General features: G+C 39.5%; 44 protein-coding genes (1 of these 44 running past the window's edge). 21 read left to right on the top strand and 23 right to left on the bottom strand.

Annotated elements, in window-relative coordinates:
• Nucleotides 1–731 carry the 5' portion of a diaminopimelate decarboxylase gene (gene lysA / locus EOK74_RS04015; RefSeq protein WP_133468632.1) on the bottom strand. The gene continues 529 nt to the left of window position 1, outside the view, so the window shows 731 of its 1,260 coding nt (coding positions 1–731); its start codon is at nucleotides 729–731; its stop codon lies off the left edge, out of view.
• 167 nt (nucleotides 732–898) lie between these two features.
• On the opposite strand from lysA, the gene EOK74_RS04010 reads away from it, so the two are divergent.
• On the top strand, nucleotides 899–1,321 hold the full coding sequence (locus EOK74_RS04010; RefSeq protein WP_133468631.1) for an Lrp/AsnC family transcriptional regulator: 423 nt from the start codon (nucleotides 899–901) through the stop codon (nucleotides 1,319–1,321).
• A 72-nt stretch (nucleotides 1,322–1,393) separates the two neighbouring features.
• On the opposite strand, the gene glyA is transcribed toward EOK74_RS04010, so the two are convergent.
• Together glyA and EOK74_RS04000 are read right to left on the bottom strand one after the other, a co-directional pair.
• Nucleotides 1,394–2,650, bottom strand: a complete 1,257-nt coding sequence (glyA, locus tag EOK74_RS04005; protein ID WP_133468630.1) for a serine hydroxymethyltransferase — start codon at nucleotides 2,648–2,650, stop codon at nucleotides 1,394–1,396.
• A gap of 137 nt (nucleotides 2,651–2,787) precedes the next feature.
• Nucleotides 2,788–3,792 carry a Gfo/Idh/MocA family protein gene (locus EOK74_RS04000; protein WP_133468629.1) on the bottom strand — a complete coding sequence of 335 codons (1,005 nt, stop codon included), beginning with the start codon at nucleotides 3,790–3,792 and terminating at the stop codon, nucleotides 2,788–2,790.
• Nucleotides 3,793–3,936: 144 nt separating this feature from the next.
• Here EOK74_RS04000 and ettA point away from each other — a divergent pair, with 144 nt between their 5' ends.
• The 5 genes from ettA to EOK74_RS03975 all read left to right on the top strand — a co-directional run bounded on the left by ettA (nucleotide 3,937) and on the right by EOK74_RS03975 (nucleotide 12,779).
• On the top strand, nucleotides 3,937–5,604 hold the full coding sequence (ettA, locus tag EOK74_RS03995; protein WP_133468628.1) for an energy-dependent translational throttle protein EttA: 1,668 nt from the start codon (nucleotides 3,937–3,939) through the stop codon (nucleotides 5,602–5,604).
• A 150-nt stretch (nucleotides 5,605–5,754) separates the two neighbouring features.
• The gene (locus EOK74_RS03990) at nucleotides 5,755–7,095 is read left to right on the top strand and encodes a Na+/H+ antiporter NhaC family protein (RefSeq protein WP_133468627.1); all 1,341 of its coding nucleotides are present in this window, start codon (nucleotides 5,755–5,757) and stop codon (nucleotides 7,093–7,095) included.
• Nucleotides 7,096–7,462: 367 nt separating this feature from the next.
• On the top strand, nucleotides 7,463–9,988 hold the full coding sequence (locus EOK74_RS03985) for a TonB-dependent siderophore receptor (protein ID WP_133468626.1): 2,526 nt from the start codon (nucleotides 7,463–7,465) through the stop codon (nucleotides 9,986–9,988).
• 177 nt (nucleotides 9,989–10,165) lie between these two features.
• Nucleotides 10,166–12,253, top strand: a complete 2,088-nt coding sequence (locus tag EOK74_RS03980; RefSeq protein ID WP_133468625.1) for an ATP-binding protein — start codon at nucleotides 10,166–10,168, stop codon at nucleotides 12,251–12,253.
• A gap of 157 nt (nucleotides 12,254–12,410) precedes the next feature.
• A complete protein-coding gene (locus EOK74_RS03975) occupies nucleotides 12,411–12,779 on the top strand; it encodes a nuclear transport factor 2 family protein (protein ID WP_133468624.1) in 369 nt (122 codons plus the stop codon).
• Between the two features lie 104 nt (nucleotides 12,780–12,883).
• Here the strand turns inward: EOK74_RS03975 and EOK74_RS03970 are convergent, their stop codons facing one another.
• Nucleotides 12,884–13,165: a hypothetical protein gene (locus tag EOK74_RS03970; RefSeq protein WP_133468623.1), complete on the bottom strand. Its 282-nt coding sequence runs from the start codon at nucleotides 13,163–13,165 to the stop codon at nucleotides 12,884–12,886.
• 150 nt (nucleotides 13,166–13,315) lie between these two features.
• Between EOK74_RS03970 and rimO the strand changes: the two genes are divergently transcribed.
• On the top strand, nucleotides 13,316–14,722 hold the full coding sequence (gene rimO / locus EOK74_RS03965) for a 30S ribosomal protein S12 methylthiotransferase RimO (RefSeq protein WP_133468622.1): 1,407 nt from the start codon (nucleotides 13,316–13,318) through the stop codon (nucleotides 14,720–14,722).
• 77 nt (nucleotides 14,723–14,799) lie between these two features.
• Here rimO and EOK74_RS03960 read toward each other — a convergent pair whose 3' ends face one another.
• The 3 genes from EOK74_RS03960 to EOK74_RS03945 form a co-directional block, all read right to left on the bottom strand.
• The gene (locus tag EOK74_RS03960) at nucleotides 14,800–16,368 is read right to left on the bottom strand and encodes a PepSY-associated TM helix domain-containing protein (protein WP_133468621.1); all 1,569 of its coding nucleotides are present in this window, start codon (nucleotides 16,366–16,368) and stop codon (nucleotides 14,800–14,802) included.
• Complete coding sequence (locus tag EOK74_RS03955) at nucleotides 16,365–16,664, bottom strand: hypothetical protein (RefSeq protein WP_133468620.1); 300 nt, start codon at nucleotides 16,662–16,664, stop codon at nucleotides 16,365–16,367. Before EOK74_RS03955 ends, EOK74_RS03960 begins: the two co-directional genes overlap by 4 nt.
• Nucleotides 16,665–17,058: 394 nt before the next feature.
• Nucleotides 17,059–19,200, bottom strand: coding sequence for a TonB-dependent siderophore receptor (locus tag EOK74_RS03945; protein WP_239024003.1), 2,142 nt, complete (start codon nucleotides 19,198–19,200; stop codon nucleotides 17,059–17,061).
• 169 nt (nucleotides 19,201–19,369) lie between these two features.
• Between EOK74_RS03945 and EOK74_RS03940 the strand changes: the two genes are divergently transcribed.
• A complete protein-coding gene (locus EOK74_RS03940) occupies nucleotides 19,370–20,980 on the top strand; it encodes an alpha/beta hydrolase (protein ID WP_133468619.1) in 1,611 nt (536 codons plus the stop codon).
• A gap of 86 nt (nucleotides 20,981–21,066) precedes the next feature.
• A complete protein-coding gene (locus tag EOK74_RS03935; protein WP_133468618.1) occupies nucleotides 21,067–21,516 on the top strand; it encodes a DUF2721 domain-containing protein in 450 nt (149 codons plus the stop codon).
• Between the two features lie 20 nt (nucleotides 21,517–21,536).
• On the opposite strand, the gene EOK74_RS03930 is transcribed toward EOK74_RS03935, so the two are convergent.
• From EOK74_RS03930 to EOK74_RS03920, 3 genes are read right to left on the bottom strand one after another with little or no spacing between them, the layout of a single operon-like run.
• Nucleotides 21,537–22,472 (bottom strand): AEC family transporter, encoded by a 936-nt coding sequence (locus tag EOK74_RS03930; protein ID WP_133468617.1) that lies wholly within the window; start codon nucleotides 22,470–22,472, stop codon nucleotides 21,537–21,539.
• Nucleotides 22,473–22,515: 43 nt separating this feature from the next.
• Nucleotides 22,516–26,364: an autotransporter assembly complex protein TamB gene (gene tamB / locus EOK74_RS03925; RefSeq protein WP_133468616.1), complete on the bottom strand. Its 3,849-nt coding sequence runs from the start codon at nucleotides 26,362–26,364 to the stop codon at nucleotides 22,516–22,518.
• Nucleotides 26,361–28,112, bottom strand: a complete 1,752-nt coding sequence (locus EOK74_RS03920) for an autotransporter assembly complex protein TamA (protein ID WP_133468615.1) — start codon at nucleotides 28,110–28,112, stop codon at nucleotides 26,361–26,363. Before EOK74_RS03920 ends, tamB begins: the two co-directional genes overlap by 4 nt.
• 147 nt (nucleotides 28,113–28,259) lie before the next feature.
• Here EOK74_RS03920 and EOK74_RS03915 point away from each other — a divergent pair, with 147 nt between their 5' ends.
• Complete coding sequence (locus EOK74_RS03915; RefSeq protein ID WP_133468614.1) at nucleotides 28,260–29,015, top strand: SDR family NAD(P)-dependent oxidoreductase; 756 nt, start codon at nucleotides 28,260–28,262, stop codon at nucleotides 29,013–29,015.
• Between the two features lie 11 nt (nucleotides 29,016–29,026).
• Nucleotides 29,027–29,899 (top strand): amidohydrolase family protein, encoded by an 873-nt coding sequence (locus EOK74_RS03910; RefSeq protein ID WP_239024002.1) that lies wholly within the window; start codon nucleotides 29,027–29,029, stop codon nucleotides 29,897–29,899.
• On the opposite strand, the gene EOK74_RS03905 is transcribed toward EOK74_RS03910, so the two are convergent.
• Complete coding sequence (locus EOK74_RS03905) at nucleotides 29,900–30,511, bottom strand: outer membrane beta-barrel protein (RefSeq protein ID WP_239024001.1); 612 nt, start codon at nucleotides 30,509–30,511, stop codon at nucleotides 29,900–29,902.
• Between the two features lie 296 nt (nucleotides 30,512–30,807).
• Between EOK74_RS03905 and EOK74_RS03900 the strand changes: the two genes are divergently transcribed.
• The 4 genes from EOK74_RS03900 to EOK74_RS20795 all read left to right on the top strand — a co-directional run bounded on the left by EOK74_RS03900 (nucleotide 30,808) and on the right by EOK74_RS20795 (nucleotide 33,463).
• Nucleotides 30,808–31,140 (top strand): hypothetical protein, encoded by a 333-nt coding sequence (locus EOK74_RS03900; protein ID WP_239024000.1) that lies wholly within the window; start codon nucleotides 30,808–30,810, stop codon nucleotides 31,138–31,140.
• A 37-nt stretch (nucleotides 31,141–31,177) separates the two neighbouring features.
• Nucleotides 31,178–32,296, top strand: a complete 1,119-nt coding sequence (locus EOK74_RS03895) for an S-(hydroxymethyl)glutathione dehydrogenase/class III alcohol dehydrogenase (protein ID WP_133468611.1) — start codon at nucleotides 31,178–31,180, stop codon at nucleotides 32,294–32,296.
• Nucleotides 32,296–33,162, top strand: coding sequence for an S-formylglutathione hydrolase (gene fghA, locus EOK74_RS03890; protein ID WP_133468610.1), 867 nt, complete (start codon nucleotides 32,296–32,298; stop codon nucleotides 33,160–33,162). Before EOK74_RS03895 ends, fghA begins: the two co-directional genes overlap by 1 nt.
• Nucleotides 33,163–33,319: 157 nt before the next feature.
• Nucleotides 33,320–33,463 (top strand): hypothetical protein, encoded by a 144-nt coding sequence (locus EOK74_RS20795; RefSeq protein WP_166638711.1) that lies wholly within the window; start codon nucleotides 33,320–33,322, stop codon nucleotides 33,461–33,463.
• Nucleotides 33,464–33,475: 12 nt separating this feature from the next.
• Here EOK74_RS20795 and EOK74_RS03885 read toward each other — a convergent pair whose 3' ends face one another.
• The 4 genes from EOK74_RS03885 to EOK74_RS03870 form a co-directional block, all read right to left on the bottom strand.
• A complete protein-coding gene (locus EOK74_RS03885; protein ID WP_239023999.1) occupies nucleotides 33,476–34,657 on the bottom strand; it encodes a hypothetical protein in 1,182 nt (393 codons plus the stop codon).
• Between the two features lie 30 nt (nucleotides 34,658–34,687).
• On the bottom strand, nucleotides 34,688–35,491 hold the full coding sequence (locus tag EOK74_RS03880) for an outer membrane lipoprotein-sorting protein (RefSeq protein ID WP_166638710.1): 804 nt from the start codon (nucleotides 35,489–35,491) through the stop codon (nucleotides 34,688–34,690).
• A 13-nt stretch (nucleotides 35,492–35,504) separates the two neighbouring features.
• A complete protein-coding gene (locus tag EOK74_RS03875) occupies nucleotides 35,505–37,808 on the bottom strand; it encodes an efflux RND transporter permease subunit (protein WP_133468609.1) in 2,304 nt (767 codons plus the stop codon).
• 158 nt (nucleotides 37,809–37,966) lie between these two features.
• Nucleotides 37,967–38,731, bottom strand: coding sequence for a substrate-binding periplasmic protein (locus EOK74_RS03870; RefSeq protein ID WP_133468608.1), 765 nt, complete (start codon nucleotides 38,729–38,731; stop codon nucleotides 37,967–37,969).
• Between the two features lie 297 nt (nucleotides 38,732–39,028).
• On the opposite strand from EOK74_RS03870, the gene EOK74_RS03865 reads away from it, so the two are divergent.
• Nucleotides 39,029–41,284, top strand: a complete 2,256-nt coding sequence (locus EOK74_RS03865; RefSeq protein ID WP_133468607.1) for an acyl-CoA dehydrogenase — start codon at nucleotides 39,029–39,031, stop codon at nucleotides 41,282–41,284.
• Nucleotides 41,285–41,355: 71 nt separating this feature from the next.
• Here the strand turns inward: EOK74_RS03865 and EOK74_RS03860 are convergent, their stop codons facing one another.
• The 3 genes from EOK74_RS03860 to EOK74_RS03850 form a co-directional block, all read right to left on the bottom strand.
• A complete protein-coding gene (locus EOK74_RS03860) occupies nucleotides 41,356–42,732 on the bottom strand; it encodes an MATE family efflux transporter (RefSeq protein ID WP_133468606.1) in 1,377 nt (458 codons plus the stop codon).
• Entirely contained in the window at nucleotides 42,729–43,292 is a 564-nt protein-coding gene (locus EOK74_RS03855; RefSeq protein ID WP_133468605.1) for a DUF2239 family protein, read from the bottom strand. Before EOK74_RS03855 ends, EOK74_RS03860 begins: the two co-directional genes overlap by 4 nt.
• A gap of 258 nt (nucleotides 43,293–43,550) precedes the next feature.
• Complete coding sequence (locus EOK74_RS03850) at nucleotides 43,551–44,678, bottom strand: FAD-dependent oxidoreductase (protein ID WP_133468604.1); 1,128 nt, start codon at nucleotides 44,676–44,678, stop codon at nucleotides 43,551–43,553.
• Nucleotides 44,679–45,124: 446 nt separating this feature from the next.
• Between EOK74_RS03850 and EOK74_RS03845 the strand changes: the two genes are divergently transcribed.
• The 3 genes from EOK74_RS03845 to EOK74_RS03835 all read left to right on the top strand — a co-directional run bounded on the left by EOK74_RS03845 (nucleotide 45,125) and on the right by EOK74_RS03835 (nucleotide 49,309).
• Nucleotides 45,125–46,666 (top strand): Na+/H+ antiporter NhaC family protein, encoded by a 1,542-nt coding sequence (locus EOK74_RS03845; protein WP_133468603.1) that lies wholly within the window; start codon nucleotides 45,125–45,127, stop codon nucleotides 46,664–46,666.
• 150 nt (nucleotides 46,667–46,816) lie between these two features.
• A complete protein-coding gene (locus EOK74_RS03840; protein ID WP_239024005.1) occupies nucleotides 46,817–48,151 on the top strand; it encodes a M28 family metallopeptidase in 1,335 nt (444 codons plus the stop codon).
• Nucleotides 48,152–48,253: 102 nt separating this feature from the next.
• Nucleotides 48,254–49,309, top strand: coding sequence for an ABC transporter substrate-binding protein (locus tag EOK74_RS03835; protein ID WP_133468601.1), 1,056 nt, complete (start codon nucleotides 48,254–48,256; stop codon nucleotides 49,307–49,309).
• 44 nt (nucleotides 49,310–49,353) lie between these two features.
• Here the strand turns inward: EOK74_RS03835 and EOK74_RS03830 are convergent, their stop codons facing one another.
• The 5 genes from EOK74_RS03830 to ahpC all read right to left on the bottom strand — a co-directional run bounded on the left by EOK74_RS03830 (nucleotide 49,354) and on the right by ahpC (nucleotide 54,823).
• Nucleotides 49,354–50,529: a mandelate racemase/muconate lactonizing enzyme family protein gene (locus tag EOK74_RS03830; protein ID WP_133468600.1), complete on the bottom strand. Its 1,176-nt coding sequence runs from the start codon at nucleotides 50,527–50,529 to the stop codon at nucleotides 49,354–49,356.
• Nucleotides 50,530–50,579: 50 nt separating this feature from the next.
• Nucleotides 50,580–51,347 (bottom strand): class II aldolase/adducin family protein, encoded by a 768-nt coding sequence (locus EOK74_RS03825; protein WP_133468657.1) that lies wholly within the window; start codon nucleotides 51,345–51,347, stop codon nucleotides 50,580–50,582.
• A gap of 123 nt (nucleotides 51,348–51,470) precedes the next feature.
• Entirely contained in the window at nucleotides 51,471–52,298 is an 828-nt protein-coding gene (locus EOK74_RS03820; protein WP_133468599.1) for a phytanoyl-CoA dioxygenase family protein, read from the bottom strand.
• Between the two features lie 167 nt (nucleotides 52,299–52,465).
• A complete protein-coding gene (gene ahpF / locus EOK74_RS03815; RefSeq protein ID WP_133468598.1) occupies nucleotides 52,466–54,031 on the bottom strand; it encodes an alkyl hydroperoxide reductase subunit F in 1,566 nt (521 codons plus the stop codon).
• 228 nt (nucleotides 54,032–54,259) lie between these two features.
• Nucleotides 54,260–54,823, bottom strand: coding sequence for an alkyl hydroperoxide reductase subunit C (ahpC, locus tag EOK74_RS03810; RefSeq protein WP_133468597.1), 564 nt, complete (start codon nucleotides 54,821–54,823; stop codon nucleotides 54,260–54,262).
• Between the two features lie 251 nt (nucleotides 54,824–55,074).
• On the opposite strand from ahpC, the gene EOK74_RS03805 reads away from it, so the two are divergent.
• Together EOK74_RS03805 and EOK74_RS03800 are read left to right on the top strand one after the other, a co-directional pair.
• Complete coding sequence (locus tag EOK74_RS03805; RefSeq protein ID WP_133468596.1) at nucleotides 55,075–55,983, top strand: hydrogen peroxide-inducible genes activator; 909 nt, start codon at nucleotides 55,075–55,077, stop codon at nucleotides 55,981–55,983.
• Between the two features lie 449 nt (nucleotides 55,984–56,432).
• Nucleotides 56,433–57,107 (top strand): DUF4097 family beta strand repeat-containing protein, encoded by a 675-nt coding sequence (locus EOK74_RS03800; RefSeq protein WP_133468595.1) that lies wholly within the window; start codon nucleotides 56,433–56,435, stop codon nucleotides 57,105–57,107.
• Nucleotides 57,108–57,671 lie beyond the last annotated feature (564 nt).

Genomic DNA, 57,671 nt, shown 5'->3' with positions numbered 1-57,671 from the left:
TATTTCACAGCCAAGCCACCACCAAAATCAACATGGTTAATATTGATGTTTAGTACTTTTAATTCACAATACAAAGCCTTTATTTTTTGTATCGCTAAATCAAAAGGGGTGACATCAGATATTTGACTGCCAATATGCATATTGATGCCCGTCACATTAATGTAATCAAGATTGTAAGCTTTTTGATATAGTGAAATTGCATGCTCGATATCCACACCAAACTTATCGCCCTTTTTACCCGTAGAGATTTTTTTATGAGTATTGGCATTCACATTTGGGTTAATCCGAAATGAAATATTGGCTGTAATTTTTAAGCGTTTCGCGACATGAGAAAGAGCAAGCAACTCTGGCTCTGACTCAATGTTGAAACATAAAATATGCTGTTTTAACGCAAACTCCATTTCTTGCTCGGTTTTAGCTACTCCTGAAAATACAATTTTTTCAGCGGGAATATTGGCTGCTAATGCACGTTTAATCTCCCCCACAGAAACCACATCAGCTCCCGCCCCTTCTTTGGCCAACAAAGATAATACTGCTTGATTTGAATTCACTTTTACAGCAAAACACACCAAAGTATTTAGATGGGAAAAAGCGTCAGAAAACATCCGATACTGAGCTCGTATCTTTGCTGAACTGTAGCAATAAAACGGTGTGGGGTACTGCTCAGCTAAGGCCAAAACAGAGAGGGATTCAATATGTTGTACTGAATTTTTGTATTCTACAAATGGCATATATGCGCCTAGTAACCAAAGCAATTAATGACTACAAGAGTAGAGAATCTAAGCATGAAAAACCATTGGACAAATTCACATATTGCTAGTTAATATCGAACGATATGCTAAAAACAACTGTCAAAATGCTATATATTGATAGTAAATATGAAAACTGAGTGGCAATAATGAATTTGGATGAAAGAGACCAAGCGTTAATTACATTGTTAAAAGCAAACAGTCGAAGGCCTGTTATAGAGCTAGCTAAACAATTAGGCGTGTCCCGCAGTACCGTTCAAAATAGAATCGAAACCTTGCAGCGTCGCGGTATCATTAAAAGCTTCACCATTGAATTTGATGCAGAGTACGAACGTAAGTTATTAAAAGCACAGATGTTGGTCAATTTAACACCAGGGGTATCACGACACGTCATTAAACTATTACAACAGCGTCCGCAAATAACCTCGATAATGTCAGTGAGTGGTGTATATGATTTAATTTTAGAGTTAACTGTAGAAGCCAGCTCTCAGCTAGATGAACTAGTAGATGATATACGTGAAACAAAAGGAGTAGAGAAAACCGTAACCTGCGTAGTGCTATCGAATTATTAAGTTATTCAATTAAAAATGTAAACAGTGGTTAAACCTAATAACCACTGTTTAATTGTCTAGTAACTGCTTAACTTAACCGTAAACAGGGAACTGTTCACATAAGGCCACTACTTCGCCTTTTACTTTAGCAATCACGGCTTCGTCGTTAATATTGTCTAGTACATCACAGATCCAATTAGCCACTTGCTTAGCTTGCTCTTCTTTAAAGCCACGGCGGGTAATAGCTGGTGAACCAATACGTAGACCACTGGTTACAAACGGAGAGCGTGGGTCATTAGGTACTGAATTTTTATTAACAGTGATGTTAGCGTTACCAAGGGCTGCGTCTGCATCTTTACCTGTGTATTCTTTACCTATTAGGTCTAATAAGAACAAATGGTTATCTGTGCCGCCTGATACAACTTTATGACCACGCTCTTGGATAACCGCAACCATAGCTTTAGCGTTAGCCACTACTTGTTGTTGGTATACTTTGAATTCTGGTTGTAGTGCTTCTTTAAAAGCAACCGCTTTAGCAGCAATCACGTGACACAAAGGACCACCTTGGCCACCAGGGAATACCGCACTATTTAACTTTTTGTAGATAGCTTCGTCACCACAAGAAGATAAAATTAACCCGCCACGAGGACCAGCTAGTGTTTTGTGAGTTGTTGTTGTTACAACGTGAGCATGAGCCATTGGGCTAGGATATACGCCTGCTGCAACTAAACCTGCAACGTGAGCCATATCTACTAACAAGTAAGCACCAACTTTATCTGCGATTTCACGGAATTTTTGCCAATCAACAATACCCGAATATGCAGAGAATCCACCTATGATCATTTTAGGTTTGTGCTCTAGGGCTAATGCTTCAACTTGAGCCATGTCGATTTCACCTGTTTCAGGGTGTAATCCGTATTGAACCGCATTATATGTTTTACCAGAAAAGCTCACTGACGCACCATGAGTTAAGTGACCGCCGTGTGCCAAACTCATACCTAAAACCGTATCGCCTGCTTCTAGCAACGCCATAAATACAGCAGAGTTAGCTTGTGAACCAGCATGTGGTTGCACGTTAGCGTAATCACAACCAAATAATTGCTTAGCTCTTTCTATGGCCAAGTCTTCTGCAATATCAACATACTCACAGCCACCGTAGTAACGCTTATGAGGGTAACCTTCTGCGTATTTATTTGTAAGCTGTGATCCCTGTGCTTCAAGTACACGTGGGCTGCAATAGTTTTCAGAAGCGATCAGTTCGATATGATGCTCCTGACGTTGGTTTTCATCTTGAATCGCTTGGTACAATTCTGGGTCGAAATCAGCAATATTCATATCACGTGTTAGCATCACATATCCTCAACATAAACGGGGTTTAGTACGGTAAACAATTTTGCGCATAGTTTAGTGATTTTAAACGATTTGTATAGTGGCTTTGTGGCATGAGAAACAACCAAAAGTTGTAACGATTTATGCAGACTTCAATTTCATCTAGCCTGAGTAATAGATTCTGGGTATTGCACACCTAATTGAGCGCGGATTTCATCCATGATTTTGAGCACACTGATACTATCTTGGTGAGACATTAAATCACTGTACAATTTACCTTGCTCTATACAATCCATTACTTCTGCAATTTCGTATTCAAAGCCATTGGCTGCGTGAGGGATCTCTATAGCTTGTATACATTCATCATGCTTATAAAAATACGCTGCGTCTGCATCCCAAAAGCAATGGGGCAAAACTAAGTAGCCTTGGCTACCCACTATATGCATGCTATTGCTGGCGTGTGCTGCCATCGAACTTGAAAACTGGGCATAGACTCCTGATGCATAGCTAAGTGTAACCATCTCCTGCTCATCTACCCCTTGCTCTGTTAGCTTGCCGGTACTTTGAATAGCGCTTGGATGCTCACCTAAAAAATACTGACTTAGGCTAAGACTGTAAATCCCCAAGTCAAGTAAGGCGCCGCCAGCAAGTTCAGGTTTAGCTAGGCGCTCTTTAGGTTGATCTCTATTTTGAAACGCGAATCCAATATTTGACTGAATATATTGAATATCGCCAATAATACCTTGTTCTATACTTCTTTTAGCTTGGCTTAGCACAGGCATAAACCTGCTCCATACACCTTCTTGCAGTAACACTTTATTTGCTTTAGCTAAATCCACTAAGTACTGCATTTGCGCAGCGGTTACTGTGCATGGCTTTTCTACCAGTACATGTTTGCCAGCCTGAAGACACTGTTTTGCTTGTTCAAAATGAAAACTATGGGGCGTGGCAATGTAAATAACATCAATGCTTGGGTCATTTAAAAGCGCTTCATAATTTGTGTAGATGTTATCAATGTCATATTGTTTGGCAAAAGCCTCGGCTCGCTCTTTGCTCCGACTTGCCACTGCAGTGATTTTACCCTTAGGTGAGACTTTCATAGCGGTAGCAAAAGTGTTGGCTATAGCGCCAGGACCTAATACACCCCAGTTGATAATTCTCATTTTGAACCTCGTTGTCGGCTTTTAAAGTGAAAATTCTACGCCAGCAATATTTAAAGCGCACGATTTATTCACGATCCCTTTTACCCTAGCCTCTTGGTGAATTACAATATTGCTCATACATAGCAACAAAAGTAACTTAATATTATGGCGCAGTACGTTTACAGCATGTTGCGGGTTGGAAAAGTCGTTCCTCCTAGCAAACATATTTTAAAAAATATTTCTCTTAGTTTCTTTCCTGGGGCCAAAATTGGCGTGTTAGGTTTGAACGGTTCAGGTAAATCCACCTTATTAAAAATTATGGCTGGTCTTGATAAAGACATTGAGGGTGAAGCTATTCCTCAAGCAGGACTAAAAATTGGGTATTTGCCCCAAGAGCCGCAGCTTGATGAAAGCAAAGATGTTCGTGGTAACATCGAAGAAGCCGTTCAAGATGTAGTGCATGCCTTAAAGCGTATTGAAGAGGTTTACGCTGAGTATGCTGAAGAAGGTGCAGACTTTGATGCCCTTGCTAAAGAACAAGGTGAGCTTGAAGCCATTATTCAATCTAAGGATGGCCACAACTTAGACAACGCCCTAGAACGAGCCGCCGATGCGCTGCGCCTTCCCCCTTGGGATGCAGACGTAAGTAAGCTATCTGGTGGTGAGCGCCGCCGCGTAGCCTTATGTAAATTACTGCTCGAAAAACCCGAAATGTTATTACTAGACGAACCTACCAACCACTTAGATGCTGAATCTGTGGCTTGGTTAGAGCGTTTCTTACATGACTACGAAGGTACAGTGGTTGCCATTACCCATGATAGATACTTCTTAGACAATGTAGCCGGATGGATCTTAGAACTAGACCGTGGCCAAGGTATTCCTTGGGAAGGTAACTACTCTTCATGGCTTGAGCAAAAAGACGCCCGTTTAGAACAAGAAGAAAAAACCGAAAGTGCTCGCCAAAAATCAATCAAAACCGAATTAGAATGGGTTCGTTCTAACGCTAAAGGTCGCCAATCAAAAAGTAAGGCACGTATGGCTCGCTTTGAAGAGCTGAATACGGGGGACTACCAAAAACGTAACGAAACCAGTGAGCTATTTATTCCACCAGGCGAGCGCTTAGGAGACAAGGTCTTTGAAGTAACTGGATTACAAAAGTCCTACGGTGACAGATTACTCATCGATGACCTTAATTTCAAAATGCCTAAAGGCGCCATAGTAGGCATCATTGGACCAAACGGTGCAGGTAAATCAACCCTATTTAGAATGTTGACCGGACAAGAAAAACCCGATGCAGGCACCATAGATATTGGTGATACCGTGCAGCTAGCCAGTGTTGATCAATTCCGTGATCATATGGATGGCAACAATACTGTTTATAAAGAGATTTCTGATGACTCAGATATTATCCGTATTGGTAATTTTGAGTTAAATAGCCGCGCTTATTGTGGACGTTTTAACTTTAAAGGCTCTGACCAACAGAAGTTCATAAAAGATTTATCAGGTGGTGAGCGTAACCGTGTTCATTTGGCGAAACTATTAAAAGCCGGTGGCAATGTGCTACTTCTGGATGAGCCAACCAATGATCTAGATGTTGAAACTCTGCGCGCATTAGAAAATGCCCTGTTGGAGTTCCCTGGTTGTGCCATGGTAATTTCCCATGATAGATGGTTCTTAGATAGAATAGCCACTCACATCATGGATTATCGTGACGAAGGTAAAATCAACTTCTTTGATGGTAATTACACAGAATATGCCGCTTGGCTGAAAGCCACCTATGGCACTGATGTAGTAGAACCTCACAGGTTAAAGTACAAAAAAATCAGTAAGTAATTTTAACGCTTACATTGAATTACTCCGCAGGCTTAGGCCTGCGTTTTTATTTGCACACTGTAAATATTAAATTCTAGCTGTATGATATTTAACGTAATTACATAAATGTAAAAGATCAATCCTAAATCGTTTCAATAGAAGTAAGGCTTAATGCAAAAACCGACTAAAGAAAATTTTATGGGGTTAAGTCCCATTATTTTATTTATGCTACTTATTATCGGCAGTGGGATAATTACACAAAATTTTTCTAGTATGCCAATTTTAGTTGCATTTATGATTTGTGCTGGATATTCATTATTTCTTAATAGCAAAGTAACACCACTGTCACTCACTGAAAAGGTCGATATATTCTGTCAAGGCGGTGGCGACAAGACCATAATTTTACTAGCAATTATCTTCTTATTAGCGGGTGCTTTTTATGCCGTCACCATAGATATAGGAGCCCGAGATGCGACTGTAAACTGGGCGCTAAATTACGTCCCAACGGCCTATTTATTGCCTGGTTTATTTGTTATTTCATGTTTTATTGCCTTTGCCATGGGCACATCTATGGGCACCATCACAGCGATTACGCCTATAGGAATTGGACTGGCAGAAAGCCTTAGTTTACCCATTCCATTAACTGTCAGTATAGTGGTGGGCGGCGCTATGTTTGGTGACAATTTATCATTTATTTCCGATACCACAATCGCCGCTACTCGGACACAAGGGGTGCAACTTAGAGATAAGTTCAAAGCTAATTTGATTATTGTATTACCTGCAGCTTTTGTAACGGCTGTATGCCTATTGATGGTAGATATTGACGGCAGCTCAGTGGTGACCAGCAACGACTACGACATATGGTTAATACTGCCCTACTTACTCATAATCTGTTGCGCTCTGTTTGGAATGAACGTGTTAGGTGTTTTAGGCGTAGGTATAGTCAGTGCTTGTTTAATTGGCTTAACAAAGGGCTTATTCACTTTTACCTCTATGGTGTTAAGTATTCAAAAAGGCCTAGAGTGGATGCAAAACATGGCGGTAATTGCATTATTGATTGGCGGTGTGGTTGCACTAATGAAAGCCTATGGCGGTATTCAGTGGTTAGTCACTAACACTACTAAAGGTATATCTACTAAAAAAGGAGCCGAATTTGGAGTCGCCACCTTAGTGAGTACCCTCGATATCGCTACGGCGAACAACACAATAGCCATAGTATCAACTGGTCCTATAGTGCAGGACTTAGCAAAAAAGTTCTCTTTAGATCCTAGACGAACAGCAAGCCTTTTAGATATTTTTTCATGTGGATTTCAAGGTCTAATACCCTATGGTGGTCAACTTCTAGCAGCTGCCAGTCTTGCGGGTGTATCCCCTTTAGCACTCACCTATTACGGTTGGTACCCCATGTTAATTTTAGTATTTGGCTGCCTTGCTATTGCAACGGGTTTACCTAAATTCAAAAACAAAGTTGAATCTGACTTTTCTGATATTGAACATTTAGACCTAGAGTAAAGGCTTAGGTTTTACTATGCCTTTACTCTAGGTATGTTATGCAGTTTGTTTATACTCAACAAACACAAACGCTGTGTCATATTTCAAACAAAAAAACCTTACTCCAATAAGTCTAACCAACCATTACTTTCCCAAAAACAATGCATGTTAGTACCATAACTGTGCGTTTTTTTTAAGCAATTTGGCTTCCTAACCTATGTAAACCAGCTGGTCAGGTTTTAAAGTATGCTGGCATAACTATTGCTGTGTGGGGGCAATTGTTGCACAAATCATCGTTAAGAATGATACGCGACAAGACAACCACAATATAAAAACTACTACCAGCCCATAAGACAACTTTAAAGTTGCATGGATACGGAGACACACCTTGAGAACGCACAAACTTAATAAACTATCCCTTGCGATAGCAGCCATTACTGCTACATCACTTGCTTTATCACTTAACGCACAAGAAATTGAAAAAATATCCGTCGTCGGTGTCAAAGATGAAAACATGATCATGCCCCCAGAATCTAGCAGCACCTATGGTTTTGATATGTCTTTAGTAGAAACACCTCGCTCAGTAACAGAAGTAAGCTCTGATTTGATTGAAGCTTATGGATTACGCAGTGTTGATGATTTAGTAAGAATGACACCGGGTGCTTTCACCAGTTCTTTCTTTGGGATCCAAGGGGCTATGGATATTCGTGGAGAATCTGCAGATAACTACTTCAGAGGTTTTCGTAGGATTGCCAACCCAGGAGCCTTTAAAACTAACATTCGTGGCGCGAAACAATTAGAAGTTATGCGTGGGCCAGTAAGCCCATTATATGGAACAGGAAGTGTTGGTGGACAGCTAAATTACTCACCTAAATCTGCAAAATCAGACGCCACCAAATATATAGAAGAAGTTACCGGTAAAATTGATTTAACACTAGGTACCTACTCTCAAAAAATATTAGCCGCCGAAGCAGGAACTCCATTCAAGTTAGGTGATAAGCAAGGTGGTATTTATGTATTTGCTGAAGCCGAAAATTCTGGCTCGTATTACAATAATTACGAGCCTACCAATGAAATGTTACAAGTTGCAATAGATCTTGATATTACCGACAGCACCACTATGGAATTTGGTTTTCAAGCACAGACATCTGATAGTATCCAAGTACCAGGCTGGAACCGAGTTACCCAAGACTTAATCGATAACGGAACTTATATTACCGGTGCTGCGCCTGTAAGAAATAGCGATAACACTATTGGTGCCGATCGCTTATTACCTCAAGAGTCTGGCTTTATTACCTCTGCCGCCCCTTATTTTATTAACTCTTCATTCTCAAGCGTTGGCTCTTTCTGTAGTCCAGGCGATGCTGATACCAGTAATTTTGTTTATAACGATATGCTGTTAGCTTGCCCAGGCGCTCCAGGGTTCATTGACGGTTATGCACTAACAGATCCTGGTACCACTAAAATTGATCACAAAACAACCTTTATTGATGATATAGATTTTGCCGACTCTACAGCATTTACTGCTTATTTGGATTTTACCACTTACATTGATGACATGGTCTGGAAGAACCAGTTTTATTATGATTATATGGACCATACCAAATATCAAAGTTGGGGTTTTACTGCTGATTATCCAGGAGCAACAGCCGCTGAATTCCGTTCAAGCTTAATGTTTGATACTCAAGGTGAAAACGTATTAATTCAACATATAGCAGGTGTTAGTTTAAGACACGAAGACTTAGACTTAAATCACGCATTTTATGATGAAACCTTTGATTTTAGGGACATCAGTGTTGGGCCAACAGCCAACGATAGAATTGACTGGGCAGTGACAGACCCATACGAAGATGCCACTATTTTGTATGATGAAGACGGTAACCCCACAGGAATTGACGGCACAGTGCGCCGTAACTATAACGAAGAGCAAGTTTCTACTGTCTCTAACTTAGGGATATTTTACCTAGCAGATATCAGCTTTGAAAAACTCTCTGTCTTGGTAGGTGCTCGCTATGATTATTATGATGTTGAAGCAGAAGAAGAAGCTGTTTCATTGCTAGGCATTCCTTTTGGAGATGGCGTGCATACTGACACTGAATCTGCATTAAGTTATAACCTAAGCTTATCTTATGCCACAGAATCAGGATTTGTACCTTACGCAACCTATGCCAAGGCAAATTCATTAACCACAAACCAATTAGGCGGTATTATTGCTAGCAGTGTCGACGGTGGGGATTACCTTGCTGATTCTGACTTAATTGAACTTGGGCTTAAATATAGCAACGAAGAAGATACTATTTATGCGGCTTTATCAGTCTATGACCAAGAAAAAACTGATCGTATAGGTCAGACACAAGCCTTAGTAGCAGTTTCAAGTACTGGGATAGAATTTGAAGCTCGTGCTCTACTTAACGAAAACTTCTCTGTGACAGCTACTGCCACACATATAGAAACGACAGAAGTTAGTGATAATGCTTTAGCCATTATCAATGGTGCTGACTTTGCTGTGCAAAATGGATTAGAACCCTATCAAGTCTATGGCGGTCGTATTGGTGGTAACCGTTCTACATTTGTAGGTACCGGAGTGGAACTAGACAGAGGTGGTTTACCAGATAATACTATTAGTATGTACCTAAACTACGTACAACCTATTGGTGATGGGAAAATCACAGCTAGTACTGGTTTTGGCTGGGCAGATGAAACCTATACCGACGTGCTAGAAACTATTCTTTTACCTAGTTACATGGTGTGGACTGCGTCAATGGGTTATGTCACAGACAGTTATGAAGTTTTATTATCAATCAATAATTTATTTGATGAAGAGTATTATACATCAGCAGACTTATTTGACTCAGTCGTTGTCAAGCCATCTGAAGGTAGAACCGGCTCAGTGATGTTCAGCTATAAGTTCTAATAGTAAATAGGGTTTGTTTGCACCCTACTAAAATAATATGTTCAAGTTAAATGCCTAGCGGTAAGAAGCTAGGCATTTTTTTTCTGTGCTAAAAAGCAAATTCATAATATTACTGAAGGTCTTCTCTAACTGAAAATTTGTGCTAAATTAACTGTAATATCATAAGGTAAGGTACAAATGAAAAAGAGCGAAGAAAGCCAGACAATCACCACTCTTCAAGAATTGCACCGTATTACATCAAATAGCACCCTAGATGTAGATAGTAAAATTCAGCAGTTATTAGCGTTAGGCTGTGAAACTTTTTCATTGCCATTAGGCATAGTTAGTCATATTTCTGATGAAACTTACATCGTAAAATACGCTTGTACTCCGAACAATGAAGTAGTGCCTGGTGATAGCTTTGAGCTAGGAGTAACTTACTGTATCCACACCTTAAACAATAAAGCGCCGCTGTCATTCTCCCATGCTGGTGAAAGCAAGATTAAAACCCACCCCTGTTATAGCGCATTTGGTTTGGAAAGCTACATAGGTACACCTTTAATCGTTAATGGCAAACCCTATGGAACCATCAACTTTTCTGGACCAGAGATAAGAGATAAAGGCTTTAATAGTGATGATCTTGAATTAATTTTACTTTTCTCACAGTGGGTCAGCAATGAACTCACACGAGTTGACTTTGAAAAGCATCTAGCTCGGCAACAAAATATGCTCGAAATGATGAGTGAGCAAGCCAATGTTGGGGCATGGGAGCTTGATCTTGAAAACAACAGTCTTTATTGGTCTGAGATGACCCGAAAAATCCATCAAGTATCAGCAGACTTTGAACCCACAGTAGAAAACGCTATTTTGTTTTACCAAGAAGGTGAACATCGAGAAAACATTACCGCTTTATTGCAAAAAGGTATTGAAAATGGTGAGCCTTGGGACGAAGAGTTACAGATCATCACCGCAAAAAACAAGATTACTTGGGTGAGAGCAAAAGGTGAGCCGGTTATAGAAAATAATAAATGTGTTGGCTTACTAGGTTCATTTCAAAATATTGATGATCAAATCAGTAGTCGCAATGCATTAATCAAAGCTAAAGAAACCGCAGAAGCAGCAGCTAGAACTAAAAGCCAGTTTTTAGCCAATATGAGCCATGAAATACGCACGCCGATGAATGGGATACTAGGCATGCTCCAATGGCTAGAACGTAGTGGTCTTAACGACCAGCAATTATCTAATGTGAAAATAGCGCAATCTAGCGCAGAATACCTTCTCATTATTCTGAATGACATTTTAGATTTATCTAAAATAGATGCCGAAAAACTCACAATTGAATATGAAAATTTTTCTGTCTCTAGCTTTTTAAACGAATTTGTGGAAATGATGCAGCCCGCATTTCATGACAAAAATGTAGATATCGTACTAACCTCGCCTCCCTTATCAGATGATTTAGTAAGCGGCGATACTCTAAGAATTAGGCAGATTCTGCACAACTTAGTAGGTAACGCCCTTAAATTCACAGAAAAAGGGCAAGTAGCTATCAAGTGGAAGCTTGAAGAAAACAACTCAGAAAAACTATTTCATTGCCAAGTAACAGACACAGGCATTGGTATTAGTGAGCAAGCACAACAAGATATATTTCACCCCTTCACTCAAGCTGACTCTAGTACCACCAGAAATTACGGTGGCACAGGGCTAGGCCTATCGATTGTCTATCGGTTATGTCAATTAATGGGGGGAGTTATCAATGTTAGAAGTAAAACCGGCCAGGGCAGTACTTTTAGTTTCCAGATACCTCTGGGGCGCCCTCAAATTGAAACATTAGAGACTAAAACTAGTCTAGAAGAGCATCTGAGTCAGGTACCGAAAACACCTGTAAAGCCTAGTCAGAAAACGGCTAGAGTTCTAGTCGTCGAAGATAACGAAATTAATCAAGTGGTTGTCATAGAACTTCTAAAACAAATGGATTTAAAAGCCGTGGCCTGTGGCAACGGGTTAGAAGCGATTAACGCTTTAAGTGCAGCTTCATTTGACATCGTCATCATGGATTGTCAAATGCCAGTGATGGATGGATTTGAAGCCACCCAAAAAATTCGAGCCGGTGAAGCCGGTGAAAAAGTTAAAAACATCCCTATTATTGCCCTCACAGCTAATGCCATGAAAGGCGATAAAGAAAAATGTTTAAGCGTAGGTATGACCGACTATGTTAGTAAACCATTAGATTTCGACAAGCTTGCCAAGACTCTAGAAAAGTATATCGCCCGCCAAAAAAATATTTGAGTCTAAAATCATTGTAAAATTGCCTGACTTTTACTTCAACACATTAAAACTGGCTTATTATTATCGAATAATGCCCATCAAGCCAGTAACACCTGAGTAACCAGTCAATTAATATGTAGTAAGACTACATAATCAATTCAGATACTAGGAACTCAAGATGCGCCCACAAGATTTAATTGAAGCTGTTAATACCTACTTTGATGCTCTTTACTATTGCGACACAAATTTATTAGATAAGGTGTTTCACCCTAGTTCGAGCCTATTTGATGTAGATGAAGGTAAGCTACTCGTCGACCCAATCGCTAGCTTTAGACAAGATGTTGCCACTCGCCCTTCACCTGCAAGTGTTGAGCAAGTGAGAGAACAAGAAATCATCATGATTGATTGGTTATCTAAAGATTGCGCCACAGTTAAAGTCCGTTTGCGAGCACACAAAAACATATTTGTAGACCACTTAAGTTTTGTAAAAGACGCTGACGGTTGGTGTATTGTGTCTAAGGTGTGGCATTTAGAACGCACAGTATAGACACCTATATCACTCTTTATAGTTGAAGCATGTGGCACTAGGCTTTACAAAAACCGCATGCCACTAACTGACATTAAGGTGTTACACCCTAAAGTTAAATTCTCTTACTTAAGTGGTGGCATCAACTCCAAGGTCACGGTTTTAGCATCTACTCTATCGATAATTTTAATAATAGTGGTTTGCACGGTTTCGTCTTGACGAATGTCAGTGCTACTTTCAAAGGTTTCTAACATGGGCGTAGCATTTTCAGCTTCAATAAACCCTACCTCTACTTTTGTTGCTATTCCGTCATCATTTCCAAAATATTGAATGGTAATAAGCGGATATCCATGAAAACCTCGCTTCACTCGTTTATTAATACGTTTTTGCGACTTATCTAAGTTCATCTTTTATCCTGAATATTGAGTAACCTGTAAATAGTAACTGACTATCTAAATAAAGCAGATATATAAAAACTACAAAAACAATATTCCTTCTAACTTCCCACAAACACTTAACGTATAATACTTTCAATTACGTACATTTAAGATATGCCCATGACAGTTGAAACTTTCACCCCAAACAAAACGACCACTTTAGAAACACCTGTAAAAGTGCTAGAGGCTGACTCTCCGATCCAAAAAGCCAGCGGTACTAAAATTGGTTTTGTGAGCCTAGGCTGCCCCAAAAACCTGGTGGACTCAGAGCGTATTTTGACGCAATTACGTACTGAAGGTTATGACGTGGTGCCTACCTATAATGACTCTGATTTAGTCATAGTAAACACCTGCGGCTTTATTGATTCAGCAGTACAAGAGTCACTGGATACGATTGGTGAAGCTCTCAACGAAAACGGCAAAGTTATAGTTACAGGTTGTTTGGGTATAAAAGAAAATGAAATCCGTGAAGTCCATCCTAATGTGTTAGCAATAACCGGTCCTCACGCTTATGAAGAAGTAGTGAACCAAGTTCACGAACACTTACCTCAACCTCAGCACAACCCTTATCTAAACTTGGTGCCAGACATTGGGGTCAAGCTAACGCCAAGACACTATGCTTATTTAAAGATATCCGAAGGCTGTAACCACAGATGTACTTTTTGCATTATTCCATCAATGCGCGGTGATCTAGTTAGCCGCCCCATTGGTAGTATTTTAGATGAAGCAAAACGCCTTAAAAATGCGGGTGTAAAAGAGCTTTTAGTAATTTCTCAAGATACCAGTGCATATGGCGTAGATGTAAAATATAAAACTGATTTTTGGGATGGCATGCCGGTAAAAACCGATATGAAAGCCCTATGCGAAAAACTCGGTGAAATGGGTATATGGGTAAGACTTCATTATGTATACCCTTACCCATCGGTTGATAAAGTGATGCCTCTTATGGCCGAAGGTAAAATTCTGCCTTACTTAGATATTCCGTTTCAACATGCAAGCCCACGGGTGCTGAAGCTTATGAAGCGTCCCGCAGCAGCTGAAAAAACCATGGAGCGTATCAAAGCCTGGCGAGAAAAATGCCCTAACCTAGTAATACGCTCTACCTTTATTGTCGGTTTCCCTGGTGAAACTGAAGAAGACTTCCAAATGCTCTTGGACTTTTTAGATGAAGCACAGCTAGACCGTGTAGGATGTTTTAAATACTCTGATGTAGATGGCGCTAAAGCCAATGACTTACCAGACCCAGTAAGTGAAGAAATTAAACAACAACGCTTCGAACGTTTTATGCATAAACAAGCGCAAATAAGCACAGCCAAGTTAGAAGCAAAAATTGGCCTTGAATACCAAGTTATCATTGATGAAGTAACACCAGAGGGTGCAGTAGGTAGATGTTATGCCGACGCGCCAGAAATTGATGGTAATGTACATTTAACCGATGAGTTTGACGTTAAGCCTGGTGATATTATCTGGGCACAAATAATCCATAATGATGAACATGATTTATGGGCGGTTAAAGCCGAGGATTAAGAGACTTAACCACTTTCCAGAAACTAACCAGTTAACATCTTCCCCCTAAGAGATGTTAACTGGTACCTTTTTACTTTTTATATAGCCCAAATACTGTTGCGTTCACCATAAAGCGCCCGATTTTTAGTTTTCTTTGCTGCAAAATAGAATATTCCTGCAAACACAAACGCCACTACATCAACCATAATACTGCCCAAATCTCTGCTTGCCCAATGATCTGAACTAGCAATAAAGCGGGTCACTACACTGGTAATGGGGATCAGCAAACAAGCAATACTAGTAGCATATTGAATATGAATAGCACTTATGGCTGCGCCCCTAATAAAGCTATAAATAACAGCAGTAAAGAAGATTAGGTAATAGCAGGTTAGATAACTATAGTTAATTTCTGTATTGAATAGATATAACCATTTACTCGAGAACAAGGTCACCGCAACCGCTAACATCGACCCCAAACAAATTCCCACAGTGAGGTTTGCCATAGAGCGATTTGATTGACTTTGAATTGGCGCTTTCTTTCTGCGTTTTTCAAGCCAAATCAAATTGCCGCTATAAAACAAAAACGCGCCTAAAAGTCCCATTACAAAATATAGCCAACGCCCTGTATTACCACCAAAACCACCAAAATGCAGAGAGAAGAAACTGGCAACATAGGTTACATAATACTCATTCTCGCTCATAGGAATACTGCTGTAGGTAACATTGAGATTATAAGGGTGCATATAGATAAAATCACCAGTGCTATTACGCATCATTTCTTGGGTGTTTTTTATGGTAACGCCTACTGAAGGCCGTGCAGACAATAGCCCAGAGAAAGCAATAGATTCAACATGATACCCATCGGTAAGTGTTTCAACTTTACGCAAATAAGTTGATATGGGCGGCAAATCATCCATAGAGTACTCAACCGCTGGGCTGGCGACTCGTTCAAATGTCGGCTCATCCCCATAAACCAAGCTCAAGCCATCGTACAGCACATCATGGAAGGCAAAAACAATCACAGTCCATGCAATTATAAAATGGAAAGGTAAACTAACAATACCCACAAGGTTGTGGCTATCTAACCAAAACCTATTGGGCCCTTTATTTTTACGCAAAGCAAAAAAGCTCTTCGTTAAAGTAGGCAGCAAAAATATGATGCCAGATACAAGTGCCAGAAAATACAAAACTGACGCCACACCCAAGACTACAACTCCTAAGTCTTCGTGGCCTAACTTTCCTGCTATACCAGCTGTTCTATGAAGTAGATCAATGAGGTTACCTAACTCGTTGGTAGGTTCTGTTTGGGTGAGTAAGTTGCCATCCTCTGATAATGTGCCATGAACCTTCACATCATCTAAGGCTAAACGGCGTCCACCACCTTGTTCAAACCAAGTAATGGGTGACAGTTCGTCACTTAAGTTTATGGTAAACCCCTGTGATACCTTGTCAGATGAAGCACTTGCTTTGGCAATTAAATCGTCAAGTTTGTCGGTGGAAACTTGTGGCAAATGATGATTAGAAGGCGTGGCCCAATGGGTCAACTCATCTTCAAACATAGTTAAAGATCCAGCATAAAACCCGATAAACAAAACCAAGCCCGCCACTATTCCAGTCCAGGTATGTACCAATTGATAGGTACGTAAAATATCGCTACGTATCTTCATGACATCCACCTTAAAACTAGAAATACACCATAGATAAGGATATTAGCTAGGGTTAAATACAAGATGGCTTTAAAGCCGGTTTTAAATAAATAGGTAAATGAAATGACAAGCATCCAAAAAGGAGAAATCATCCACATGTTAAATTGATTTTTGGCGACTGCCTCTAAACCACCAGGCCCAAACCAAGCAAAAATGGCAACTAAGCCATAACTCAAGGTCAAACCTAATATCACGCCAGCAAAAGTTTTTGACCACCAATGAGGTTGTATTTTTTGTTCCGCACTAAGGCGACTCATGATGAAGTTCCTTTTTTATCTGTTTTTGTGAAACACAAGCTACACAATGGAATACATCCGAGAAGGGTCAGTAACATGAACAACCAAAAGAAGAATGCCGCAGATATCACAAAAATTTGCAGCCACGAAATAAGCGCAAATAACCAACAACAATAGCCAAGGATACGCCACTTTTTTGATAAGGGAGACGGGATGATGAGTTGATACTTATTGCTAAGATATACCAGCACACTCCCGAAAATGATTAGGCTTAAAGCCAATAATTGCCACATTTGTAAGTACTCGATGTAAAACATAAATAGCTTAAGAGAACCCGCTACTTATGTTTTAAATGACTGATAAAAAGCCCGGAAATTACAGATAATTGACCGGGCTTTATGCTGTAAATAGAAACTTAAAAGTCTACTTTCACTTTAAGAGCAATAGTGCGTGGCTCTCCAATTCTTAAGCCACCGTAAGAATCTGCAGCGGTCCAATATTCTTTATCGAACACGTTATCTATGGTACCTATAAAGGTAATAGGCACATCATTCACTTTAGTGCTGTAACTACCGCCGCCATACACCACTGTATACGCTGGCACGTCCCAGTAGTTATTTGAATCTAGTGTGGTTTTACCGTGGTATTTAGCACCTAAGTTGAACGTTAAGCCCTCAACCGATGCTACGTTATAGTTAGTCTGTAAGGTAAATTGTTGGTTAGGAGTACCAGCAACTTCATTACCTTGTGTACTTGAACTTGTTTTATCGTATTCGGTATCTAACAACATTAGATCACCATATACAGACAAACTATCTGTTACATCCAATGCTCCACTAAGTTCAAAGCCTTGGTAAATGGTAATCCCTTCTTGTACCAAGTAATTGTCATCTGTGACTAAGGTTGCCCCCCGTTCAATACGAAACAGTGCAGATGTGAGTGACCAGCCGTCACCAGCGGTTTTCAAGCCTAGCTCATATTGAGAGCTTTCTAACGGTTCTAACAACTCATCTGCATTGGCATAGGCATCGCCAACTGTAGACGTTTGTCCCTCAATAGATTCCACATAACTTCCGTAATAAGTTGTGTTTTCATTAGGTTTAAACATCAATGCAAATGTTGGTGTTATAGCGGTATCGTCATAATGATCATGAGACGAGAAGTATTCACTTGCGGTATGCTCTATACCATTTGACCGTACCCCCACTAAAGCCTGCCATTTATCATTAAGCTCAATAAAGTCACTGATGAATACTGAGTCTTGTGTATCAGTCCAAGCTATTTGAATGTCTTTTTGCAGGTCAGCACTGTAGGTAGGTAAATCAACTGGATCAAACAAATTATCTGTGCCATACCCCCATGTGACTACACGGCCATACTCACCACCATCATTTCGGTAGGTTGTGGCTTTTTGATGGGAAGCTCCTATCACTAAATTATGTGTGATATTGCCAGTTGTCACTTCACCAGTGAGCATTCCTTGAATTTGCGAATAACTCACATCAAAATATTGCTCATAAAGTGCTACATCAAAATCCCCTTCGCTATTTAAAAGGTAGGTTAGATTCTTAACCCATCTGGTTTCGTTTTTTGAGTAGTCATATTCAAGTTTAGCTTGCCAATTGTCATTAATAGTCCAATTTAAACTACTAATAGCGATAAGATTTTTGTACTTATCAAAGGTACCATCTACTGCTAAGTTGGTGGTACCACTGACTGTATCAGGCAAAGAGTCAGTGCTTTCTAAAGAGTTACCCAATTGTGTCCACGAGTTTTCAATTAGTCGGTCACTGTAGATAAGGTCAACAGTCCAATAAAGTGACTCAGTCAAATATGCATCAAAGGCTAATGAGGCTGTTTCACGGTCAATTCCCCCATCATCTAAATAGGTATCACCATTTTCTTTAACTAGGTTAACTCTTACACCAAATTCATCATCATCACCAAAGCGGCTGCTAGCATCAATATGCCCACTAAATATCCTGTCGCTACGAAAACCTAGATTGGCGCTTATTGAAGTATCTTTGGCTTTTTTAGTTTCGTAGTTCACTATACCGCCAGGCGCTGCCATACCATACATAAAGCCAGTAGCGCCTTTTATTAAGGTCACTTGTTCAAAAGCTTCGTAAGGCATCTCTCCGCTAAAACTATTAATAGACATACCATTAACTTTAAAACTTTGAGTGTAGTCTAATGCTAAACCACGGACCCTAAGCGTATTACCAAATGCACTGTATGCACTGCCATCAACAGACACAGAAGCTTCACGGCTAAATAGGCTGTCTAATGTATTTACTTGACGGATTTCCATATCTTCTAAAGAAATCACATCAACTGAAAATGGGGTATCTAATATAGAGCGGTTGCCTAAAGCCCCACCGTTATTTTCAATACTAAGCTCGTTAATTTTATGCCCAACTACACTAATTACCTCTATGCCTTTTTCAGCATTTTTTGGCTCATCAGCCGCGACGGCAGAAATACTATTTATCATTAACGCTGTGCTGCAAGCCGCAGCAAGATAGCTTTTATTAAATTGTATACCCATACTTTTCATTTAGTGTTCCATAAAATTTTTGAATGACGATTCGTAGTCGGCTTTTTTATACCAACCCTAATTTCTTTGACTGAGGTGCACCAGATCGAAAGCAAGATAACACAAATGAGAATGATTTTTAATAGCGTTTGTGGTTAAATAATGATATGTATCAATAAAAGTGAAAGAAATGAAAAAAACAACAAAAACGTCAAAGCTAATAAAATGCTTAGTGGTAACACCAATGTGGATACTCTGCGTAGTTTCATTAACATTATGGAGTGCTGATAATTTAGACTTAGCCATAGGCTCTCCATTAAAAGGTAGCCTTAGCACTGGAGTATCTGAGCTAGACATCAAAGTACCATGTATTAAGGGAGACTATTTAGCCGGTTACCTCGATAGCGTAGGGAGTGCATTAAGTTTGGATGTTATCAATGCCGAAGGAAAAATGTTACGCCAACTAATACATAATAAAACAGGCAAAAATCACTTTTATCTAGTGGCAGAGAATTGTCCTGAAATATGGCGACTATCAGGAATGGGTACATATAAAATAGAGCTTGAAGCTCAGGTATCCATATCAGAACAAGTCCCCCCTAAAATTGATAGCCCTTTAAGCCCAAGAATAAATGCATTAGAAAATGCCTTAAAACAAGGTAATACCACAGATAAATTTTGGGTTGATGTAGAAAAATCGGGCACTCCAATTATAGAAAAAATTCCATCAGGAACATTAATGACGTTTCTTGCTCGAGGAGAATATAGTAATGTCAAATTACTCGGTGGCCCTTCAAATGATCATGAACCTCTGAAGCAACTTGGACAATCTGATACTTGGTATAGAAGTTTTGTGGTACCAGCAGACACACAGCTATCTTATCAAATTGCACCTAACGTACCTTATCCCCCCTTTTCTGGCTTTGCGAGACGGGTAGCAATCAAAGCAGTGGCTCAGCAAGATCCTTATAATCATTTTCCTTGGCCAGACCCTAGAGTGGATAAATACTCCAATTACTCAACAATCAAGCTGTCCCCCCCCACTAAAGAACCTAGCATATTACCAATAGAAACAGATGAAAAAGGAACCTTATCTACCTTCTCTTTTAGCAGTAACACCTTAGCAAATACCAGAGATATAACTGTGTATACTCCAGTAATTACAAGCCCTAATCCCCTATTACTGTATATATTCGATGCTCAAAAGTATTTAGAACTAGTTAAACTTCCTAAAATACTAGACCAGCTAATAGCCCAAAAGAAAATTCCACCTGTGATTGCGGTTTTCATAAGTAACCCTGACGCAGCAGCGCGAGCTAATGAATTACCAGCAAACAATCTATTCGCAGATGTATTAGCTAATGAGCTAGCCCCTCAAATTAATAAAAAACTGAACATTAGTATCCCTAATACCAGAACTATTATTGCAGGCTCTAGTTATGGTGGATTAGCAGCGACTTCTATAGCACTTAGGCACCCACACATTTTTGGCAATGTGATCTCAATGTCAGGATCATTTTGGTGGGCGCCCCAAGAGCAAAGAATCACCAGTCAGCACTATATTGCTAATCGCTTTATTACTATGCCTCAAAAACCCATTCGATTTTTTCTAAGCGCAGGTCTATTTGAGAACTCTAGGTATGTTGGCGACGGTATCTTAGAAACTAACCGCCATTTACGAGACGTTCTATTAGCAAAAGGTTATACCACCTACCATAAGGAATACTCTGCAGGACATGATTACTTTTCTTGGCGAGACATAATTGCCGATGGTTTACTAACTTTGTTTCCCAAAATGTAATAATTTACATGGGTAAAATTTTAGATGTGGTTTTTATTGTTATAGAATGGTGGTCTCATAAATATTGGACAACTTAAGGTACGCAGATGGAAACTAACGTTCCCGACATTGCAGAAATAATTCAACTCGCTGTGGCACCTGTATTCATGTTGACCGGCATAGCTGGCTTTCTAAACGTAATGTCAGGTCGACTGGGACGAATAGTCGATAGAGCTCGTATTATGGAGCGTCGTGTAAACACAATTAAAAATCCAGACTTTCTTAGACAATCAGAGAAAGAGTTAGCAAACCTATGGAGGCGCATAACCATTATCAATCGTTCTATCGGATTATGTACCGCCTCTGCGCTATTCGTATGTTCTATGGTGACATGTTTATTTTTAGGAGATTTTTGGTTAATTGACCTGAGTGAGTTGATTTTGTCGTTATTTGTTTTAGCGCTTTTTCTACTTATTTTCGCACTATTAATGTTTTTAAAAGAAGTACAATTAGCAACGCGAACACTACAAAGTGGTAAAGAGAAGTTATTCGAATAACTTTTCTTTACCTGGTTTTGTTACACCCATTGAAAGTGACGTAGTAAAAATAAACCTATTGTTGAGCTAATTAGAGAAAATAATGTGCTACCTGCAATAATGGCGGCAGTAAGATGATAATCGCCGCCAATACTACGCACCATAGGGTAAGCCGCAGCGGCAGTCGGTGCCGAAGTCATCATGTAAAGTACGCCTAACTCAGTTCCTCGCAAACCAAACGTATATCCAGCAACAGTCGCCACCAAAGGTAAAAATGCAATTTTACTGGCAATAGCCCAATACAATAAACTCGAGGCACGAAACTCTTGTAAGCGAATAGAAGCCCCCACACACAATAATGCTAATGGTAAGGTCATACGGGCTAAGTATTGACCGGTGTCAGTGATTAATTTAGGTAACTGAATCGATAACAAAGCTACAACCAGTGCAAGTCCAATGGCAATCGCCAATGGGTTAGTCAGTACACTCTTTGCTACCGCTTTTACCGACGGAGTCTCAGCTTGGTGATAATAGAGAGTCAAAATTGAAAAAACATTGAGTGGCACCACAAGTACCGCCAAATAGATAGAAGCCAGTGCTAATGCCGAATCGCCAAAGGCGTTTACCGCTAATGCCAAACCAATAATTGCCATATTGCCCCGGCACGCCCCTTGTACGAAGGCCCCTCTTGCCTCTTTGTTTGCAATGTAATACCCAAGAAAATGATACAATAAAAACGTTATCGTCATCACCACAGCACCGAAGCCAATTAGAGACGTTGGAAATTCTTGAGACAAATTAATATTGGCAATATTAACAAACAGTAGACAAGGTAACGTCAAGTTAAAAACCAGCTTAGAGCCAGTTTCAACAAACTCCTCGGTAATCCAACGAATACGCTTTAGAAAGACTCCCAAGATAATTATTAAGCTAATAGGTAAGGTAACTTCAACGGCAAAACCAAGCGATGCAAACATCTATACAATCCCTTTTATAATAATTAACTTTGCCACTTTAAATTTAATCCTCATTTAAATTCATGTTGTCATTATTACCTAGACTGAACTGGTAATATATATCTAGAGTACTTTCCAGGCCACTAACCGCTTCTAAATAGAGCTTAGGAAGTAACTCATAACGAATTGCCACTTCAGACTCAGAATCAAACACACCTACGCCATAACGCAATTGCACACCCGGTGATATGGTGCCTGTAAGAGATAGCTGTGTGTCATCCCCCTGCCCTGATGTATCCAATGAAACGTCTTGAAAGCCTAACTTGTTCCCCGCTTTGCTTACTAAGTTTTCACTTTGGCCTAGCCCCAAAGATAGCAAGGCATTGGTTAATATAGTGTCTTGACTGTCATCACTTGAGTCACCTAAACCTCGCCCCGTTAATATATATGACAAACTTTGTTGCTGCTCCATTTCCGGTTCAGAAAAGACAGTTACAGTAGGGCTTTCCACTCCTCCTTCAACTCGTAACCCAGCCACCACGTCATCTTCGGTTAAATCAGGATCTCGTATCGCTTCAATATTTAAATAGGGCTTATCTAGGGTGCTATTAAACAAAATATCCCCTTCTCTTATGACGAGGTTCTGTCCGTAAGCTTTATATTTACCGTTTACAAGCTGAATTTCGCCACTTGCCAACAGATCTGCTTTTTTATTTCGTAATCGAAGTTGCCCTTGTAAATCTGTGGTTAACCCAAAAGCGTCAAGCTTCACTTCATCGGCTTTTAAAGGATCTACTTTAATAAGCAGATCAAGTGTCAACTTTTGTGCACTTTGCTGCTTCTGCGCTTCTTGCTCTACCAAGATTACATCATCAGATAAGGACACCGCGCCTTGGGGTAAATCCCTAACTTTAACTCGTGCATAAGGTATACTAATTTCACCTTTAACAGCCACGTTATCCGCAGCAAACTCAACGGTTATGTCTGGGTTAATACTAGCTTTTACGATATTTTGATAATCAAATTCAAGGGCATTACCACTAATATTTAGGTTGCCACTCAATGAGGGCACCCACGCGATTTGACCTTTTAACTCCCCCGGTCCTTTTCCTAGTCTATAGCTGCCACTAAAATCAGCATGGTTTCCATTTAAAACAATTTTTTGTTGAATATCACTTAACCAAACAGGTAATGACTCGCCTTTAAGCTCACCATTTACCAATGCTAACTCCCCTTGTAATAGAGGGCTAGACACTGTACCCAAAACCTCAGATTGTCCTTTAATCACACCTTGTAAAACGTCTAACTGAGGTGCTAGTGCCAGAAAAGGCGATAAGTTAAACTCGGAGATAAGCAATTCACCTTTTATCGGCGAACCAAGTATCCCATCTAAAGAAGCGGGTTGAGCTTGAATACTGCTAGTGAGCTGCCCAATTTTTGGGCCACTAAAGTTCAAATCAACTTGAATATCGTCAGCATTCGTACTGGCACTCAAAGACAAATCTTGAATATCTATTTGGAAATTATCCTGAGCTGTAAAGGTCCACTTAGCAGGGCTCAGCACCACATTGACAGTGGCGATAGGTAAAGACTGAATATCCCATGTTCCTGAAGACTCCAATGACAAGCGACTATTGGTTTGCAATGCAGGCAAGGTTGGCATAAACCTGCGTACTACAGGTAGTAAATTAAATTCCTTAATGGCTAAATCCCAAGACACCTCTTTTTTCTGAAACTGTGCTTTTGTAATACACAGTTCACTTTCTTGCTGACGCCAACAGTGGCTGCCAATTGAGTATGCCTGTTTACCCCAGTCAGTTTGTATCTCAAATTCATCGACTAAATTTAAATTTGCATAGGACGAAGTTAGCTTGCCCTTTAACCACCTGCCCTGCCAACTAGTTTCATTTAGCTGGCCTTCAATTTGTACATTTATACTAGTGGTTTCACCCGTAGTGGTTAACTCAAGGTTATGGTTTTGGGCATCACCCTTTAAACTTAATGTTGCAGTATCTACTTGGTTATTAATTCCTTGTATACCTGACAACGTTAACGCCATTTCTAATGGTTTATGATCATCCCATTTAAGTTGCCCAGCGCCAGTTGCATCCGCCACTGTAATACCCGAGAACCTAAGCTGCTCCGCAGACAATTCATAATTTACCTCAGGCTCAAATAGCGCACCTTTAACGCTGGCAACCAATGAAATGGCCCCGCTTGCTTGTGGAAATGAATCAGCTACTTCAGGCGCGTCTAACTTAATATTTAAATCTATCAATTCTTGCTGCTGTTGCACTGTACCTGTTACAAATAACTGGTTTTCTGCATTTTTTATAAGTAGATCACGAATTTTCAATTTACCATTTTCAACAAACGATGCAGCACCGGTGATAGATAATGGATAGTTTTGCCATAGCCCGTCAATATCTAAGGCCTCTGAATCAAACTCCCATGAGCCATTACTATTATTGAATTTAGTCGGAATGGTACCGTTTATCTCCGCCTGTATATCTGGCCAAAAGACACCTGGCTTTATATTTTGAACTTGGGTGCTACCTTGCCATGTTAAGGTTTTTGCAAAATCTAAAGAGCCTTTAGTATTAACCTCACCCTCTAAGGTTTTGATTAATAATTTATCTAGGCTAAGTGATTTCTGTTTTGAATTTACTTTAGCTAAAGCAAGGATATGTAACTGGGCATTAGGAATATCTTCTCCACTCACGCCTGTAGTTAAAATCAATTTTAATTCATCTAAACTGCCACTCAGCTTTAAATCTCCAGCTTCTGAATTGAAGTTAGGTTCAGTTAATGGCCAACCTAGGTTATTCCAACTTAGCGATGCATTCAAAGGTAAACCGGCTCTAGATAACTGAGCTGAAACCTCTGCCGATAAAGCTGTTACTGCAGTTTGCGAATTATAGGCGTTATCACCACTGACCACATTTAATGTTGTCGTCACCTTTTGAATACTGCCATTAGAGGCAATAGCAACCGTTATAGGGTTGTTTTCTGGCCACAAGCCTTGCCCATCTAAGGTTAACTCGTGAGTGAGTTCACCATCTAACTGTATATTGCCTTTTACATTGATATGGCCTAGCTGATGTTCAACATAAAGCTCACTTAACTCAAAATTGTTACTATTTCCCGCAGCCTGTACATTAACTTTTTTTAATGTAATTGACTCCTGATCAGCAATATTTAGCTCAGTATCTAACATTGTAAAATCTAGAACATTAAAGTGTATTGGCAAAATTATGGGAAGTGGTTGTAGCGGCTCATATTGCCACCTAGACCACTCAAAGCTTGTTGTAGGTTGTGCAGTTTCATTGGCATAAGTGGTCACAATCAAATTTTGCAGCTGCATTTTGGGTACTTGTAATTCCTTATAAAAACTCAACTCCCCGTTTAGCTGCTGCCAAGTTAAATTTAAGGCATTTTCTAGGCTTACTGAAAGGTTGCTTACATCAATATTTTTAACAGACACTGGAATAGGCAAGGTGATAACTGATGTAGTGACATCTGTAGAGTCTGGGGTGCTAGCTGGAGCAATATTTACAGCTACTTTTGAGGTACTAAGTGAGTCTACGCACACTGCTAGCTGCCATATGCATTCAAAACTAATAGATACGGTTAGGTCGTTAAGAACAGCTTGAGTCACAGCATCACGCCATTCAAGGCGTGTTAAATATAGCTCTGAACTTAGCCCACCACTGCCATATTCGATATCTAATGGCTCTAACATGCTATCTGCGGTATTAAGTAAAACTTTGGCGCCGTAGGGAGTAAATATAAAACCAACCACCAGCACCAACACGATCAAAAATGCCAAAATGGTACGATAAAATAGCTTTACTAGTTTTCTTTTAGTTAAGGCGTGATGGGTAGCTTGAGTATCCTTAGCTTTATCACTCATAACGATGGCCCCATAGAAAGGTGGAAATAACGAGTAAAACCAAAGTCGCTTTTCCCTTTAGCCAAATAGAAGCGCACTGGCCCAATGGGTGAATTCCAGATAGCCCCAATCCCCGCTCCTAATGCATAATCTTCTATAGGGTTATCAGTCGCGTTGCCCCCATCAATAAACACAGCTGCTCGCCAACTATCAGACACAGGGTATGAATATTCAAAGCTTGCCACAGCTAAGAACTGTCCCCCTATTAGCTCTTCTTCTCCGTCATCGTCCAATTCAAATGGTGACAAAGTGTTATAGTCAAACCCTCTAACGCTTTGGTCTCCCCCAGTAAAAAATCGCAAACTAGAAGGCACTTGGTCGAAGTCGTTAGTGACAATGCCACCCACTTCAATTCTCCATTGAAAGCGATGTTGACCTAAGCTTCTAACCCATTTAGTTTTCGCTAATATTCGAACTAGATTGATATCTGATAACACAGAGTCAGATGCCACTTCAACTGTAATGGTTTGTTTGTCCCCCCAATTAATATCAAGACCACCTCGGCTTCGTAACCGACTTATTGTCATACCAGGTATTAACAAACGCGTAGTTTGCTCTTCTTCTAAACCTTGAGTAAAGGTTTCTTGTTCAAGCTTTAGGAATGCTGAACGCTGCCAATCTGAGCCAACCACAGTCCAATGCCTAGTAGCAGATATTGACCACTTTTCACTATCTGTATCGTTGTCATCCTCAGCTTGGTACCCCACCTGATAACTTAAATAATTTTGAATGGCGTCTTCTAAAGGCACTTTATAGTTTAAGGAAATATACTGCTCTGGCTCCGATAGATAAACTTGGCCTCCGACTGAATGGCCACTACTGTTTGCCCAAGGGCGCTGCCATTTACCGGTAAATCGTGGACCAACATCAGATGAAACACCCGCCCCCACATCAAAATTATCCCTTGGTTTGTGGGTTAAGATGACTTCAATTGGAATAACAAAGTCTTTTGCTTTTGACAATAAAGGCCTAACAATTGCGTTAGTAAAATACTGGGTTTGTTTAACTCTACGGTTGAGTAAGCCTAATTGGCTAGCCACATAAAAGTCACCTGTTTTGAAAGGTAATAACTCTGTCACTAACTCTTTAGCTCTTGCATCTTGACCAAATTGTAATTCACCAAATTTGTAGCGAATTCCTGTATTCATATGCAAGGTGATATCGGCCACATTTAAAGACTCATACACTTTGATAGTACTTTGCTTGTATTCAGAATCGAAATATCCACGGGATAGCATTAAGCTTTGTAATTGTGACTTTGTACTGTCGTAAAGAGCATGTTCAAGGGGGCTACCTTGTTTTAACTTTACCGAAGTTTTCCACTGCATGATCTCTGAGTCTTGAGCTCCTTCACCATCAATAATAATGACAACCTCTCTAAGCTTAGTTACCTGCCCTAGATCAACTTTAAGACTCCAGTCTTTTTTAGGGGCACCTTGTGGGGGCGCAATCACTTGAACTTGAACGTGGTAATAACCATAAACTTGGGTAGCAATATTCACTTTTTCAACGAGTTGTTGTTTGTATTGGGAGTACTGATAAATACTTGTGGGAGTATCTAGGTACCCAATATGTGCTTGAATATTCTCATTAATGGTAGAGTTTTTTACACCCTGAATTTCAACAGCAGCTAATGCACTGAAAGGGGCAATAGAGATATATAAAAGGACACAAACATAGGTAACAACACGTGGAACTAAAAACAGCAAAAAGGTCTCGCTTTTCTTAACAGAATTAAAAGTGACAGCTATTATTTATTCTACAAGATACCTAAACCGTTGTAATGCTTAAAACACATCTTTACACTTACTGCACCTGCTCCAATGAATTCGTTTAATGAGATACCTAAACCCTATATGAAAACCCAAACACATAAAAAAATATGCATAGTGACTGGTGGTAGTTTTGGTATTGGTGATGCGGTGTGCCAAAAATTTTTAGAGTACAACTATCATGTTGTGAATCTCGATATCAAGAGCAACCCAAAGCAATCAACAGACATAGAGTGGATTGAATGCGATATGTCTAACGCTGTTGACATAACATCAAATTTTCAAAGTATCATTAATCAACATAAAAGAGTAGATGCACTAATATCCAATGCGGGCATTCATTACTCGGGCAATATAGAACAAACTACAGATGAAGATTTTGAGCGCGTATTTTCACTCAATGTAAAAGGCGCAATCGCCGCAACTAAAGCTGTTTTACCAATAATGAAACAACAGCTGTCTGGGGTTATTTTGTATATGGCATCGGATCAGGCAATAGTCGCAAAACCCAACTCTTTTGCTTACAACCTAAGTAAAACAGCCTTAGCATCAATGGCAAAAACTACAGCCTTGGATTATGCAAAATTTAATATCAGAGCCAATGCAATATGCCCCGGCACCATTGAAACTCCCTTGTACCATACAGCCATTCAAAACTATGTAGACAAGTCAGGGGCGGATATTAAAAACGTTCACAAAGAAGAAGCCAGATTACAACCTCTTGGAAGGTTGGGTAAAGCTCACGAAGTAGCAGCATTAACCTATTTTTTAGCTACAAATGATGCAGCATTTATTACTGGAAGCCTACAGTCCATCGATGGTGGCTATACCGCCCAATAACAGCATGTATTATGAATAAAGCCCCGCTGAAGATCATTGATCCCCACATACATTTATTTGATTTAAATAAAGGTAAATATGATTGGCTAAAACCATACAATGCGCCCCTATGGCCAGACAAAACAAACATTAACCGTGATTTCAATGAAACAAACTTGCACCTCGGCGAGGCCCAAGAGCTAGCTGGTTTTGTGCATATTGAAGCAGGGTTTGATAACCAACAACCTTGGCGTGAAATTGACTGGCTAGAACAAAATTGTACCTTACCATTTAAGAGTGTGGCATATGCAGACCTATGTACTGAGACTTTCAATACACACATTCAACAATTAAAACAACGAGCCTCTGTGGTGGGAATACGTTATATTTTAGATGACGATGCTTATAAAGTTTTAAGCTCTAATATGACCTACAAACACCTTGCTCTGTTACAGCAGCAAAACCTAAGTTTTGACGCACAACTCTCTTTAGCTGATGACTCAGGCGTAGGGCAGTTGATTACAATAGTTAAAAAACTCCCTTTGTTAAAAGTCATCATAAACCATGGTGGCTGGCCCCTTGATAATTTTACACCAACCGCGCAGCGAAGCTGGAACGCTAACCTCATAAAATTATCACAGTATGATAACGTCGCTATTAAGCTATCAGGATGGGAAATGTCAGATAGACGGTGGAAGCTTGAACAGGCTTCAAATCTATTAAAAGATTGCTTAGCAGTATTCGGTGAGCAAAGAGTGATGTTAGCAAGTAACTTCCCTCTATGTACTTTTAGTCACTCTTATAAAGAGTTATGGGGCAACTACAAACTGCTATTGGAAGGCTGCGAACTTTGCCCTACCAACATCATTTATAATAATGCCTTACATTGGTACCAATTTGATTAATTAAAAGTTATATCGTAAGCCAACAAACAATGAAGCTGCCTCTAGGTCATCCTGCCCTTTAATATATTCAATTTCAGTACGAACTAGGGTTCTGGCTCCAACAAAATAATCAAACCCTAAGCCAATAACTGCAGCTACGCCCCCCTCGTCATAATCACACAAGGTTGCAGTACCGTAATTATCAATCTCTATAGTCGTGCCTTGACCTAATTGGCATTCTTGTATCCCAGCTTGTAAGCCCTGGCCTCTGACATCTGTTTTTAACAGACCTAAACGATAAAATAACTCTCCGTACCTGTTAGAGGCCTTCCCTAAAACAGCTAAAAATAAGGCATCACCTTGGATAAGTTTTTTTTCATTTACAACCTCATTCGCTGTAGGTAATGTGCCAACAAAAAGCTCATCATAACCCAACTGTTGATATCCTGCTTCCACATACCACTTAGGATGAAACTGATACCCTAACCCAAGTTTATAGCTTAGATTTTGGTTGCTATTATCTGCGACTTCTAAATTAGTTATACCTAAAGAAAATACACTGTATAGCCTATCTGCAGCTATTCCTTGCCAACAAGCCACACAGCCTAATAACAGTAGCAAAAGCCTTTTCATTATCACGCTTTAGTCCAATTTAAAATCTATTATTAATACCATACTACATTTTCATAAGTTGCAACAATTATGCTTAAGCTACAGCAAACTTATACTTTCAGCTAAATAGGTATAGTTAAATACAGCTAAATACCAAATCACAAATTGCTTAGTTTGCTGTCAATGTTTAGTATCTAAATTAATAACATAATAAAGATAATAAGCAGGGGTTGTTAAGTTTAATGAATAAGGTTTGTATAATGATTCTGGTGCTTTTTGGGTGCATTGCGTGTGTTAGCGGGTCAGCACCACCTATTATGACCGAAGAAAAGTTTGAAACCCGAATTAGTGAGAATGGGCAAACAGAATTCGTATACGGAATATCTTGGGAAAATACCTCCCAAGAGTCTTTATTGCGTAAGGGAAGACAAGAGATAGATAGGCCCAGACAAGATAGTTTTAACTCTCGGTCAGACAATCAAAGGTTAGATATTCAGGCTAATAATCAAACTAAACTGGATCTAGAAGATAGAGCCGCTAACGCCTTAAAATTAAAACTAGAAAAAGAACAGCTATGCTTAAAAGGTTACGAAATTAGTAATGTAGTTTGGAAGGCCGACAATATTCGCCTGCTAGGTTATTGTTTTTAACACGACTAATACGACTTAAATAAATATTGGAAAATCAATGCAAAGTATAAAAACACGTGCTGCAGTCGCTTGGGCTGCTAATCAACCTTTAACCATTGAAGAAGTAGATTTAGCACCGCCTAAAAAAGGCGAAGTTTTAGTAAAAATTATTGCCACAGGTGTGTGTCACACCGACGCTTATACCTTGTCTGGTGATGATCCTGAAGGTTTATTTCCTGCCATATTAGGCCACGAGGGTGCAGGCATAGTCCAAGCCATTGGTGAGGGAGTGACCTTAGTTGAGGTTGGCGACCACGTTATTCCTTTATACACACCAGAGTGTGGTAAATGTAAATTCTGTTTATCAGGTAAGACTAACCTTTGCCAAGCGATTCGTAGTACTCAAGGTAATGGTGTCATGCCGGATGGAACGAGCCGATTTTCCATTAACGGCGAACCTATTTATCACTACATGGGAACCTCGACTTTTGCTGAACATACTGTTGTTCCTGAAATAGCTCTCGCTAAAATCCCTAAAGAAGCACCATTAGAAAAGGTATGCTTACTAGGTTGTGGGGTTACCACTGGAATGGGAGCTGTCACCAATGCAGCTAAAGTTAAAGAAGGCGATACTGTTGCAGTTTTTGGACTAGGCGGAATTGGCTTGTCGGTATTGATTGGGGCGAAAATGGCGAAAGCAGGCCGTATTATTGCTATTGATGTCAACGAAGACAAATTTGATATTGCGAAAAAGTTAGGAGCAACGGATGTTGTTAACCCTAAAGATTATGATAAGTCTATTCAAGAAATTATCGTCGATATGACCGAAGGCGGGGTGGATTACTCGTTTGAGTGTATCGGAAATGTAGATGTAATGCGCTCAGCACTTGAATGCTGTCACAAAGGCTGGGGCGAATCTGTGATTATTGGAGTCGCAGGTGCAGGCCAAGAAATATCAACCCGCCCATTCCAACTAGTTACCGGTCGTGTTTGGCGTGGTACTGCATTTGGTGGGGTAAAAGGCCGTAGTCAACTTCCTGATTATGTACAACGCTACATGGATGGAGAGTTTGAATTAGATACCTTTATAACCCATACCATGGCTCTAGAAGATATCAACTCTGCCTTTGATCTTATGCATGAAGGCAAATCAATTCGTAGCGTGGTGCATTTTTAATGACTATTGCAACAGAACTTGCTGAGTTGAGTGCCAATAAGTGTTTTGGTGGCACGCAAAAGCGTTATAGCCATCGTTCTAGGGTACTAAATTGCGAAATGAAATTTAGTGTATTTATTCCTCCAGTTAAAGACACGAATCAAAGATTACCAGTGTTGTATTGGTTAAGCGGATTAACGTGCACCGATGAAAACTTTGCCACCAAAGCCGGGGCACAAAGAGCAGCAGCTAAATTAGGAATAATGTTAGTGATGCCAGATACCAGTCCTAGAGGGGATGCAGTCCCTGATGCAGCAGATGGCGCTTATGATCTTGGGTTAGGAGCAGGTTTTTATGTGAATGCTACAGAGCAACCTTGGCAAGATAATTATCAAATGTATGACTATATAGTTGATGAGCTGCCAAGCCTTATTCAAAAAGAGTTTAAGGTCAAACCCAAAGCAGCAATTGCAGGGCACTCAATGGGAGGACATGGTGCTTTAATCGTCGCTTTGTCTAATATGAAACAATATTGTTCAGTCTCGGCTTTTGCTCCTATTGTTAACCCAAGTGATTGCCAATGGGGACAAAAAGCGTTTAAACACTATTTAGGGGCAAACACCAAAGATTGGGAGGCTTACGACAGCTGTGCATTGATGCGCCAACAAGGTAGCTTTTTACATATCCCTATGCTGATTGACCAAGGGCTAGATGACAATTTTTTTCATACCCAAAAGCTTACAAGCCCATTAGAACAAGTTGCCAAAGATATAAATTATAAAGCAGAGTTTCGCTATCACCCTGGCTATGATCACAGTTACTTTTTTATTGCTAGCTTCATTGAAGAACACCTGTCTTTCCACGCAGAGCATCTTTGTAAGACTTAATAATGAACTAGATATTAAATGTATTTGACTACCAATCGACTATTTTATTCCTTGTAGGTGAATTTCACCTAGGTTGGGTGACATTATCATTAGTCATTGCTGAGCTCTCTGCATTTATGGCTTTTCAGGTGGCACAACAAGCCTAAGGGGTTAGTCGGTGAAGAAAGAAATTCCAATAGAAGAAGCCATGAACTTTATTAGAGAGCAAAAGCACAAACACTTTGATCCCGAATTAGTAGACCTATTTGAACAAAAACTACCAGCTATTTTAGAAATAAAGAACCGTTGGGTAGACGACTAGCAATAGCGAGACTTAAAAATAATATTCCAAACTAAGTTGCAGGTAATCGTCACGGCGAATTAAATAGGTTGGTTCAGAGGGTTCATCACTGGAGAAAAACCACCCATCTACACGCCATTTCCAATTGTCATTGATTCTACTAGAAGCCTCAATAAAACCGGACCTAACATTTGGATAATCTAAATCCTGAACCGCACCGATTAAAATTTCTGTGCCATCAATATCATTAAACACAATACGACTTCCTAACATCAAATCATTTTGTGCTTGGGTCTCGGTATCACGTTCGTCGTATTGATATTCCATTAGCCAGTTTACGTCAATAAAGCTATCAAACACTTGAACAAAGGAATACTCAAATCCCCCCACAAAAGCACTGGTACTTTGATCGAGAATTTTACGATGAACACCTTCAAATTTAAGCGTCCAGTCTCCCACTAAAGTCAACGCATCTAAACCAACTTGCTGCAATAAAGGATAATAAGGCTGAATGCTCGACTCAGAGGACTCATTGGTATCTAACAAAAAAAGAGGCTCTCTAGAGGTGCCATCAAAATAAGACAAACCTAAATCCCAATTTTCCAAAGAGTATTCCCAGCGTGCAGCCCAATCGAGATGTTGCTCTTCATCATCGGACTCATAAAGCGAGTTATCCGTATTTACTGGTAAAGGGGCACGAAAGTGACCATCAAGTCCTGAAAATGTGCGTTCTCTAAAGTAAGGTAACAAGTAAACTGTGGTGTTTCCCCAATCCTTAAATAGAGAAAAAGTAGCCATAGGTTGACCAAGCTTGTCTTCGCCATCAATCGCTTCAACAGCATCGGTTTGATTAATGATATCAACTAAATGTAAAGATTCGGTTTGTCCCCAGAATACTTTTCCTATACCAGCTTGAAATTCCCAGTCTGCACCCGCATGAGTCCATTTTAACTCGCGAATATCCACATGAGTTCTTTCTGAGTCTTGCTGATCAACACGTAAAAACCCTTTCAATACTATACTGTCATCACCATTATTGAATGATGTGTACAACTCAGGAGAAAAGTATCCAGATAAATTACTTCTTTGTTGTTGTGGGTAAGCTGCATCTTCAAAAAAATAGCGTTGCTCTACCCCTGCATCACCATGGTACTCAATATCAGCAAGCGTAATCATAGGGTAAATTGCAATAAAAAATGCACCGAGCAGTTTCAATTTTCGACCTTTAATTCAAAATTTTGATTTTTACTTAACATTTTTAAGTCTAGCTTCGTCAAAGTCACCCTTACCCAGTCCCACACCAAACTCGAGATTATGTGTCACTAACTCGGTACTTTTTCCATTTTGCTCATTAAACATTTCCATTCTCAAAGGCCGCCAGTATTTGTTTAAATATAACTCATACTCTTCCATCACTAGCTCCTTTAATAGGCTCTTTTTACGATCATAGGATTCAATTTTCAAAACTCGGTAATGCTTTTTATCGAGCCAAACCACTTGTTTGGTATAACCTGAGTTTTTATCCAAAGGGATTTGCTCTACTACAAAACAAGCTTGACCATCAAAACGTTCTTCTCTTAAAAATTTAAACGCAAACTTTTCAATTTCGAAAGAGCTCATGTCTTCATAAGCAAACTCACTGCCCATAAAGGGGCCCGACTTGTTTTTCGAACGAATTCGCGTTACCCGTTTACGTTTTGGTAAATATATCCATTGGTCATCTGGTTCATTGGTATGTGAAAAACTTAGAAATGCAGCCCCCTTTACGTCCAATGGCTGATCAAAAATTGTTAATCCTTTATCACCATCACCTATAACCTCCAAAGACTTAATACGCATTTTACGCTCAACTTCTTGTCCTTGAGCATTCCTTAAAATCATACTGACATCTGCGGAACTGTCACCCCAACCTACGTCTCTAGCTTTACGCTCTTTGGCAATTTCGAGCCCTTTTTCTTCAGCAGTTTGAGCATAAACGTTGAAGTCTAGTAAAAGTACTAAAGATAGAACCATTAATAATTGGCAACACCTAGATTTAAGGTTAGTCATGGAATATTCCTGATTAAGATAAAACGGGGGCATTCTCATTTTTTTTGCGATCAAACGCAATTAAGAATGCAGGTAAAAATAAGAAGTCTACAACTAAGGCGACCACAATAATGATACTCGTTAGTAAACCCATTTCAGAGTTAACTGCGAAAGGAGACAGGGTTAAAACTGAAAACCCTGCAGCTAAAACTAAAGTTGTCACCCACAATGCTTTCCCTACACTTGCAAAAGCAAAACGCACACTGCTCTTGGCATTTTGACCAAGCCCTCTTGCATGGCCATACTTAGTCAAAAAATGCACCGTATCATCTACAATAATCCCTAACGTCATACTTAGTACTATCGATAGCCCTAAATTAACTTCAGCGGAATAAAGCCCCCAAATTCCAAACCCTATACAAGCCGGTAATAAGTTAGGTAACAAACTGATTATGCCCATTCGCCATGATCTCAAAGCAAACACCAGTAAAATTGAAATCAAGATTAAAGCAACAACGGATCCCTTCAACATACTTTCCATATTAGCTTCTCCAATATGTGCGAACATCAGATTAGGGCTGGCCACAATTAAACTATAGTCATCAACATTATCATCAAACCAAGTTCTGGCTCGGGACTCTAGGCCTGTCAATTCTTTACTACCTAGGTTTTTTACTACGGTCATAATTCGAGTAGCAGATTTATTTAAATCGAGTTGATTGGTTAAATCTAGTCCATAAGGTAATGAAAACTCATACATCAATAAATATTGAGCCGCCAACTCCCGGTCATCGGGTAGCTTATAAAATGCCATGTCATCCTTGTTCATATTTTTATTCAAGCGCTTGTAAGTGTCGGCAATTGTGGAAACATGGTCCACTTCCGGTTGAGCCCGCAACCACTCACTAAACTGCTCTACAATAATAAGAACCTCAGGAATATTGATCCCCGAATCAATATTTGAGTTGATAGCAAAATCAATACTAGTCATACCGCTAAGGTTTTGCTCTTGGAAATTAGTGGACTGCCTAAATTCAGTAGTATCATCAAAATAATCAGTAGCAATATCGTTTAAATGATTCTTAAATGAAAATCCGATCGCCAGCAAAGTCACCACCAAACTAATTGGCAATAATTTATTATGGTGGCTTATAACCCACTCCCCAAATTTTTCTGTGGCTCCTATATGTCTATTCTGTGCTTTGACCTTATTTAAGGGTAATAACACTATCATGGCGGGTAAAATACTCAGGGAGAAAACACACGCAAACACCACACCTATGGCAGTAAGGTTACCTAAATCAGCTAAAATAGGTACTTCTGAAAAGTTTAACGTAAGAAATCCAATAGCCGTAGTTAAACTGGTAATTAAGATTGGCTTTTTGTTTAAGTGAATACTATATAAAAGCGCTTCTCTTTTATCTTTTCCTTGACTCATTGAGAACATCATACTGGATATTACATGAATACAGTCTGCCACTGCTAACGTCATCACTATAGTAGGTACATTTACGCTGGCAGTGCTTAGAAAAAAACCAAACCACCCCGCTAACCCCATAGTAGATAGAATACTCGCGATTATCACGAATAGTGTCGCTACAGTTCCAACGAAAGTACGCAACAACAGCCACATAATAACCAAAATAGCCAAAAACATAAGGGGGATAAGTGTTGACGCATCTTGTTTGGCAGAGTCAGCAAATGCGTTGTTCATTATCACCATACCAGTGTGATAAAAGTCATGGTTTGGATACTGGTTTTTGAAAGTATTTGTCATCTCTTTTACAAACTCGGTAATAACAAACACTTCTTCCGTTTGATCCCCGTCAGGTAAATTAATAATAATATTTACGATTGAAACATGTCCTTTCTCAGACACCATACGGCCAACTAAGTTAGGCTCATTCAAAGCTATATGTTTAACTCTATTTATTTCATCTTCAGAAATATTAACGGGCTCAAGTACCAAATCATCAACCACAAGGTCATCGTCTTCAGCCCAGGTATGTTGAAAGTTTGTAAGAGAGTCCACTCGAATTGACATAGGCGTTTGCCAAGCCTGTTCTGTCATTTCTTGTATTAGAGTTAAAGTTTCTTTGGTAAATACGTTGCCAGATTTTGGGGCTATAATAATGCTTACATTTTCATTTTTACTGAAAGTGTTCTGCATATGTTCAAATGCCATTCTTTGAGGGTTGTCGTCCTCAAAAAACACCTTGTAATCCCCTCTAAAATATAGGTTTTTAGCACCTAGTGCCGAAGCGACAATTAGAGTTATGCCTAACATCAATACAATTTTAGGATGAGTAACTGAAATATTTAACCAAGAATTTTTCACTTAAGCTGCTACCTTTTATATAATTAGGAACACCAATATAATAATAGGCTCAATGCTTTATTGAGCATATAACTTCACATTAACAGAACGAAACTTGCCTACCAACACAACCTAAAATATAGAGTTTTTAACTATAAGTTGAATTTTAATTTACCCTATTATTGCATATCGAATTGGCTAAATTTGTATTTCTTAAACAACTCAGCCTGCCATTCTTGATAGTCATCGCTTAAAAATACATTATTAATATCTTTTATTGTTGAAAGGTGTTTAGATTTTTTAGACAGGGATATATGTAACTTTCCAATTACAATCGGCTTAGGCAAATCAATGATTTTGTATTGTAAGTTATGTTTAGATATATAATCTTTCCCAGACTCTCGACTAAATATGAACGCCTCAACACGACCTAACAAAAGCATTTTAAACAACTTAGAATAATCCTCTACTACAGCAACCACAGCGTTTTGGCTTAAATAGTCGTCAACCTGATCACCTAAACTGACACCTCTAACTTTTCCAATAATTAACCCATTTAAGTCATCTAGTGTTTGATAATCAATTGTCGAGTTAGCTTTTATAAATAATGCGTTTTCATTGGTTGCTATGGCACTCGGCATAAATACTGAATACTCTGCTCTATTGATGTTCTTAAAAGAACAAATATTCATATCTACAGCGCCGTTCTCTATTAACATTTGACAGCGCTTCCAGGGGCCAACATAGCTATGATCAACTTTGTAACCTATTCTGCTATACAATTCCGTAGCAATGTCAGCGCAAAGCCCTACAATGCTATCATCATGTAAAGCGTTCCAAGGCGCATAATCATGATGGCCGCACGCTTTAATTACGTTATTGGCTATGGCCCCCTGACTAAAAAATACAATAGCAAACAAGTAACACAAAAATCGATTAATCATTAGTCACTCTCTTTTGGTCATATAATTTGGAATATTGCCCCCTCAAATACTAGTATATTTTTACAATCAAAGTCTTATAGCCTTAATTTCACTCTTTTTAATAAAATATCCTAACTACATAAAAACCCATAAACATGGGAAGTTTCAGCAAAGACTTCGCTATACAAAGCTGCGTCAATATAGCTTAACTTTAAAAATTTTAAGAGGTTATAAAAAATAAAAATATTAAAGAGTTTTGACCTTTTGCTCGAAATCAGTATTATAACTCCAACTGGTCAGATGAGCGGATGAGACAAAATGAGTATTAGAACAAGCCTTAAAAAAGTATTACCCCCAATTTCGATTACCGAGCAAGAAGCGTTAGAAGCTGGTGATGTATGGTTAGAAGCCTCTATCTATCAGGGTAAACCTGACATGCAAGCTTTACGGAATATTCCTACAGCTAAGCTAAGTACTGAAGAACAAGCATTTTTAGACGGCCCAGTTCAGCAAGTACTTGAAATGGTGGATGACTTTGCCCTACAAAGTGAAAAACATATTCCACAGGAAATTTTAGACTTTTTGTCTGTTAATAAATTTTTCGCGTTGATCATTCCCAAAAAATTTGGCGGTCTAGAATTCACGCCATACGCGAACTCAACCATAGTTGCCACTTTAGCAGCTAAAAGCGGTGCATTAGCAGTTACCGTAATGGTGCCTAACTCTTTAGGCCCGGGTGAGTTACTGATGCATTACGGTACACCTGAACAACAAAACCATTACTTACCTAGGTTAGCAGTTGGCCAAGATATTCCATGTTTTGCATTAACTAGCCCAGAAGCAGGCTCAGATGCTGGCGGTATCCCAGATGCTGCAATTGTTACCAAAGGTATGTGGGAAGGTAAAGAAGTACTAGGCTTGAGTATTACTTGGGACAAGCGTTACATCACACTAGCCCCAATTGCTACAGTATTAGGTTTAGCATTTAAAGTATTTGATACTGAAGGTTTATTGGGGGACCAAGTAGAGCTAGGCATTACCTGTGCACTTATTCCTAAATCTCACCCTGGTGTTGAGTTAGGTAATCGCCATGATCCTATGGGCGTGAAGTTTTACAATGGTACTACCCGTGGCCAAGACGTATTTATCCCCATGGACTTTATCATAGGTGGCCAAGGTAACATCGGTCGTGGTTGGCAAATGCTAGTAGCATGTTTGGGTGCAGGCCGTGGTATTTCTTTGCCAGCAATGGGGGTTGCATCAGCACATACTGCTCTTAAATCTACCGCTGAATACTCTTTTGTACGTGAACAATTTGGTGTGCCAATTGGTCGCTTTGAAGGTATTCAAGAAGAAATGGCAGACATTGCCGGTAAAACCTTTGTACTAGAAGCCATGCGAGTTTTAACCACCGAAGGCTTGAACCTTGGGCTCAAACCTGGTGTTGTAACCGCTATTGCTAAATATCATATGACAGAACTTGGCCGTGAAGTTGTTAATTCAGCCATGGACGTTCAAGCGGGTAAAGCCATTCAACGTGGACCCCAAAATACCCTAGCAGGTGGTTATGTCGCTCTACCTATCGCCATTACTGTAGAAGGCGCAAACATATTAACCCGTAGCTTGATGATATTTGGCCAAGGTACCATGCGTTGTCACCCACACCTTAAAGACATGGTTGACTTAATCCACAGTGAAGACAAAAACGCTGATGCAAAATTCAATAAAGTGTTAGGTAAAACTATCGGCTTTAGCGTTAAAAATGCATTCCGTAGCTTAGCAAAAAGTTATGTACCATTTACCCGTGGTGCATCATCTGCATTGCCAGAAGTGAGTAAATATGAAAAACGTATGAACTCATTGGCAGCAAAACTTGCACCTATGGCTGATTTGTCATTATTAGTATTAGGTGGCGATTTAAAGAAAGCTGAAATGTTGTCAGCACGTCTTGGTGATGTGATGAGCTATATGTATGCAGCAATGGCTGTGGTGCGTTTCTACGAGCAAAGAGTTGAAAACCGTAACGAAGCACTACCTTATTTTGAATACGCCATTCAGTGGTGTTTAAACAAAGGTGAAACTGCGTTAAACGACTTTATTGCTAATTTCCCTAATACACCAGTAAGAGGCCTAATGCGTTTGCTAACAAACACTTACACCTCTTCTGTTAAGGGTATTTCAGATGATCTTAAACGAGAGTTATCTGCAGCAGCGATGGAAGACACTACCATTAAAGCCCAGTTAACTCATTTGATTAAAGTGATTCCTGGAGATGGCAACGACATTAATGAGCAAGCTTTCAAAGCTAAACATGCTGTAATGCCACAACTTAAGAAAATACAAAAGGCGCTTCGTAAAACACCTGTAGTTCCTTTTATATCATTCGAACATGCGGTTGGTAAATTACACGCCGCTGGTGAACTTACAGCTGAAGAAGTAGCCTTAGTGCTGGATTACAATGAAAAACGTAAAGTAGCAATTCGCGTTGATGAGTTTACATTTGACCTAGAGTTATTAGACAAAGACCTTACCCTAGTGAATGAATCTGGTAATAAAAAAGCAGATGCAGCTTAACCGTAAGCAATAAATAAAAAGGGGCATTGATTCATTTCAATGCCCCTTTTTTAATGCCCTGTAAAATATGACTAGTGTTTAAAGAATAATCCGAAAGAACGAACGTTTGAATGACTTAAGATTAATACACTCGTGGTTAATAGTAATGCTAGAGCCTCAGTAACAGGAGCAGCGTACCAAATGCCCCACTCAGCAAAAAATAGCGGTAGAACAAAAATCAAAGGTAATGAAAAAGCATAGGTTTTAGTAATCCCTAATATGCCTGCACGTTTGGCATCACCTATCGCCTGAAAAAACATACTAATCATCATTTGTGGCCCCATTAGAAACAACCCCAAAGTAGTCCACGGAAAAATCCTTGCTACTTCGGCTACAACTTGTTGGTCAGTCACAAACAAAGCCCCTAATTTTTCGTGAAACAACACCCCGAGCAATTGTAAGGTAACGCAATATATCAAGGACACCAGCAGGGCGATTTTAATACTGCTATTCACTCGACTTAATGCATTCGCGCCATAGTTATTACCCACAATAGCTTGAAACGCCATGCTCAAGCCTAATAAAGGTAAAAATATAAAAGTCATTAAACGAGTGATAATTCCATAAGCGCCAACCGTTGTTTCATAGTTCGCAGCATCCCAAATTTGTAAGTTATACAAGATCGCCCCTGACGATAGAGCTAGACCAACATAATTCAAACTTGATGGTGCTCCTAACGATAAAAATGTAGTCCAATGGTGTCTTAACATGGAAAACTGTATCACCTGTCGCTTAATGCCATGAGGTTGGTATTTTCGATATAAGTAAATCACCACCAAGGCAGTGGCTTGGGCTAAAACGGTACCGTAAGCAGAACCAGCCACCCCCCATTGAAATTCGACGATCAACAAGTAGTTAAATACAGCGTTTAACAACACTGAAATCAGTGAAATGATAGCCATAAAAGAAACATGACCTTCGCAGCGTAAACTGTCACCATTGATCCCTAGGATAAATACCAGAGGGGAGCAAAACACCAAAATAGCAATGTACTCATAACTCATACTAGCAATGGTTTCAGAGCCGTTACTCACGGCTCCCGTAAGCGTATTTCCTCCTAAAATGAACATAGTAATAAGTACACTGCAAACCACTAACGATAAGGTTATAGCTTGAGAAAAGGTTTCGACAGACTGAGATTGCTCACCTGCTCCAAGCTGCCTTGCCATTAAACTAGCAAAGCCATTAGAAACTAAGGTAGACAGGGCAACCATCATGATAAATGCTGGAAACATAGACGTAACGGCCGTTAATGCCTCAGGCCCAACAAAGACGCCAAGAAAATAAGCATCCACTAAAGAGAATGAGCCATTCACCAACATAATTAAAATGATAGGCGCAGCGGTTTTAAAAAACACTAAAGGCAAGGCTCCGTTTACAAAAGAGTTTTCCTCTACTGATTTTGTCATTGTGAAGCAGTCCCGTTATGTAATGCAGCAATAGCATTAAACTTTGTTAAAACAAAGTCTTTGATTTCAGCCGGCCAAGATTCAATGGCGCTAGCAAAACTAACTTTACTATTACGGTACAAAGCTCGGCTTGCTTCTTCAAACCCAGCTTCATCACCTAAGAACGCCATCATAAACTTATCTAGTTGCTGTTGTTTAGTACAAATGAGGTCTTCAGTAGATGTGCTAATTTGTGCTTCTTCAACTAAGCGTCTCAAGGTGGCTGATGCACCTCCTTTTTGCCTCGCTAACCACTCCCAGTGCCTAGGCAATAAAGTGACTTCTTTAGCCTTAACGCCAAGCTTTGGCCTGCCGCGCTTGCTTTTATTAACCGTATCAACATTGGCATTGTCTAAAACTGTTTGGGTGTCACCATACCAACTAAAATCAATTCTACGGCATGTTTCAACTTCAAAAACTATAGCTTCAATGTTGTTATCAAACGCTTTTACCTGCTGAATTATGTCCTGTAAGGAGCCCTTAGCGACTGCTGTTTTATCGTAAATGGCTATGTATTCCATTTTTACACTACCTTAAGATGTTCAAACAAACATCAATTTTATACGGGTAATAATAAAAATGCAATATTACCCGTGTAAAATTTAAAAAAAACCATGACGTGTCGTCATTAATATAAAGTTGGCATTAATTTGATACCACTGCCCATCCCAAAACCTTTTATACATTAATCAGTTTTGAAGAGACTCTATTAAAAAACCGCAGGTATTAAACAGCAGCGGCTTTTCAATGTTTAAAGTGCATCGCTCGCTATGAAATGGCTATTCTAACCATGCAAAAAACTGTTGGCTTTCCTTGATAATTCTTTCTGTCTCTTTAGGGTCAGGCTCTGTTGACCAATCGTCAAGCCCAAAGGTGCCGCCCAAAATCATGTAGTCATTTCTGGAGAACATATAAAGGGAGCCTGTCCCACCACCTACAGTTAAGTAATCCACAGCGGGATCTGGAGGCAATAATACCAATTGGCCTTTTGCTGGTGTAATACCTTGATCTCCAAATAATGACCTAGAACCCAAGCCTGTGCAGTTAAATATCACTGGTTCAGACAGCGTGTGTAGTGTGTCTTGATCTTTAAAATCACGGATTACAAACTCACCACCAGCTAAACGTACATCTTGAATTAAGCGACGCAAAAAAGTGGTAGTTTCAACCAGCATGGTTGCAGAAACCGTACAATAGTCAGTTGGAAAAGGGTGCTGGTCTGGCCCAAAGGTTTCTCGATAGGGGTAATATTGACTAAAAGGAGAGTCCCCCTTAGGTTTAGTATTACTTGCTGTGTACAACTCCATCCACTGAATACCGTAGTCATCCCCCACCATTCTAGCGAAGGTTTCATGGGCAATTTTTGCAGCTAATTGCAATTGTCGTTTAAAGGCGTCGCTGGATACCTTAGGTTCATGCACACTATAAGGTCCCCACTCACCTCCAGCCACTTGTGAAGTAGTATGTCTTGCCATTTCCCTGGTGTATATGGTGACTTTCCATCCCGCTTCTTGTAATAACCTTGCAGTCGTCAAGCCCATGACTCCACCGCCAATAACAGCCGCTTGTTTGTTTTCTTGAGTTTTTACCTCCTTTACAGCCAAAGCCGATGAGCCCCAAGATAGGGTGATCCCACCACCACCGTGTCCATAGTTGTGCACTAATACTTTCTCACCAAATGCTTCACTGCGCACCACAAACCCTTCTGCGCGAAAAGGTCTATGGCCAACCACTTGTGTCACAATATTATTTCTATCAATCTTGGGAGCAACAAGAGGCTTTCTTGAAAAAGGACGTTCAAAGCCGCGCTTTTCCGGTGTTTGAACACAACCAAATAATGACGCTGAAACAGCCCCAACTCCAATACCTTGCAAAAAGTGTCTACGCTCTATATCTTGCTGAAACATGGTTAACATCCTATTTTTATTATAATTTTTACCTAAGAGACACTCTGAACTGCCCACTCATATCTCGTTATAATCAGATGCAAGCATAAGTCTTACCAATTAGCATCCATGATGCGACAACGCCGCCTACGAATTTAAAATAAAGGCGTCGCATCATTTAAGTGCTTCAATGTAAAATATCTAAGCAATGCATAAAGATACTTAAAGTTAAACTACCACTACAACCAACTAACTGAACTTAATAATTTCAATACACTTCAGCAAACCTAACACCTAGAAACCTGAATAGAACTAAGTAACGTCTTGTCTTTAATAGTGGTGTATTGCTTGCTTACTACTGTAACTTAATTCAAACATCTACTTTTGGACTCACTGAAAGTTAGTGGTTATGTTTGCCTAATCACAGCTACAACTATTTTTATCTTCCAAAGTAAGGGATCAGTATTTTGACGTCACCAGACATCAGCTCCATTTTACCTATAGTGTTAACGTTAATTTTATCCTTATATACCCGTAATGTTGTGATTGGGTTATTTACGGGGGTGATAACCGCAGTGGTGATGCTAATTGGCTTTAACCCTCTAACTGTCTTGTCAGAGTTAGTGAAAACCCACTTAGTTGGCACCATAACTGACAGTTACAACGCTGGCGTAATAGTACTTATGGTGTTTATTGGCGGTTTTGTAGCCCTTATGGAAAAATCCGGCGGAGGGCCGGCCTTTGCAGCCAATATTATGAAATGGATAAATTCCCGAGCAAGGGCACAAATGGCCGCTTGGCTCGGGGGCATTTTTATTTTTTACTCTGACCTAGGTACACCTTTAATAGTGGGGCCGGTATTTCGCCCCTTATTTGATAAGTTAAAAATATCTCGTCAAAAATTGGCTTTTATTATCGACTCCACCGCTTCTCCTGTGGCGATCTTAGTGCCTTTTATCGGTTGGGGGATTTACATTATGGGATTGATGCAAAAAGAATTTGATTCTGCTGGGCAGGATATAACAGCATGGGGCGCTTTTATTCAGACTATACCGTTTCAGTTTTATGCCATTTTAGCCATAGCCATTGTGCCTTTATTGGTGTGGCGCAAAGCCGATTTTGGAGCAATGGCCTTGGCAGAAAAAGAGTGTATGGCACTACCACACGCAATACCTGATTCAAGTACACAGCAAGCACCCAATCAAAAACCTAAAACAACCTTAGATGAAGAGGCTCCGTTAATTCAACCTTTTACCCACTCCAATGCCCGGGCCTCGTTTGTCTTTATCCCTTTAGCGGTAATGGCTATTGTTTTAGCTATGATGCTAGTGCCAATGGGATTCCCTTTTAAGAGTGTTCCCGGCTCTGCTTTTAGAGCAGCATTAAGTAGTGCTTACTTTTTAGCGGCCGTGTCACTAATGGGACTAATGGCTTGGTATAAAGTGCGTAGCCTAAATGGCAGTGTCACTATGTACCTAAACGGTATGAGTAACATGATGCAAGTCACCATTATTTTAATACTTGCTTGGACCTTAAGCTCACTTGGTAAAGAGCTGGGCACCGCGCAATACATTGCCGAGCAAGCACAGCGTGGTTTTCCTTATTGGCTATTGCCTGCCGTCGCGTTTATATTTTCTGGTGTCATATCCTTCGCAACGGGCTCATCTTGGGGAACATTCGCTATTATGTTGCCATTAGTCATCCCCACTTCTTTCGCCATAGATGCACCTTTATTTGTAAGTATGGGAGCTGTTTTGTCTGGGGGGTTATTTGGAGACCATTGCTCTCCCATATCAGAAACCACAATATTATCAGCGACAGGTTCAAACTGTAATCAATTTGAACACTTTAGAACCCAATACCCCTATGCCCTGTTAAATGGAGCTGTGGCGTTATTAAGCTTTGTTGTAGCGGGGTTCTATCAAGCCAACAGTATTGTCTTAGTGTCCTTAATCGTACAGCTATTCCTAGTGATTGGCATGTGTAATCGGGCTACAAGGTCTATTTAAATAACCTCTGTTGGGGTAAATTATTAGTAAATGAATAAGTTCTTCTCTTTTTCCGTTCCACTCTATGACTAAAAACTATCAAAGTTTAGGAAACACTAAATGAAACCACTGTCAGGTATTTTAATGCCACTTTGCTTACCCTTAGGTTTAATGCTTTCACAGCCTAGTTTAAGTGCAGAGCTTCAGTTTACAGACCAAGCCAAGCTCCATGAGATTCAAGCTAAAATTTCAGCTGCAAACATAGAGAAAGACATTCGTAAACTTGTAGGTTTCGGCACTCGCCACACCTTGTCTGAAACAAAATCTGACACTCGTGGTATTGGAGCGGCTAGACGTTGGATAAAGTCAGAATTTGACGCAATTTCAAAGGCCTGCGGGGGCTGTTTAACAGTATATTTTCAATCAAGAGTAATAGAAGGCGAAAAGCGCATTCCCGATGCAACCGAAGTTGTCAGCGTGATTGCCATACAAACAGGTACAACCGATCCTAATCGCTATGTCATGATGTCTGGTGATATTGATTCTCGGGTTTCAGATGTGATGAACTTTGTAGATGACTCACCCGGTGCAAACGACAATGCCTCAGGCTTGGCAGGCGTGCTTGAAACAGCCCGTGTACTTAGCCAATATGAATTTAATGGCAGTATTGTTTATGCCGCACTATCTGGTGAAGAGCAAGGCTTATTTGGCGGCAAGATACTCGCAGAAAACGCTAAAAAAGATGGTTGGCGCTTAAAAGCCGTATTGAATAATGACATGATTGGCAACATTTCAGGTATTAATGGGGTCACTGATAACACCACAGCACGTATTTTTGCAGAAGGTACTCGTTATACAGAAACTGATAAAGAAAAAACTACCCGCAGGTACACTGGGGGCGAAGTAGACTCACCTAGTCGAAATCTAGCTCGTTATATTGATTTAATGGCAGACCACTATATTCCTAACTTAGATACTATGGTGATTTATCGCTTAGATAGATTTAGGCGGGGCGGCCATCATCGCCCCTTCAATGACTTAGGCTATCCTGGTGTGCGTATAATGGAAACTAACGAACATTACGACAGACAACACCAAGACTTAAAAATAGCCAATGGGGTGCACTACGGTGATACCATTGAAGGTGTAGACTTTGATTATGCAGCCAAACTCACATCTTTGAATGCGGTATCTTTAGCTGGCATGGCGTGGGCTCCCTCTCCACCGGCACAGGTTAACATTGGGGGCGCAGTGCAACCTAGCACAAGCTTGAGTTGGCAAGCATTAGATAAAGTAGAAAACTCCCAGTTAGCGGGATATAAAATTTACTGGCGTTATACCGACGCACCCCAATGGCAATTTAGTAAGTATGTTGGGAATGTAAACCAATACACCTTAGAAAATGTAGTGATAGACAACTACTTCTTTGGTGTGGCAAGTGTCAGTAAAGACGGTTTTGAAAGCCCTGTGGTCTTCCCTGGTCCTGCGGGAGCATTCGGAGAGTAATTGGATGTAATACAAAAATCAAAGTGAATAGAGAAAGCTCTTACTTTGTTTTTTAGCAATTTGTAACGAAGAAACAGTGCCTAAGTAAAAATTGAAAAACATATGAAAATAGTATTAAGTTTAATTATTTTATTCATCTCTCAATATAGCTATGCAATGAAAGTTGTTATGGTAGTGCCAGTCAAAAAGCACGATGTATTTTGGGAAACCGTACATCAAGTCAGTGTAGTCTCAGCAAAAAGCTTAGGAGTAGAATTAGAAGTAGTCTCTGGAGGGGTCGATCGTTTCTCTACATTAGAATTGATTGATAAAATAACCTCACGACAAGATAAACCCGACTATATTATTTTTCGGCCTTTTCATGGCAACGCCATACCAACCTTTAATAAAATAGAAGCGAGTGGGATATCATTTATTACCTTAGAACAGCCAGTTTATGGGGATGAAGCCCTACAAATAAAAAAGCCACAACAAAAATATAAACACTGGATTGGAGAGGTCGTTTACAATAATAATAAAGCGGGTCAACAATTACTTGATGCTCTGTTCAGTGAATTGACTTCGAACCACGCTAATGCAATGCCCTCACTAATAGGTATTGGAGGGAACCTTGATAATTTATCTGCATCTAGAGAATTCGCACTAACTAAATTAGCAAGCAAGCATGATAGTCGTATAAATCAAATTTTTCCTACCTATTGGGTACACCAAAATGTAGCAGTAAATTTTAAAGCCATGATGGCTCGTTACCCTAAAACAAACATCTTTTGGTGTGCTAGTGATAAATTAGCACTTGAAGTACTTAAACAGCATCAATTGCAATTTGGGAAATCAGGGATCATTGGTGGGTTTGATTGGCTACCAGAAGCATTAGAAAAAATTAAACAAGGTCAACTCACTGCGTCTATGGGTGGCCACTTTTTAATGGGAGCCATAGCCATAACCAAAGCTTTCGACTACCACCACGGAATTGATAGATTTGAGCATCCTCCTTATGATTTTGAGTTAATAACAAAGCACAATGTTGAAAATCATCTAGATTTCATGCAAAAGAAACAATGGCATGATGTTGATTACAATCAATTCTCAGCTTACAAAGCGGGAAAAGAACCTATAAAATTAACAATGAAAAACCTACTCAAAGCAACGACCGAGTAGTGAGAGCAACGCTTCTGTGGCTCTCACTAGTATAAGTTAAATGATTACTTCACTTCCATGTTAGGTGAGCGATACACCAAGTCATCATTCAACTCTATACCTATTCCCGGCGTTTCAGATACCTCAAAGAAGCCTTTTACAGGCTGTGGGTCTTGAATACATAACTCCCTATTCCACTCTTTAATGGCATAGGTATGGTGTTCATGTATTAAAAAGTTAGGAATGGCTGTTTCTAAGTGTAAGCTTGCGGCTGTCGCCACAGGGCCACCACATACATGGGCTTGTACTCTAATATCGTAAACATCTGCATAATCGCAGACTTTTTTGGTTTCGGTAAACCCACCACATAAGCCTACATCAGGCTGTAATACGTCAATACTTTGATCTTCAAAATAAGGACGTACATCCCAGCGGTGGTAAAGCCTTTCACCACCCGCAATAGGGACTCGAACATTTTCGGCTACTTTTTTGTGTACTGCAGAGTTCAAATAGTTCACTGGCTCTTCGTACATCATACAGCCTACTTCTTCGATAACTTCTCCCATTTGAATAGCAGAAGCTGCGCCCATTAGGGAGTGGGATTCAAAAATAATATCAACGTCTGCTCCTACTGCACTGCGGATAGCCCTTAATCTATCACCAAATAGTCTCATTTGAGGTTTAGTGAATAAATTAGTGCGATCAAAAGAGGAGTGACCGTCTTTATCATAAACAATAGGGTCAACTTTTACGGCATCATACCCTTCGGCTACAGCTTTTAACGCGGCTTCAGCATACTGTTCAGGTTGAGTTAGCTTAGTGCACTCTTTATCCCAATCAAACTGTAATTGACTAGCATAGGTTCTTAACTTGCCGTTAGTTTTACCACCGAGTAACTGATACACAGGCACACCAAACACTTTACCTTTGATATCCCAAAGTGCTGTATCTATTGCACTCATAGCAGAATATAAAACTGGGCCTCCGCCTAGTCCCCAAAAACTTTCACGCAACATACGTGTCCACAGTAATTCTGTGTTCATGGGATCAAAGCCAATTAACATAGCTTCTGCAATTTCTTTAATCATATGGGCAGCTGCACTATGACCTAAGTCATAAGCGAGCCCCGCCTCACCCACTCCAGATATTCCTTCATCGGTATGAATGCGAATAAATACTGGGTTCCAAGGTGGCCTTTTAGGGCAATGTATGTCGAAAATTTCAACACGAGTAATTTTCATTTATAAGTCCTGTTTTAAATCTCTAATAATTTGAATAACAAATAATATGACTAGTCACAAAAAGTAGGGTCAAGCTTGTAAGCTCGTCTTAGCATAGCTGGCCATGCTTTTTGACCGCCTGTCTCACCACTGTGCACAATATTAGCTTGCTGTTGAATGCCATCAACAATATCTTGGGGGATCTCAATAACTGGCTGGCCACTTTGCAATAAATCCATTTGAATTTCGCATGCACGTTGCAAATCATAAAAACGCATAAACGCATCTCCCACATTAGGCCCTAAAGTCAGGCCTCCATGGTTATGCAATAACATATGATTAGTACTCCCCAAATCAGATTGAAGTCGGGCTTTTTCTTCATCGTTTACCGCTAACCCTTCGTAACCGTGATAACTAAGTGAAGCCAACGAGAACATCGCATATTGACTCCAAGGTTTTAAGCCCCCTTCTACTGTAGCCACACCAATAGTGGCTTTAGTATGCAAATGGATAACGCATTGGGCATCATGACGTACTTCATGGATAGCACTATGAATAGTAAAACCTGCAGGGTTAATAGTGTACGGTGAGCCATCTAATATATTGCCATTTAGGTCTACCTTAACCAAGTTTGAGGCCGTCACTTCATCAAAGGTTAACCCAAAAGCGTTGACTAGATAATGGTCGGTATTAGGAATACGAGCCGAAAGATGGGTATAAATCAAATCGCCCCAGCGGTGATCTGCAACCAAACGATAGCAAGCGGCGAGGTCGACTCTGACTTGCCACTCTTGCTCAGACACTTTGCCCTTTAAACTAAATTTTTCTAGCTGAAACACTAAGCCTCCTACTGACTCAACTTTCACTTTTTAATTGAACCCTATTCTACAGAGTTTACCCATAGTTTTATGGCCCAAAACGTAACCTCATATAGCCTTAAGTTATTTACCCGTGACGATAAATTACAATCGACTAGAAGTAGCTTGTAACCAGTTTTCTTTAGCGTATTCAGTATTTCCACAAGTAATATGTAAGGTATAAGCATGCCTAGATTTATCAGATATATTGGGAGCACTAAAATGGGGTAACTCGCCGTTAAATACCACCAAAGCCCCCTTTTTAACTTCTAAAGGTTTTGCGCAATCATCTTCAGGCCATGGCATATCATGCAATTGCTTTAACTCAGTTCTATCATCGGGATAACGCAAAAATTGCTCTTTAATGGGGATAGGCTCACCTCCAGACTGAACTTGTAAACAACCATTTTCGATAGTGGCATCTTCAACCGCAAACCAAAAAGTAATCACAGAGATAGGTTTAGTTAAAAAATAAGTCGCATCTTGATGCCAACGAATGACACCACCAATCTTAGGTTGTTTAAAAATATACATAGATTGATGAATTTGCGGTTTTTGCTGCCCTAAATCCATTGCAATCGCTTTTATGATTTCGCTATGGCTAAAAGCTTTAAATTCTGGAGAAAGCGTATGTAATCCATGACCAATTTTATTGATACTCAATGATTTAGCTTGTTTTAGCTCTCCGTTATCATCAAATGCGTCTTCTTCAAAAAAGCATCTGATCTTGTCACCAGAAGATAAAAAGTAGTCATCTCTGGTTTTACTTTGGTCTTGCGTTGAAAAAACAGAACGGGTTGAGTTGGGATCAAAGTCGTCAACTATCTGCAGTGCAGCTTGTTTTAACATGTCCATTTGTGTTGCAGTGAAACAATCTTCTAAAACGAGGTAACCACTTTCTTGATAGGTGGCTTTTTGGGTATTTGTTAACATGCTTAAACGCTCATGAGCTGATATAAAAAAACGAGCAAGCAAGATGTACGATATGAAAGAAAAATTCAAGGAGGTAGCGCATTAAAGCGCATATTTACGTAGAAACTACGAAATTAATAATAGAAAACACCTGAGCAAGCTCAGGTGTTTTCTATATATCAAGTAGATTAACTTTCTCTAATGATGTAATCAAAGGCTGACAACGAAGCTTTAGCCCCCTCGCCCATCGCAATAACAATCTGCTTATATGGAACCGTAGAAACATCACCGGCAGCAAATATTCCAGGCGTGGTAGTGTGACATTTCTCATCAATAATGATTTCACCATGCTTAGTTCTATCAACTACACCGTCTAAAAACTCACTGTTTGGTACTAAACCTATTTGAACAAAAATCCCCGATAAAGCTTGTTCTTTTGCTTCACCTGTCACCCTGTCTTCGTATGCAAGAGCAACGACTTTTCCATCTTTAGCAATCACTTCTTTAGTCGCTACATTTTTAATAATGGTAATTTTGTCGTGAGCTTCCGCTTTATCAACCAACACTTTATCTGCTTTAAGGTCGGGTAAAAACTCAAATACAGTAACATGATTTACCATTCCCGCTAAATCAAGTGCAGCCTCAATACCTGAGTTCCCACCACCCACAACAGCGACATCTTTTCCTTTAAAGAATGGACCGTCACAGTGCGGGCAATACGCTACACCAGAACCTACGTTTTCTTTCTCACCAGGTATGCCTAGCTCTCTCCATTTAGCACCGGTGGCGATGATAACGGTTTTAGACTCGATCACTTCACCACTGGACAAATGTAGAGTCTTGGGTGCTTTACTGTTATTGACATCATGCTCGATTTTATCAACACGTAAAAACTCTTTAATATTGATGTCATAGTCGCTCATGTGAGCTTGCATGTTACCCGTTAGCTCTGTACCAGTAGTTTTAGGCACAGATATTAAGTTTTCTATACCTACCGTATCTTTAACTTGGCCGCCAATACGATCTGCGATCATAGTAACGTTCAAACCTTTACGAGCGGCATAAATTGCTGATGCCACACCGGCAGGGCCAGCACCAATAACGGTTACATCTTGTAAAGGTAATTTCTCAGAACTTTCTCCGTTAACTATATAAGGAAAGCGTTCGATTAATTTATCAACCAATTGTGCGGTGTCTATTTTACCATTAGCAAATAACTCACCGTTCAAGTAAACACTTGGCACACCTTGAATGTTGCGATCTTCAATTAGCTCTTGGAATAAACCACCGTCTATCATCTCAGAACTAACTTGGTCATTTAACAATGCAAACTGATTTAAAGATTGCACAACATCAGGACAGTTATGACAGCTCAAAGAGATAAATACTTCAAAGTGTAGTTTCTCTTGAATTTTTTCAATCATGCCTCTTAAGGTCTTATCAAGCTTAAGCTCTGTACCTGATGATTGTAATATCGCCAAGATAAGTGAATTAAATTCATGGCCGCTAGGAATACCAGAAAAATGAATACCATTGTTTTTACCCTCCACTTCTAAGTAAAAAGTAATAGGGCTACGTAAATTTTCGTCACGTTCAACTAAAGACAAATTATCTGAAACTGAACATAACTGAGTTAAGAACTCTTTAAGCTCTGAACGTTTTTCTTGTTCACCCGTTTGTAAAACAAGTGATACCTTATTCGTCATATTTTGAGTATAAGATTTTAGTGCATTTAAAATATCGTTACTTAACATAGTACTACCCTTTGATTTTAATTGATGAAAGCTTATTTGCTTTCGATGTAGGTATATTAAGGAATGCGCTTTAATTAATAAAATTCATAAAATCTAAGTTAACATTCTAAAATACTGAACATTGTGGTGAAAGTTACTATTCTGATTTATTACAGGCGCTAAAAAAACGAGTTAATAACTTGCGTTATTAACTCGTTTTTAAAGGGGTTAAAACTTGTTTAGTTACGCTTAGATTTTTCCAACTAAATCTAGGCTTGGTGTTAATGTAGCTTCACCTTGTTCCCAAGCAGCTGGACATACTTCACCGTCATTTTCACGAACATATTGTGCAGCTTTAACATTACGTACCATGTCTTTAGCACTTCGGCCAATACCACCAGCATGAATGTGTGCAACTTGGATAACGCCATCAGGGTCTGCTAAGAAAGTACCACGGTGTGCCATGTGATCTTCTTCTATCATTACGTCAAAACCACGTGTAATAGTACCTGTTTGGTCACCAATCATTGGAAATTGAATTTTTCCAATTGCATCTGAAGAGTCGTGCCATGCTTTATGAGAGAAATGTGTATCAGTAGATACTGCATATACTTCAACACCTAACTTTTGAAGTTCTTCGTACTGGTTAGCCATATCTTCTAATTCAGTAGGACAAACAAATGTGAAATCTGCTGGATAGAACAAGAAGATTGACCACTTACCTTTTACGCCTTCTGATGTAACTTCAACAAACTCGCCGTTGTGAAATGCTTGAGCAGTGAATTCTGGTATAGTTTTGCCGATTTGAGCCATTTGTATTTCCTCGTTTATTTAGTTTGTTAACTATGTAAGTTAGTAAGTTTCCAAAAGCATTTTTGCTTTCGATGGGGGTATATTAGGTGGAAATTATAAGTTGGTAAATTTGGTTAAATTGATTATTACGTTCACTTAAATAGAATAATGAAACTCCCCTAATTTGAGTAGTAAGCGAAATAAAAAGCTAGTTAATTCTAAAATACTGGTTAAAATTACCATTACGTTCGATAAAACAAATAATTAGAAGTATGATTTCACTTAAGCAATTACATTACGCACTAGCCGTTGAAAAAACCCTACACTTCAAAAAAGCGGCAGAAATGTGCAACGTATCCCAGTCAGCACTCAGCACCGCTATTAATGAATTTGAAAAACAACTTGGCTTCTCAGTATTCGAGCGCAATAACAAGCATGTATTAGTGACCGGAGACGGCCAACCCATACTTGATAAAGCTAAAAAAGTTAAATTAGAATTTGATGAGCTCTTACTGTTGTCACAAAGTAACAAAGAACCATTTTCTAGACCTATGACTATTGGCGTTATACCCACCATAGGTCCCTACCTTTTACCTAAAGTGTTACCCGAAGTTCGCAAGCAATACCCAAACTTCAAACTTAGAATTCAAGAAGATCAATCTCACATATTAGTTGATAAGCTCAGAGCAGGTGAAATTGACGCTGCAATACTGGCTCTTCCTTACCCAATTGAAGGGCTAATGGGTTTCGATTTTTGGCAAGAAGACTTTTACTGGGTGTGCCATAAGGATGAACGCCCCTCCAAAGTTAATGAGATCACTAGTGAAGAGCTAGAAATTGATAAACTAATGTTGTTAAAAGATGGCCATTGTCTAAAAGAGCATGCTCTAGCGGCTTGTAGTTTACAAAATAAAAAGCAGGACACTGACTTTGATTCAGCAAGCTTGCATACCTTGATTCAGATGGTGGCGGGCAAGTTAGGAACGACTCTAGTGCCTCAAATGGCTTTAGACCAACTCACACACAATGAATCAGAGTTAACAGCCATTCATCTTAATGAACCAGGCCCTCATAGAACAATTTCGTTAGTCATTAGGCCTAATTACGTACGAACCAATGAACTGAGCATACTCAAGAATATATTTACAAAACAACTCAGTCAGAAATGTGACGGCAATTAGTTCTATTTTTTAGAACAATATAATCAAAACAATTAAATATACTGAACAAAGAATAAAAAGCACAATGGTATTGTCTTAACTCAACCAGGTAAATACCATGAAAAATATATTTAATAATTTAGTTGTTAGCTTTAGTTTATCTAGAGCAAAAAAAGAAGTAATACAGTGTAACTATTTAAACAACTACTATGGTGATCAGTATTGCCAGAAAAAATAAACCCATGAGTGTCTTAATAACCGTATTCAATAAAAAGCCGTCTGTACTGACGGCTTTTAAGATCTAGAGTCTGGCCAAATAATTGTGGTTCTCGCCAACTTTTTAGGATTAATTTGCGTCTAAGTATTCAATCAATCTAATAAAACTATAACTATCAGTACTTTACATTATTGGCATAAGCACTGCTTATCATAGTAAATATTGAATTTATCGCTAAACAACAAGGAATAACATGAACATATCCCGTTTAACTCTAGCAGCTGTTTTAAGCACTTTATTGATTTCCACATCGAGTTGTATCATCCACGTCAATGGACAGGGTGACAAGCCTGACAAAAGTAGCGTTTTTGGTGGTTTTGATATTGCTGAAGACCGTCAAGTTGGTGACTTATCTTCGGTAAATGGTGAAATAGAGCTACAAAATGGGGTCATTGCTAATGACGTAAGTACCGTGAATGGTGGGATAAAGTTAGGAAAGAATGTTCAGGTATCAGATGTGTCCACAGTTAATGGCAGCATTAAAGTAAAAGAAAACTTAAACGCCCTAGGTGATATCAGTACAGTGAACGGCAGTATTGAGTTACTAGAAAACAGCAAAGTTAGTGGCGATCTATCCACTGTTAACGGCGACATTGTAATACTAGACACGCAGGTAAGTGGCGATATTGAAACCACCAACGGCGACATAACACTCACTCTAAACACAATAGTTGCAGGAGATATAATATTTGAATCGACAAATGACGACAGTTGGTGGGATAAGGAAGACAAGAATAATGATCGTACCCCTCCCACTTTAACGATTGATGGCTCATCTGTGGTGGAAGGTAAAATCATTTTAGAGCGGAAAGTTATCTTGAACATTGAAAATGCCAATCTACTAAAAAAAGTAGAAGAGCGATTCTAGAGATAAGTGAACTTAAAGCTACATCAGCCTTTCAAATAAAAGGCCATTCAATACGGCTTAACGACTAAGTCGTATTGTTTCATTTCGTAAAAAGATAACACAACAAATAGCCGACATTACCAGCTATTCTACCTATTGCAGGGAAACTACCCGAAATGCTCCCAATAGTTTCTGATTAAGGCTTACCTTTGCTCAACTATTGTCTTCTTTTGTAATTGTAATAAGGTGAATTCAGGCCCTATAGATTGATTTCCAAAAGTTTTATTTAATACCATTACATTAGTATCTTCAGGCAATAAAAAAGCANTACCATTACATTAGTATCTTCAGGCAATAAAAAAGCAGCTTAATTGCTTAAGCGGCTTTTATATATGGCGTCCCCAAGGGGATTATAAAATACATCCATGTATTTTACCGCTTCGCGGCCGTGCAAAGCACGTTCAAAAATGTTCCAGACATTTTTGTCGAACAATAGGGGTTCTCACCCCTTGGGTTGTCAATATCTTCAGGCAATAAAAAAGCCGCTTAATTGCTTAAGCGGCTTTTATATATGGCGTCCCCAAG

It is taken from the genome of Paraglaciecola marina (assembly GCF_004360155.1).
Lineage (GTDB): Bacteria > Pseudomonadota > Gammaproteobacteria > Enterobacterales > Alteromonadaceae > Paraglaciecola > Paraglaciecola marina.
The sequence above is the reverse complement of the archived record's forward strand: the minus strand, read 5'-3'. Positions and strand labels throughout refer to the sequence as shown.

What these genes read in the sequence shown, in the direction of transcription:
- EOK74_RS04010 (WP_133468631.1), top strand. Translation starts at nt 899, where the DNA reads ATGAATTTGGATGAAAGAGACCAAGCGTTAATTACATTGTTAAAAGCA.
- glyA (WP_133468630.1), bottom strand. Translation starts at nt 2,650, where the DNA reads ATGCTAACACGTGATATGAATATTGCTGATTTCGACCCAGAATTGTAC.
- EOK74_RS04000 (WP_133468629.1), bottom strand. Translation starts at nt 3,792, where the DNA reads ATGAGAATTATCAACTGGGGTGTATTAGGTCCTGGCGCTATAGCCAAC.
- ettA (WP_133468628.1), top strand. Translation starts at nt 3,937, where the DNA reads ATGGCGCAGTACGTTTACAGCATGTTGCGGGTTGGAAAAGTCGTTCCT.
- EOK74_RS03990 (WP_133468627.1), top strand. Translation starts at nt 5,755, where the DNA reads ATGCAAAAACCGACTAAAGAAAATTTTATGGGGTTAAGTCCCATTATT.
- EOK74_RS03980 (WP_133468625.1), top strand. Translation starts at nt 10,166, where the DNA reads ATGAAAAAGAGCGAAGAAAGCCAGACAATCACCACTCTTCAAGAATTG.
- EOK74_RS03975 (WP_133468624.1), top strand. Translation starts at nt 12,411, where the DNA reads ATGCGCCCACAAGATTTAATTGAAGCTGTTAATACCTACTTTGATGCT.
- EOK74_RS03970 (WP_133468623.1), bottom strand. Translation starts at nt 13,165, where the DNA reads ATGAACTTAGATAAGTCGCAAAAACGTATTAATAAACGAGTGAAGCGA.
- rimO (WP_133468622.1), top strand. Translation starts at nt 13,316, where the DNA reads ATGACAGTTGAAACTTTCACCCCAAACAAAACGACCACTTTAGAAACA.
- EOK74_RS03960 (WP_133468621.1), bottom strand. Translation starts at nt 16,368, where the DNA reads ATGAAGATACGTAGCGATATTTTACGTACCTATCAATTGGTACATACC.
- EOK74_RS03955 (WP_133468620.1), bottom strand. Translation starts at nt 16,664, where the DNA reads ATGAGTCGCCTTAGTGCGGAACAAAAAATACAACCTCATTGGTGGTCA.
- EOK74_RS03945 (WP_239024003.1), bottom strand. Translation starts at nt 19,200, where the DNA reads ATGAAAAGTATGGGTATACAATTTAATAAAAGCTATCTTGCTGCGGCT.
- EOK74_RS03940 (WP_133468619.1), top strand. Translation starts at nt 19,370, where the DNA reads ATGAAAAAAACAACAAAAACGTCAAAGCTAATAAAATGCTTAGTGGTA.
- EOK74_RS03935 (WP_133468618.1), top strand. Translation starts at nt 21,067, where the DNA reads ATGGAAACTAACGTTCCCGACATTGCAGAAATAATTCAACTCGCTGTG.
- EOK74_RS03930 (WP_133468617.1), bottom strand. Translation starts at nt 22,472, where the DNA reads ATGTTTGCATCGCTTGGTTTTGCCGTTGAAGTTACCTTACCTATTAGC.
- tamB (WP_133468616.1), bottom strand. Translation starts at nt 26,364, where the DNA reads ATGAGTGATAAAGCTAAGGATACTCAAGCTACCCATCACGCCTTAACT.
- EOK74_RS03915 (WP_133468614.1), top strand. Translation starts at nt 28,260, where the DNA reads ATGAAAACCCAAACACATAAAAAAATATGCATAGTGACTGGTGGTAGT.
- EOK74_RS03910 (WP_239024002.1), top strand. Translation starts at nt 29,027, where the DNA reads ATGAATAAAGCCCCGCTGAAGATCATTGATCCCCACATACATTTATTT.
- EOK74_RS03905 (WP_239024001.1), bottom strand. Translation starts at nt 30,511, where the DNA reads ATGAAAAGGCTTTTGCTACTGTTATTAGGCTGTGTGGCTTGTTGGCAA.
- EOK74_RS03900 (WP_239024000.1), top strand. Translation starts at nt 30,808, where the DNA reads ATGACCGAAGAAAAGTTTGAAACCCGAATTAGTGAGAATGGGCAAACA.
- EOK74_RS03895 (WP_133468611.1), top strand. Translation starts at nt 31,178, where the DNA reads ATGCAAAGTATAAAAACACGTGCTGCAGTCGCTTGGGCTGCTAATCAA.
- fghA (WP_133468610.1), top strand. Translation starts at nt 32,296, where the DNA reads ATGACTATTGCAACAGAACTTGCTGAGTTGAGTGCCAATAAGTGTTTT.
- EOK74_RS03880 (WP_166638710.1), bottom strand. Translation starts at nt 35,491, where the DNA reads ATGACTAACCTTAAATCTAGGTGTTGCCAATTATTAATGGTTCTATCT.
- EOK74_RS03870 (WP_133468608.1), bottom strand. Translation starts at nt 38,731, where the DNA reads ATGATTAATCGATTTTTGTGTTACTTGTTTGCTATTGTATTTTTTAGT.
- EOK74_RS03865 (WP_133468607.1), top strand. Translation starts at nt 39,029, where the DNA reads ATGAGTATTAGAACAAGCCTTAAAAAAGTATTACCCCCAATTTCGATT.
- EOK74_RS03860 (WP_133468606.1), bottom strand. Translation starts at nt 42,732, where the DNA reads ATGACAAAATCAGTAGAGGAAAACTCTTTTGTAAACGGAGCCTTGCCT.
- EOK74_RS03855 (WP_133468605.1), bottom strand. Translation starts at nt 43,292, where the DNA reads ATGGAATACATAGCCATTTACGATAAAACAGCAGTCGCTAAGGGCTCC.
- EOK74_RS03850 (WP_133468604.1), bottom strand. Translation starts at nt 44,678, where the DNA reads ATGTTTCAGCAAGATATAGAGCGTAGACACTTTTTGCAAGGTATTGGA.
- EOK74_RS03840 (WP_239024005.1), top strand. Translation starts at nt 46,817, where the DNA reads ATGCTTTCACAGCCTAGTTTAAGTGCAGAGCTTCAGTTTACAGACCAA.
- EOK74_RS03835 (WP_133468601.1), top strand. Translation starts at nt 48,254, where the DNA reads ATGAAAATAGTATTAAGTTTAATTATTTTATTCATCTCTCAATATAGC.
- EOK74_RS03830 (WP_133468600.1), bottom strand. Translation starts at nt 50,529, where the DNA reads ATGAAAATTACTCGTGTTGAAATTTTCGACATACATTGCCCTAAAAGG.
- EOK74_RS03820 (WP_133468599.1), bottom strand. Translation starts at nt 52,298, where the DNA reads ATGTTAACAAATACCCAAAAAGCCACCTATCAAGAAAGTGGTTACCTC.
- ahpF (WP_133468598.1), bottom strand. Translation starts at nt 54,031, where the DNA reads ATGTTAAGTAACGATATTTTAAATGCACTAAAATCTTATACTCAAAAT.
- ahpC (WP_133468597.1), bottom strand. Translation starts at nt 54,823, where the DNA reads ATGGCTCAAATCGGCAAAACTATACCAGAATTCACTGCTCAAGCATTT.
- EOK74_RS03805 (WP_133468596.1), top strand. Translation starts at nt 55,075, where the DNA reads ATGATTTCACTTAAGCAATTACATTACGCACTAGCCGTTGAAAAAACC.
- EOK74_RS03800 (WP_133468595.1), top strand. Translation starts at nt 56,433, where the DNA reads ATGAACATATCCCGTTTAACTCTAGCAGCTGTTTTAAGCACTTTATTG.